General features: G+C 46.8%; 62 protein-coding genes and 1 pseudogene (2 of these 63 only partly in view). 22 read left to right on the top strand and 41 right to left on the bottom strand.

All coding sequences use genetic code 11. The features are described 5' to 3' along the window. Positions 1-852 carry the 5' portion of an urea ABC transporter permease subunit UrtB gene (urtB, locus tag QL223_RS03005; RefSeq protein WP_281543995.1) on the bottom strand. Its footprint begins 810 nt before the window's first position, so only the first 852 of its 1662 coding nucleotides appear in the window; its start codon is at positions 850-852; its stop codon lies off the left edge, out of view. Between the two features lie 159 nt (positions 853-1011). Beyond that, positions 1012-2307 (bottom strand): urea ABC transporter substrate-binding protein, encoded by a 1296-nt coding sequence (gene urtA / locus QL223_RS03000; RefSeq protein ID WP_002536063.1) that lies wholly within the window; start codon positions 2305-2307, stop codon positions 1012-1014. A 334-nt stretch (positions 2308-2641) separates the two neighbouring features. On the opposite strand from urtA, the gene QL223_RS02995 reads away from it, so the two are divergent. After that, positions 2642-3088, top strand: coding sequence for a DUF4174 domain-containing protein (locus QL223_RS02995; RefSeq protein ID WP_002536067.1), 447 nt, complete (start codon positions 2642-2644; stop codon positions 3086-3088). 58 nt (positions 3089-3146) lie between these two features. Here QL223_RS02995 and QL223_RS02990 read toward each other — a convergent pair whose 3' ends face one another. Next, complete coding sequence (locus QL223_RS02990; RefSeq protein ID WP_002536068.1) at positions 3147-3488, bottom strand: 4a-hydroxytetrahydrobiopterin dehydratase; 342 nt, start codon at positions 3486-3488, stop codon at positions 3147-3149. A gap of 10 nt (positions 3489-3498) precedes the next feature. Then, entirely contained in the window at positions 3499-4290 is a 792-nt protein-coding gene (phhA, locus tag QL223_RS02985) for a phenylalanine 4-monooxygenase (RefSeq protein ID WP_046305326.1), read from the bottom strand. Between the two features lie 432 nt (positions 4291-4722). On the opposite strand from phhA, the gene QL223_RS02980 reads away from it, so the two are divergent. Both QL223_RS02980 and ylqF read left to right on the top strand, forming a co-directional pair. Continuing rightward, positions 4723-5487 carry an EAL domain-containing protein gene (locus QL223_RS02980; RefSeq protein WP_281543857.1) on the top strand — a complete coding sequence of 255 codons (765 nt, stop codon included), beginning with the start codon at positions 4723-4725 and terminating at the stop codon, positions 5485-5487. Positions 5488-5634: 147 nt separating this feature from the next. Then, the gene (ylqF, locus tag QL223_RS02975) at positions 5635-6579 is read left to right on the top strand and encodes a ribosome biogenesis GTPase YlqF (protein WP_251879888.1); all 945 of its coding nucleotides are present in this window, start codon (positions 5635-5637) and stop codon (positions 6577-6579) included. A gap of 172 nt (positions 6580-6751) precedes the next feature. On the opposite strand, the gene QL223_RS02970 is transcribed toward ylqF, so the two are convergent. The 8 genes from QL223_RS02970 to QL223_RS02935 all read right to left on the bottom strand — a co-directional run bounded on the left by QL223_RS02970 (position 6752) and on the right by QL223_RS02935 (position 13550). Beyond that, on the bottom strand, positions 6752-8008 hold the full coding sequence (locus QL223_RS02970) for a hypothetical protein (protein WP_281543856.1): 1257 nt from the start codon (positions 8006-8008) through the stop codon (positions 6752-6754). 801 nt (positions 8009-8809) lie between these two features. Further along, positions 8810-9259 carry a hypothetical protein gene (locus QL223_RS02965; protein ID WP_281543855.1) on the bottom strand — a complete coding sequence of 150 codons (450 nt, stop codon included), beginning with the start codon at positions 9257-9259 and terminating at the stop codon, positions 8810-8812. A 787-nt stretch (positions 9260-10046) separates the two neighbouring features. Next, entirely contained in the window at positions 10047-10181 is a 135-nt protein-coding gene (locus QL223_RS02960; protein ID WP_281543854.1) for a hypothetical protein, read from the bottom strand. A 108-nt stretch (positions 10182-10289) separates the two neighbouring features. Beyond that, positions 10290-10592 carry a hypothetical protein gene (locus QL223_RS02955; protein ID WP_281543853.1) on the bottom strand — a complete coding sequence of 101 codons (303 nt, stop codon included), beginning with the start codon at positions 10590-10592 and terminating at the stop codon, positions 10290-10292. A 127-nt stretch (positions 10593-10719) separates the two neighbouring features. After that, positions 10720-11004: a hypothetical protein gene (locus QL223_RS02950; protein WP_281543852.1), complete on the bottom strand. Its 285-nt coding sequence runs from the start codon at positions 11002-11004 to the stop codon at positions 10720-10722. 39 nt (positions 11005-11043) lie between these two features. Further along, on the bottom strand, positions 11044-11391 hold the full coding sequence (locus tag QL223_RS02945) for a hypothetical protein (protein ID WP_281543851.1): 348 nt from the start codon (positions 11389-11391) through the stop codon (positions 11044-11046). A gap of 669 nt (positions 11392-12060) precedes the next feature. Continuing rightward, on the bottom strand, positions 12061-12582 hold the full coding sequence (locus tag QL223_RS02940) for a hypothetical protein (RefSeq protein WP_281543850.1): 522 nt from the start codon (positions 12580-12582) through the stop codon (positions 12061-12063). Positions 12583-13109: 527 nt separating this feature from the next. After that, positions 13110-13550 carry a hypothetical protein gene (locus QL223_RS02935; RefSeq protein WP_281543849.1) on the bottom strand — a complete coding sequence of 147 codons (441 nt, stop codon included), beginning with the start codon at positions 13548-13550 and terminating at the stop codon, positions 13110-13112. Positions 13551-13775: 225 nt separating this feature from the next. On the opposite strand from QL223_RS02935, the gene QL223_RS02930 reads away from it, so the two are divergent. Further along, entirely contained in the window at positions 13776-14717 is a 942-nt protein-coding gene (locus QL223_RS02930; RefSeq protein ID WP_281543848.1) for a Dyp-type peroxidase, read from the top strand. Here the strand turns inward: QL223_RS02930 and QL223_RS02925 are convergent. Then, positions 14714-15178: an OsmC family protein gene (locus QL223_RS02925; protein WP_281543847.1), complete on the bottom strand. Its 465-nt coding sequence runs from the start codon at positions 15176-15178 to the stop codon at positions 14714-14716. The two genes, QL223_RS02930 and QL223_RS02925, sit on opposite strands and share 4 nt — an antisense overlap. Positions 15179-15359: 181 nt before the next feature. Here QL223_RS02925 and QL223_RS02920 point away from each other — a divergent pair, with 181 nt between their 5' ends. Next, positions 15360-17282 carry a Cache 3/Cache 2 fusion domain-containing protein gene (locus tag QL223_RS02920; protein WP_281543846.1) on the top strand — a complete coding sequence of 641 codons (1923 nt, stop codon included), beginning with the start codon at positions 15360-15362 and terminating at the stop codon, positions 17280-17282. A gap of 75 nt (positions 17283-17357) precedes the next feature. Here QL223_RS02920 and QL223_RS02915 read toward each other — a convergent pair whose 3' ends face one another. Next, the gene (locus QL223_RS02915) at positions 17358-17720 is read right to left on the bottom strand and encodes a RidA family protein (protein WP_002536081.1); all 363 of its coding nucleotides are present in this window, start codon (positions 17718-17720) and stop codon (positions 17358-17360) included. 252 nt (positions 17721-17972) lie between these two features. On the opposite strand from QL223_RS02915, the gene QL223_RS02910 reads away from it, so the two are divergent. After that, the gene (locus QL223_RS02910; protein ID WP_281543845.1) at positions 17973-18554 is read left to right on the top strand and encodes a YceI family protein; all 582 of its coding nucleotides are present in this window, start codon (positions 17973-17975) and stop codon (positions 18552-18554) included. A 71-nt stretch (positions 18555-18625) separates the two neighbouring features. On the opposite strand, the gene QL223_RS02905 is transcribed toward QL223_RS02910, so the two are convergent. The 4 genes from QL223_RS02905 to nrdD all read right to left on the bottom strand — a co-directional run bounded on the left by QL223_RS02905 (position 18626) and on the right by nrdD (position 23290). Beyond that, entirely contained in the window at positions 18626-19810 is a 1185-nt protein-coding gene (locus QL223_RS02905; RefSeq protein ID WP_281543844.1) for an amino acid aminotransferase, read from the bottom strand. 140 nt (positions 19811-19950) lie between these two features. Further along, positions 19951-20493: an ATP-dependent zinc protease gene (locus QL223_RS02900; RefSeq protein WP_281543843.1), complete on the bottom strand. Its 543-nt coding sequence runs from the start codon at positions 20491-20493 to the stop codon at positions 19951-19953. Between the two features lie 195 nt (positions 20494-20688). After that, the gene (gene nrdG, locus QL223_RS02895) at positions 20689-21159 is read right to left on the bottom strand and encodes an anaerobic ribonucleoside-triphosphate reductase-activating protein (protein WP_002536089.1); all 471 of its coding nucleotides are present in this window, start codon (positions 21157-21159) and stop codon (positions 20689-20691) included. Positions 21160-21169: 10 nt separating this feature from the next. Continuing rightward, the gene (gene nrdD, locus QL223_RS02890) at positions 21170-23290 is read right to left on the bottom strand and encodes an anaerobic ribonucleoside-triphosphate reductase (RefSeq protein WP_002536090.1); all 2121 of its coding nucleotides are present in this window, start codon (positions 23288-23290) and stop codon (positions 21170-21172) included. Positions 23291-23808: 518 nt separating this feature from the next. Between nrdD and QL223_RS02885 the strand changes: the two genes are divergently transcribed. The 3 genes from QL223_RS02885 to QL223_RS02875 all read left to right on the top strand — a co-directional run bounded on the left by QL223_RS02885 (position 23809) and on the right by QL223_RS02875 (position 26096). Then, the gene (locus QL223_RS02885; RefSeq protein WP_281543842.1) at positions 23809-24768 is read left to right on the top strand and encodes an endonuclease/exonuclease/phosphatase family protein; all 960 of its coding nucleotides are present in this window, start codon (positions 23809-23811) and stop codon (positions 24766-24768) included. 125 nt (positions 24769-24893) lie between these two features. Further along, complete coding sequence (locus tag QL223_RS02880) at positions 24894-25196, top strand: hypothetical protein (protein ID WP_281543841.1); 303 nt, start codon at positions 24894-24896, stop codon at positions 25194-25196. An 84-nt stretch (positions 25197-25280) separates the two neighbouring features. Continuing rightward, complete coding sequence (locus QL223_RS02875) at positions 25281-26096, top strand: DUF2797 domain-containing protein (RefSeq protein WP_002536094.1); 816 nt, start codon at positions 25281-25283, stop codon at positions 26094-26096. A gap of 42 nt (positions 26097-26138) precedes the next feature. Here QL223_RS02875 and QL223_RS02870 read toward each other — a convergent pair whose 3' ends face one another. The 3 genes from QL223_RS02870 to QL223_RS02860 are packed head-to-tail and all read right to left on the bottom strand — an operon-like array spanning position 26139 to position 27168. Continuing rightward, positions 26139-26492, bottom strand: a complete 354-nt coding sequence (locus QL223_RS02870; protein ID WP_002536095.1) for a hypothetical protein — start codon at positions 26490-26492, stop codon at positions 26139-26141. Positions 26493-26506: 14 nt separating this feature from the next. Continuing rightward, positions 26507-26737: a DUF3389 family protein gene (locus QL223_RS02865; protein ID WP_281543840.1), complete on the bottom strand. Its 231-nt coding sequence runs from the start codon at positions 26735-26737 to the stop codon at positions 26507-26509. Between the two features lie 2 nt (positions 26738-26739). Beyond that, on the bottom strand, positions 26740-27168 hold the full coding sequence (locus QL223_RS02860; protein WP_002536098.1) for a hotdog fold thioesterase: 429 nt from the start codon (positions 27166-27168) through the stop codon (positions 26740-26742). Between the two features lie 190 nt (positions 27169-27358). Between QL223_RS02860 and QL223_RS02855 the strand changes: the two genes are divergently transcribed. Next, positions 27359-28168, top strand: a complete 810-nt coding sequence (locus tag QL223_RS02855; protein ID WP_281543839.1) for a M48 family metallopeptidase — start codon at positions 27359-27361, stop codon at positions 28166-28168. A 73-nt stretch (positions 28169-28241) separates the two neighbouring features. Here QL223_RS02855 and QL223_RS02850 read toward each other — a convergent pair whose 3' ends face one another. The 6 genes from QL223_RS02850 to QL223_RS02825 form a co-directional block, all read right to left on the bottom strand. After that, positions 28242-28670: a PAS domain-containing protein gene (locus QL223_RS02850; protein WP_046308170.1), complete on the bottom strand. Its 429-nt coding sequence runs from the start codon at positions 28668-28670 to the stop codon at positions 28242-28244. A 2-nt stretch (positions 28671-28672) separates the two neighbouring features. Further along, entirely contained in the window at positions 28673-29680 is a 1008-nt protein-coding gene (locus QL223_RS02845) for a response regulator (RefSeq protein ID WP_039849591.1), read from the bottom strand. A 203-nt stretch (positions 29681-29883) separates the two neighbouring features. Next, on the bottom strand, positions 29884-30558 hold the full coding sequence (locus QL223_RS02840) for a hypothetical protein (protein WP_281543838.1): 675 nt from the start codon (positions 30556-30558) through the stop codon (positions 29884-29886). Between the two features lie 120 nt (positions 30559-30678). Then, positions 30679-32508 carry a hybrid-cluster NAD(P)-dependent oxidoreductase gene (locus QL223_RS02835; protein ID WP_281543837.1) on the bottom strand — a complete coding sequence of 610 codons (1830 nt, stop codon included), beginning with the start codon at positions 32506-32508 and terminating at the stop codon, positions 30679-30681. 114 nt (positions 32509-32622) lie between these two features. Then, positions 32623-34206: a hypothetical protein gene (locus QL223_RS02830; protein WP_039849560.1), complete on the bottom strand. Its 1584-nt coding sequence runs from the start codon at positions 34204-34206 to the stop codon at positions 32623-32625. Between the two features lie 224 nt (positions 34207-34430). Next, on the bottom strand, positions 34431-35324 hold the full coding sequence (locus tag QL223_RS02825) for a LysR substrate-binding domain-containing protein (RefSeq protein ID WP_281543835.1): 894 nt from the start codon (positions 35322-35324) through the stop codon (positions 34431-34433). A 218-nt stretch (positions 35325-35542) separates the two neighbouring features. Between QL223_RS02825 and dgcN the strand changes: the two genes are divergently transcribed. The 4 genes from dgcN (at position 35543) to QL223_RS02805 (ending at position 39468) form a co-directional block, all read left to right on the top strand. Continuing rightward, complete coding sequence (gene dgcN, locus QL223_RS02820) at positions 35543-36556, top strand: N-acetyltransferase DgcN (protein WP_281543834.1); 1014 nt, start codon at positions 35543-35545, stop codon at positions 36554-36556. 1 nt (position 36557) lies between these two features. Continuing rightward, a complete protein-coding gene (gene dgcA / locus QL223_RS02815; protein WP_002536111.1) occupies positions 36558-37493 on the top strand; it encodes an N-acetyl-D-Glu racemase DgcA in 936 nt (311 codons plus the stop codon). A gap of 186 nt (positions 37494-37679) precedes the next feature. Continuing rightward, entirely contained in the window at positions 37680-38813 is a 1134-nt protein-coding gene (locus tag QL223_RS02810; protein ID WP_281543833.1) for a fatty acid desaturase, read from the top strand. Between the two features lie 190 nt (positions 38814-39003). Continuing rightward, a complete protein-coding gene (locus QL223_RS02805) occupies positions 39004-39468 on the top strand; it encodes a GNAT family N-acetyltransferase (protein WP_281543832.1) in 465 nt (154 codons plus the stop codon). Positions 39469-39519: 51 nt separating this feature from the next. On the opposite strand, the gene QL223_RS02800 is transcribed toward QL223_RS02805, so the two are convergent. The 4 genes from QL223_RS02800 to QL223_RS02785 all read right to left on the bottom strand — a co-directional run bounded on the left by QL223_RS02800 (position 39520) and on the right by QL223_RS02785 (position 43555). Next, on the bottom strand, positions 39520-40539 hold the full coding sequence (locus QL223_RS02800; protein ID WP_002536117.1) for a serine protease: 1020 nt from the start codon (positions 40537-40539) through the stop codon (positions 39520-39522). Positions 40540-40695: 156 nt separating this feature from the next. After that, positions 40696-41115 (bottom strand): GFA family protein, encoded by a 420-nt coding sequence (locus QL223_RS02795; RefSeq protein WP_281543831.1) that lies wholly within the window; start codon positions 41113-41115, stop codon positions 40696-40698. 110 nt (positions 41116-41225) lie between these two features. After that, positions 41226-42218 (bottom strand): cytochrome d ubiquinol oxidase subunit II, encoded by a 993-nt coding sequence (locus QL223_RS02790; RefSeq protein WP_281543830.1) that lies wholly within the window; start codon positions 42216-42218, stop codon positions 41226-41228. Then, positions 42215-43555 carry a cytochrome ubiquinol oxidase subunit I gene (locus tag QL223_RS02785; protein ID WP_281543829.1) on the bottom strand — a complete coding sequence of 447 codons (1341 nt, stop codon included), beginning with the start codon at positions 43553-43555 and terminating at the stop codon, positions 42215-42217. The genes QL223_RS02790 and QL223_RS02785 overlap by 4 nt, the downstream gene beginning before the upstream one ends. A 567-nt stretch (positions 43556-44122) precedes the next feature. Between QL223_RS02785 and QL223_RS02780 the strand changes: the two genes are divergently transcribed. Continuing rightward, on the top strand, positions 44123-44404 hold the full coding sequence (locus QL223_RS02780) for a hypothetical protein (RefSeq protein ID WP_039849562.1): 282 nt from the start codon (positions 44123-44125) through the stop codon (positions 44402-44404). A 12-nt stretch (positions 44405-44416) separates the two neighbouring features. Here the strand turns inward: QL223_RS02780 and QL223_RS02775 are convergent, their stop codons facing one another. Together QL223_RS02775 and QL223_RS02770 are read right to left on the bottom strand one after the other, a co-directional pair. Further along, entirely contained in the window at positions 44417-44839 is a 423-nt protein-coding gene (locus QL223_RS02775) for a DUF1801 domain-containing protein (RefSeq protein WP_281543828.1), read from the bottom strand. Between the two features lie 33 nt (positions 44840-44872). Further along, positions 44873-45859 (bottom strand): GTP-binding protein, encoded by a 987-nt coding sequence (locus tag QL223_RS02770; protein ID WP_281543827.1) that lies wholly within the window; start codon positions 45857-45859, stop codon positions 44873-44875. Between the two features lie 518 nt (positions 45860-46377). On the opposite strand from QL223_RS02770, the gene QL223_RS02765 reads away from it, so the two are divergent. The 5 genes from QL223_RS02765 to QL223_RS02745 all read left to right on the top strand — a co-directional run bounded on the left by QL223_RS02765 (position 46378) and on the right by QL223_RS02745 (position 52044). After that, entirely contained in the window at positions 46378-47763 is a 1386-nt protein-coding gene (locus QL223_RS02765; RefSeq protein ID WP_281543826.1) for a TldD/PmbA family protein, read from the top strand. Then, positions 47763-49106, top strand: a complete 1344-nt coding sequence (locus tag QL223_RS02760) for a TldD/PmbA family protein (protein ID WP_281543825.1) — start codon at positions 47763-47765, stop codon at positions 49104-49106. Before QL223_RS02765 ends, QL223_RS02760 begins: the two co-directional genes overlap by 1 nt. Positions 49107-49302: 196 nt before the next feature. Then, positions 49303-50982: an LruC domain-containing protein gene (locus tag QL223_RS02755; RefSeq protein WP_281543824.1), complete on the top strand. Its 1680-nt coding sequence runs from the start codon at positions 49303-49305 to the stop codon at positions 50980-50982. A 4-nt stretch (positions 50983-50986) separates the two neighbouring features. Next, positions 50987-51466: a hypothetical protein gene (locus QL223_RS02750; protein ID WP_002536134.1), complete on the top strand. Its 480-nt coding sequence runs from the start codon at positions 50987-50989 to the stop codon at positions 51464-51466. 74 nt (positions 51467-51540) lie between these two features. Continuing rightward, complete coding sequence (locus QL223_RS02745; RefSeq protein WP_002536136.1) at positions 51541-52044, top strand: GNAT family N-acetyltransferase; 504 nt, start codon at positions 51541-51543, stop codon at positions 52042-52044. On the opposite strand, the gene QL223_RS02740 is transcribed toward QL223_RS02745, so the two are convergent. The 8 genes and pseudogenes from QL223_RS02740 to QL223_RS02705 all read right to left on the bottom strand — a co-directional run bounded on the left by QL223_RS02740 (position 52039) and on the right by QL223_RS02705 (position 56645). Beyond that, positions 52039-52512 (bottom strand): NYN domain-containing protein, encoded by a 474-nt coding sequence (locus QL223_RS02740; protein ID WP_281543823.1) that lies wholly within the window; start codon positions 52510-52512, stop codon positions 52039-52041. The genes QL223_RS02745 and QL223_RS02740 overlap by 6 nt on opposite strands. A 61-nt stretch (positions 52513-52573) precedes the next feature. Beyond that, on the bottom strand, positions 52574-52957 hold the full coding sequence (locus tag QL223_RS02735) for an MAPEG family protein (RefSeq protein WP_281543822.1): 384 nt from the start codon (positions 52955-52957) through the stop codon (positions 52574-52576). 24 nt (positions 52958-52981) lie between these two features. Continuing rightward, a complete protein-coding gene (locus tag QL223_RS02730) occupies positions 52982-53836 on the bottom strand; it encodes an alpha/beta fold hydrolase (RefSeq protein ID WP_281543821.1) in 855 nt (284 codons plus the stop codon). A gap of 82 nt (positions 53837-53918) precedes the next feature. Continuing rightward, the gene (locus tag QL223_RS02725) at positions 53919-54509 is read right to left on the bottom strand and encodes a TetR/AcrR family transcriptional regulator (protein ID WP_281543820.1); all 591 of its coding nucleotides are present in this window, start codon (positions 54507-54509) and stop codon (positions 53919-53921) included. Between the two features lie 201 nt (positions 54510-54710). Beyond that, entirely contained in the window at positions 54711-55199 is a 489-nt protein-coding gene (locus QL223_RS02720) for a DUF1772 domain-containing protein (RefSeq protein WP_281543819.1), read from the bottom strand. A gap of 72 nt (positions 55200-55271) precedes the next feature. Next, positions 55272-55823, bottom strand: a complete 552-nt coding sequence (locus tag QL223_RS02715) for a Crp/Fnr family transcriptional regulator (RefSeq protein ID WP_281543818.1) — start codon at positions 55821-55823, stop codon at positions 55272-55274. Positions 55824-55895: 72 nt separating this feature from the next. Further along, positions 55896-56015, bottom strand: a pseudogene (locus QL223_RS02710) (TetR family transcriptional regulator); the annotation flags it as partial. Between the two features lie 108 nt (positions 56016-56123). Beyond that, positions 56124-56645, bottom strand: a complete 522-nt coding sequence (locus tag QL223_RS02705; RefSeq protein WP_281543817.1) for a GNAT family N-acetyltransferase — start codon at positions 56643-56645, stop codon at positions 56124-56126. A gap of 198 nt (positions 56646-56843) precedes the next feature. On the opposite strand from QL223_RS02705, the gene QL223_RS02700 reads away from it, so the two are divergent. Beyond that, a complete protein-coding gene (locus tag QL223_RS02700; protein ID WP_052737531.1) occupies positions 56844-57149 on the top strand; it encodes a hypothetical protein in 306 nt (101 codons plus the stop codon). A gap of 449 nt (positions 57150-57598) precedes the next feature. Next, positions 57599-57671, top strand: the 5' portion of a protein-coding gene (locus tag QL223_RS02695) for a calcium-binding protein (protein WP_281543816.1). 1268 nt of this gene lie beyond the right edge of the window; 73 of the gene's 1341 nt are visible here — the first part of the coding sequence; it begins with the start codon at positions 57599-57601; its stop codon lies beyond the right edge, outside the window.

Below are 57671 nucleotides of genomic sequence, written 5' to 3'. Positions count from 1 at the left end.
AAATGTGATGGCAAGGCCGATTCCCGCGAGCACTAGTACCGACCCAAGACTTAAACCGAAGTACAAGGTCTGGGCGGCATTCACTACGCGCTGGCTCTGTTCGTATTCAGCAATCGCTTTATCAAGCGCTGTGATGGTTTCAACATCATCACTCTGCACTTTCGCTCTTGCTGCCTGCAGCGCATCAAAGGCTTCGGGCAAACCAACGCTAGACAGGAAAGTTATGGCTTCCATGGTCTGCTTTGCTTCCATGGTCTGCGTTGCTTCGCTGCCTTCTGTCACTGCGTACACAGAAATTGCCGTGGAGAGATACTTTTTAGTGACAGTGTCACTCTCAGCGTCGCGTATCGAAATGATAGTAGGAAGTAAGGAGGCATCAAGCTCTCCAATCATCCGCCTAGCCGCGGTTTGTCGGGTTTCTGCATCAGCGCTGGACAGTGCAGCTGTCGCCATGGCGGTCTTAATCTGACTGCGGATATTGTTATTGATGGTCACCGCACGGTACTGGCGTTTCTTTTCTACCGTCACAGTGTCGCCAGAGAGGATATTGGTCAGCTCGCTGCCTTTCGCCAATGGCGGCTCAGCAAGATACCAAACAGATTTGGCTTTCTTGTCGTAAACCACCTGCTTATTCAGCAAGCCTTCAAGAAGTTGAATTTTAGATACTGTTGCTTGTTCTGATAACTCAGCTGACGCGATAAAAGCAATCGCGGCTTCTTTGTCACCAAACGATTTACCCGCAAGTGCGCTTGCGGCTTGCGACATCTCCGAAATGTCGGCGTTCGCCTGTGCTGTTATCAGCACGCTACTCATAAGAACGAGTAAGCGGCACAACCACAGCAGGCGATTCATTGTTGCTGTCAAACGATGCATGAATCGATCCTTCGAAAAAATCCTGCCAATGCGGTTCATATGTGCAAGGAGACGGCACCGCAAAGGCAGGTAAACTGGAAGCAACCTTCCGGGCGGGACTCTCTATGGACTCCCTACCCTAGTAGATAGAATCAGAACTTATTCAGCGACACCTGAGCACTGGCCCGTGGTGACATTGAAGCTGCCGCAAGACATTGGCTTCAGCCAGCTTGCAAACAGGTCTTTGGAGCCAGTCAGGTAATCAGACCACGCATCACCCGCAACAACGTCTGGGGTTTCCCACACGGTCACGAACTGACCGTCGTCCTGAATTTCACCAATCAACACAGGCTTAGTGATGTGGTGGTTAGGCATCATGGTCGCAAAACCGCCAGTCAGGTTTGGTACAGTCACACCAATGATCGATTCCTGAACGGCTTCAGAATCCGTGGTGCCTGCTTTCTCAACCGCTTTCGCCCACATGTTGAAACCCAGGTAAGTGGCTTCCATTGGATCGTTAGTCACACGCTTGTCGTCTTTGATGTAGGCATGCCACTTCTCAACGAACTCGTCGTTGGTGTCAGTTTCCACGCTCATGAAGTAGTTCCATGCCGCGAGGTGACCCACCAGCGCAGAAGTGTCCATACCAGACAGTTCTTCTTCACCGACTGAGAACGCGACGACAGGAATGTCTTCCGCTTCTACGCCCTGAGCAGCAAGCTCTTTGTAGAAAGGCACGTTGGCGTCACCGTTGATGGTAGAAACCACTGCGGTTTTCTTACCGGCAGCACCGAATTTCTTGATGTCAGCAACGATTGACTGCCAATCAGAGTGACCAAATGGGGTGTAATTGATCATGATGTCTTCTTTGGCGACACCACTGTCAATCAAATAGGCTTCGAGGATTTTGTTAGTCGTACGTGGGTAGACATAGTCAGTACCTGCCAATACCCAGCGCTCAACGCCAAGGTCTTTTTTCAGGTAATCAACAGCAGGAATTGCCTGCTGGTTAGGCGCAGCGCCAGTGTAGAACACGTTTTTCGAGGACTCTTCACCCTCGTACTGAACAGGATAGAACAGCAGGCTGTTAAGTTCTTCGAATACAGGTAAGACAGATTTACGTGAAACGGATGTCCAGCAGCCGAACACAACATCTACTTCTTCTTTCTCAATCAGTTCGCGTGCTTTTTCTGCAAACAGCGGCCAGTTTGAAGCTGGGTCAACCACAACGGCTTCCAGCTTCTTGCCGAGCAAGCCGCCTTTCTTGTTTTGCTCGTCCACCATCATCAACACGGTGTCTTTCAACGTCGTTTCACTGATCGCCATCGTTCCAGATAGCGAGTGCAAGACACCCACTTTGATGGTGTCTTCTTCAGCGACAACCTGAAATGAGATGCCAGCACCAGCGATAACCGCAGCACTTACCCAATTTAATGCAAACTTCTTCCCATTCATTGCAAAAGCTCCTTTTGAGTATCTGGGATACCCTTGAGCAAGAGCCTTGCCATAAACGAGATATTGCTCGCAAATAAATCACAACCCAATGAAATAAAACAGGTTTTATACAGAGCATCAAACGTTATAGACACGAACACAAAATTCAAGATGCTTAAGAATGGTGCATAGAAACCTGCCCAACGCACTATATTAGTCACTCCTTAGCTAGGAATGACACGACGCACTTATATGGAGCATCGTTCTGTATTTTTTAGTACAGGCAGGAGAGATCAATCCGGACGAACTATGCTTACGTACTAGCAAACATGTTCTTTGTGGAAGGGCGTGTATCATGAAAACGTTCACTTATCTTGGGTTGGCTCTGACTGGGCTGTGGTTCAGCACAAACACGCTCGCCTACCCGATGTACGGTCTGATTGAACCCCACCGAACACTTATCTATTTTTCAAAAGGTTTCGATGAAAACGTCGCCTCTTTTGAGCGTCAGTTGCTGGTTCATCGCTGCCAGATTGATGACAGAGACCTCCATACGCTCATTTTAGACATGAACGATCTGTCCGACTCCCGAGGCCTATTCTCTTCGCAGGAAATCATCAAACTGATGAACAAATATCGCGTGCGGAACAACGAGCATACCGCAGTATTGATCGGTAAGGATGGCACCGAAAAAGCCCGTTGGCGTCAGGGTTTTGATATCAACGAAATGGTGCAGGTTATTGATGAGATGCCAATGCGGAAGGCAGAAATCAGGGAACGAGGTTTGAGGTGTAGCATTTAGCTGTCGCTGTTTTCTCTATAAAGGGGCATTGCGCCCCTTTCTTACTTTTTAGCGAAGATCAGTCTTCGCACAACAAATCTGTCTTGGCTGCACAGATAAAATCATTTTTGTGCAAACCTTTAATTTTGTGGGTCCACCAGGTAACCGAACAGCTACCCCACTCCAGAAGAATGGCCGGATGATGTCCTTCCGCTTCTGCAAGCTCAGCCACTTTATCTGCAAATTCCCACGCCAATTTGAAGTTGCGGAACTTATAAACGCGTTGCAATTGGTTGATGCCATCGACCTCCAGCAGTTGCCACTCAGGAAGCGTGGACATCAAGCTTGCCGCTTCATCACCGTCCACTCTTGGCGCATCTGCACGGCAGGCTTCACATTGCAGTTCTGACAATTGTTCCATTTCATTCTCCCTATTGTGCGATTTTCTGAGGGTAAAGTGGCGCATGCAGACCAAGGGCTTTTGCCCTGTTCACACACGCAAGCAAGTCGAGTTTCTCGAGTTCGTACAGCTCGTCGAGCGTACTTAAATAAAAGTAGATCGGTTGCAGAATGTCGATGCGATAAGGCGTTCTCATTACGTCGATCACATCCAGCTTCTTCCGAACCGGTTCATCGCTATTAAAGGCATACTCGGTTTCCGCTGGCGAAGATAAGATTCCACCGCCGTAAATTGATAGCCCCTCATCGTTTTGAACCAGCCCAAACTCAACCGTAAACCAGTACAACCTTGCAAGATATACGCGATCTGCCTTCGATGCGTTCACTCCCAGCTTGCCATAATGTTGAGTAAATGAAGCAAACGCTGGATGCGTCAACATGGCGCAATGACCGAAAATTTCGTGGAAGAAGTCAGGCTCTTGTAGATAGTCAAAGTCCTGCTGAGTGCGAAGAAAGGTCGCGACAGGAAACCGTTTTGATGCAAGCAGCGCGAAGAAATGGTCGAAATCAATCAAAGCTGGCACAGGCTCCAGCTGCCAACCCGTTGTTTCTGCCAGAACACGGTTGATGGAAGATATCTGTGGCGCACAATTTGTGGGCAAATCCAGCAATGCCAGCCCATCAAAATACTCGCGACACGCCTTGCCCTTGATGCAGTCTAACTGTCTGGCGACAAGCTGCGTCCAGACCTCATGTTCGTCATCCGTCCAAGCGATCTGACCTTTAGAATCCAACGGCTTAGATTCGTATTGATGCTGTTTCATCGCCACGCCTCCCTGTTTCGTCTCTACAAAAAACGATAGCGGTTCAACAGAGAGAGGAAAACACCCGGGCGGGTTTTACAGAACACCAGTGCGTAACATTTTATTTACATCCCGCTTTTACGCGAGCGGTGAGTGGAAGATGATTTTTGTCTCCCTCGTCTTGCACGTCATTGCCATTAAGACAAAGATAACAATTGTAAGAGAAGGCAGACATTACGTGGCTTTCAGCGAGGTTCCCAAGCGCAAAAAAGCGTCTCACCTCGGAGAAGATCACATTAATCTAGCATGCAAGCTAATGATTGATTTGCCGATAGTACGCTTTCGCGTAACATCGGTCAGGTCTGATTGAGAGGTAAGGTAGTTGTGGTTAAGCACTTGAGGACACAATCTGAATTTGAGGAATGCCTGCGCACCGATACAAATGGTGACGTGATGGCTGTCTTCAATGGATTGGAACTTCGCAGTGTCTTTCAGCCTATTTTCCGGGCAAATGGTACGGTACTTGGGTTTGAAGCGCTAGTGCGGGCCAGAAAAACGGATGGAGAGCCAGCCTGCCCTGCACATCTTTTTAGGAAGCTCGATCACGACCATCCAGATTTTACAAACCAAATCAGTATTGACAAACTTGCCCGCGTTATCCATCTCCGAAACTTTTCATCCTTTGCTGGCAATCACTCAATCTTCCTCAACATGCTGCCGTCTTCCGCTGTCGCTTCTATTGAAACCTTCTCCAACCAGAACCTGATAGTTAAGCGCCTCGCCGAATTGGGGATCCCCCGTCATCACGTTGTGTTGGAAGTTGTCGAACACCTGCATGCCGACACCCTCTCGCTCTCCGTTGCCATTACACAATCTATTAATAACGGCTTCCAAATCGCGGTAGATGATTACGGCGTAGAGGGCTCAGAGGAAATGCGTGTACGTATGATTCGCCCAAGCCTAATTAAGATCGACCGTTCTTTAGTGCAACGTTATGTAGAAGGCGAAGTAGAAACCATGCTGCGTGCTGTTGCCCTCGCCAACGAAGTGAATGCTGAAATATTAGTGGAAGGCATCGAGAATCAGGAAGAATACGAAGCCATGCGCGCCCTGCACATCAATTACTTCCAGGGTTTCTATTTGGGCATGCCACAGCGCTTGGAAGATTTCTTTGCTGCTAACCCTGGTAAACGCGGGCCGACCCAGAAGGTCGAATAAGAAAATCGGCTAATCTCTCACCACTCTCCCCCTGTTCTTCCAGTTATTTTTTATCAAGCCTCCGTTAAGTGCTAAAATCGCCGACAACTTTTCGCCTCAGCGCATGTTGAAAGGCGTTTATACAGAATTACAAAGGCAATCATTCGCATGATTAACAATTCCATCCAGTGGTTCCCGGGCCACATGCACAAAGCGCGCAAAGAAATCGAAGAAGTGGTACCAAAAATCGATGTGATCATCGAGGTACTCGACGCGCGCATTCCGTTTAGCAGCGAAAACCCAATGATTCGCCGCATCCGCAAAGATAAGCCAGTGATTAAAGTGCTGAACAAGCGCGATCTGGCTGACCCGGAGATGACTGCCCTGTGGCTTGAGCACCTTGAAAAAGAACAAGGTGTAAAAGCGATGGCTATCACCACTGAGCAAATCAGTGAAGTGAACAAAATAATGGATCTTTGCCGCAAGCTCGCCCCTCACCGTGAAGAAATGGGCAAGAACATTCGCACCATGATCATGGGCATTCCAAACGTCGGTAAATCCACCATCATCAACACACTGGCTGGCCGTGTTGTCGCGAAAACCGGTAACCAACCGGCTGTAACCCGCCAGCAGCAACGCATTAACCTGCAAAACGGTGTGGTACTTTCTGACACCCCAGGGATCCTGTGGCCAAAAGTGGAAAACCCACACAGTGGCTTCCGCCTTGCAGCGACTGGCGCAGTAAAAGATACCGCGATGGAATATGACGAAGTGGCATTCTACACCGTGGAATACTTGGCAAGTGCATACCCTGAACTGCTTAAAAAGCGCTACAACATCGAAGAACTGCCAGAAACCGAAGTGGAACTGATGGAAGCGATTGGCGAAAAGCGCGGCTGTTTACGTGCTGGCGGTCGTATCGACCTGCACAAAGCCTCAGAGATTCTGATTAACGATCTTCGCAACGGCGCACTAGGTCTCATCACGCTGGAACACCCAGACATGATCAGTCAGGAACTGGTTGAAGTAGAGGAAGCCGCAGCGCAGAAAGCAGAAGAAAAAGCGAAACACAAAGAAGAGCGTCGTAAGCGCTATTTGAAGAATAAGCGCTAAGGCGAGATTCGAGATAAGAGTTTCGAGAGTTGAGATTGAAAGCCCCGTAAATACGGGGCTTTTTGTTTTGGCTGTTTGGCTTTTGGTTCTTTCACTCTTTAGAACAGCGGAGAAATGCTGTGAACACAGAGCAGGCTAAGTGTCGCTCTTCAAACTTGAAGCTATGTTTCGTTTAGTCATCTAAGCTAGCCAGCTTTTCAGTAGCTTTATTCGTATATAGATCAAGCCCATTTGAGCTAAATATTTGACGAGCAGCCTGCCATTCCTGTTTAGCTAACTGGAGGTTATTGTTGATTAGTGCAATATCCCCTCTGGCAAGATGCACACTACCCAATCCGATTTGGTGATCTGATGCCGTAAAAATATCTTCGCTTAGATCAAAATACTTTTTTGCTTCAGCAAGTTTCTTTTGTTTTAGATAAACATCGCCCAGGTTGAAGTAGCCAACCCCCAAGCTACTCCATAGAGGAGATTGTTTTGCCAGTTTTTCTTTAATCGCTATTGACTGGAACATTAAACCTTCAGCAAGAACGAACTGCTCTAACAGGCGATGATTGTTCGCTGCATTTCCAAGCAAATTGGCGAGAAATCTTTTATTTTTAATACTTCCTCGCAGCTCCAAAGCTGGCTGGTAATATTGTTCATTGGCTAACTGCGCAAATTCATTTCTCTCATCACCAATTGAAGAATCTGCCATCTCGTAATAAATGTTCCCAATGTTTACCAGTATCGTAACCATGAACTCATCATCTTCGATATCCATAGCATTGAATAGCTCTAAAGCTTTCTTGGAGTGTTCTAGCGCTTCTTCAAGCTCCCCTTTATCCTTCAAAAACATCCCGATGTATAGCTCAGGGCTAGGGTTACTTGGATCTAAATCTGCTGCCTTTGTGCTCGCCCATAGGGCAGCATCTACATTTCCCACTTCGTCGTATATATCTGCTAGATTTACGTAACCTGAATATGAAGGGTTTACAGCTAATGCTTCTTCTAGCTTTCCTATAGAAATTTTGAAACGATTGTCGTCAGCAGTGGTTGTACCTCTGATAAAAGTTTCATAAGCAATATTCATTGTCTGTTGGGCAATATTTGCTTTATCAATTTGAATTGATCGGTAAATTGCTAATGTCGATATCAGCAATGCTGCAATTACCGTTATCCCGAAGGCTAAGAATAAATAGTTCTTTTTCTTTAGATTAAGGTAAGACTCTGCACTTAGTCCCTCTTTTGGCTCAAGACCATATTCGAGCTTCATCGCCTCAAGTCTTTGAGCTTCAGGTATCAGTTCTAGGTTTTTAGCAATCGTCTTGAATCTTGATTCCTTCCACGCAATAGAAGCCCAACCAAGTATGACTATACAATAGGCCACAAATGCCAAAGGGCTCTTGGCTGCCTCAGATAATCCCTGTAATAGAACATCAATATCCATGTATGGTCCTCACTGAGTGACAAATAAGGTATAACGTCGCAATAACAGGCGCTTACCAATCCGCCCAGAACTGCTTTAATCCTTTGTATTCACGACACTTTGAAAGGCTACCGCAGTGACAAAGCATCCACGTTTATCGCCTTGTTATCTTAAAATTTCTTATACCGAGCAACAAATCTGTTACTCGCTTTACTTTTTTTCAGATAGAGAAAAGTAAAGAATAAGTACATGACCAAAGGGAATACGACATAGTTTTCTAGAGCTGAGCCTTGCAGCGAGAGCCTAATAGTAATAAGGAGGGATAAACAAGCTGAGTTTATAAGTATGACTTTCCTAGCCCATGAATCCTTCCATACGAATGACAAAAACTCCGCTTCTGAAATTGCAACGACTACTAGTGAAACTAGCCATAAAGCGAAGTATAACGCTTGCCCGTTGTAAAAGAACAAGATAATAAAGCTGGGCGCAATAAGAAAGAAGACTGCTTTCGATTCGATATACTTTCTTAGTTCTTTAAATTTAAATTCTTCGGGGTCTTTTCTAGCTAGAATTTCATCTGGGTTAGCATATGCCGAGCAGCCGCATTTTACACAAGAATCAGTGCCAGACCTGTTAACGTGTTGGCATTGGTTACAAACCCAATTGTATTTGATCACCACATTCACCTATGCGATAAGAAATAAACGTTGCAATAACGGGCGCTTACCAAACCACCCAAAACCATTTATACCTTTGTATTCACAACACTTTGAAAAGCGGCCTAAGTGACAAAGCGTCCACGTTCATAGCCTTGTTAACTATCTATCTTGCAGCGCGCTCCAGCTCTCGTGTATCCGTGTAAACCGCCATGAAGTTTTCCGCTAGTTGCGATGATACTCCAACCAGAATAGTAGCGCTGCTATCCCAGCAACCTATTTCAAAAAGTGCCTGAGCTAGTTGAGGTTCTGGGTTGGAACCATTCCAGTAATCGGGATTTCCATCTATATAGGGCTTTTCAGTAACGTCAAACTTTGTACCTATTGGAAATGCTGAGAAAACAGCCCAAATAAACTGAATTTTATTTCCCTGAACTAGGGAGTCCAAAGACTCGCCACTGTACCACCCCTCATCAACAAGATATCCATTTGTCTCTATGTCGCTGATATACCAGTCATAGTCTGTACAGTTCACACTTAATGCAGAAAATACATCCGCCATGTATGTAAAACACTTCACTTGTTCAGTATTTTCAAGAATCAAATTCATATGCATATAGAGTTAACGTTGCGATAACGGGTGCTTACCAAACTACTCAAGCTGCTTTAGTCCTTTGTATTAAGGCCACTTTGAAAAGCTGCTGCGTTGACAAAGCGTTCCTCGTTCACTGCCTTGTTATAGAAATTTCTCAGAGATAATCGACCGAGCTAAAGTCTGAAACATACCCGTAGATCCTATATCCATCTTCAGTAACAGAGCCTGCCACATGGACATTTTTTAGAGCATTCAGAACTAGTGAACGTTGAGGTTCGCCATCTACTTTGATTTCAACCCACTCAATATCTGAATAATTGTCGTCTGCAAAATGATGGCACCAGTCACCATCCCAATTTGACTGGTAACCAGTTGAGAGAATTTTGACTTTCCACTGAGGACTAACTGAGCCTAAACAAGACATTGCCTTTCGAAGTTCTCGCCATTTGGTGTTGTTCATAACTGAGAGCACGGAAACTGACTTACCTATAACGTTGTTTTAAGGAAAAAATGGAAACTGACTGCTAAACCGCCACCTTGAACACAAAAAATGAATAAACAAAAACTGCGCCCGCGTTTTTTGTCCACCTTGAAAACCTTTGTTATGTGCCATTTCTAACTATTTGCTGCAATCTTTTGACTGCCTCAGTTGAACTAATACGCCCGCCTTTGATGTAATCTGGTTTCGCTGCATCATCATCTGAGCATACGAGTGAGAGTACCTGTTCCGAAATCTTCCAATGAAACTCTACATTTGAGCTGAATTTCGCTAATAATTCAGATGAAAGCGCATTACTCTCATGACCATCTAACGCACAAAAATGGTAAAATTGTTGTAAGACTCTACAAAGTCCCAGAATTCAAGTGCGCCAGAAGCACAGTCAATAACAAGCTCTTTGTGTTTGGCAAACTCAGATACTAACTCTTCTTCTGAAAGGCTCACTATGCTTATCTCCATAAGGCACATAACTCCCCGCTAAACGGCGAGCGATAGCGAGTCCAGTGGAAGCCGCTTTTTAGCCGGAACGATGTGTAAGCGGCTTGTTATATGTCATTTAGCTGGTAATAGGTTGGCATACTCAGGTACCAGCCATTTCGTTCCGTTGTCAATAAAATCAACATTTATCGTATGAGTTTTATCTGGAAACTCCGCAATATCCACTATTACTCCCTCTCCAAAAAAGCTATGCATTACTCTCATTCCTACAGTAGCTAATCCAAGCCCACTAACCTCTAACTCATCGATTGAAATAGTTTCTTTAGCTTTTGACACTTGACCATTTACCTTTTCATTGGCTAGTGAAACCTGTGACAGAAAGACAATCAAAATTATAAGGTTGAGTTTTTTATTCATTTGAACTCTCTAGACACATAACGTTGTGATAAAGGGCACTTGCCCGCGCTAAACCTGACCAAACCTATGTAATCACGCTACTTCCTAGACGCTTCGAGATTGACAAGGTGTCCCGTTCATGACCTTGTTATATGCTAACAACATCTACACCAGATGCTTTCGAACAAGAAAGCAACTTTGCAAATTCGATCACTTCATCTGTTGATTGTTCAGGATGGCTAGTCGTAACAATAAACTTGGGGTCTGTTCCGTCACCTACAGCAAGTTCATCGATTACACCTTCCCATTCTTGGCATCCCTGACCCACTACACAAACCAACTCATAACCTTTGTTTATTAAAGATATAAGTTGATCATCGTACATTGGTGAGTATCGACTTTGACATATAAGAACAATTTTTAAATTTGTCATCGATAGCTCCAAAGCATATAACGTCCGAATATGCGCTTGTTATATGCTTTCAGCAGCCACTGCTTGGTCAAACCAAACATGCTCTGACTCACCGCCTAAGTTGAAACGATACCCGAATGGAAGAGCCATATATATTGCTAATTCAGGGCGTTTTTCGATGATGTGCTCAAAGTGCACGGTAACTAATGAGCTGATATTGCCGTCGTACTCATCTGTAGTTAACCACCAACCACTCATATGATTTGGTGATGGGTAACGAACCCCTTCAACTGGTGCTGAGCCCTCATAAATGCCTTTAGAAATAGTAACAAGCTGAGTAGGCTCAACAGGAGCATAAATTGCTTGATAATGCTCACAACATTCTTTTTGGACTGACTCAATACTCAAGCTTATTACTCCTGATTTGAAAAAGCATATAACGTTGCAATAACGGGCGCTTACCAAACCGCCCAAAACTGATTTAACCCTTTGTATTCACGACATTTTGAAAAGATGCTGCATTGACAAAGCGTCCCATTCATAGCCTTGTTATACCGATTTTAGGTTGTGCCACCAGTCCCTACACCTTTTCCCACATGACAGCCTTCTTCGACGAGAGTCACTTATAGTGAATAGCGACATAAGCAAACACCAAGACTTATCAATCTCGATATCTGGCAACAGATTTATCTTGTACAAAGCATCACTGAGATCAAACTTATTTATTAACACGCATGGTGTGAAGTTTGGGTTTAGCCCAGACATAACAATTGCCTTTCTTACTTCTTCATTTGTCGGGTGTGACTGAGTTATAAACTTAGATAAGGAACTCAGAGCTTCTGACTTTTCCTTATTTTTCAGACTATTGAACCACAGTTTTCCCTGCTCTCCCGTAAGAAAACCTTGGGCAATTTCATTTATTTTCAGCTCAATCTCACTCATATAGTCCTGAGGTATAACGTCGCAATAACGGACGCTTACCAAACTGCCCAAAACTGCTTAATTCTTTGTATTCTTGACACTTTAAAAAGTTGCAGCGGTGAAAAAGCGTCCCGTTGATGGCCTTTGTTAGCAAATTCACCTTCCAGTACTTATTCGATTTGATAAAACATTATGAATATCTTCCGCTGTTATAGTTACCGTATTAGACGTGTAAACTCTAGCTGGAATGAGTTTAGAAGGCCTCATTGACTCTAAATGAATACATACGTTTTGGTTATTATTTCTTAGGTCGAAGTTCCTAAATAGATGTTTGTTGAAACTCCCATCTGACTTCATGTGTGGGCTTAAATCCGAAAAGTCTATTGGTGCAACATTATGCATATCGCGAGTATTGAGATAAATGTTGTATGTATATAATTCTTTAATCGGATTATTGGCCAGAGCATCTTGAACGACATCTCTATCATAAAATTGATTTTTTATCTCTTTACCATGCATATATACCCCTGATGCCCTGAGGCGAGTCAATTCATGCTTTTTATCACAAAAGTATACGCGAGGAGAAAACGGGGCTTGATACTCAATAGAGCTATCCCATAAGTTCTGGGATGATGACAAAGTCACTAGCAACATCTCCTTATCGAGAAGTTTCTTCATTTTAGCTTCTCGATACTCAATGGAAAACCTCAAGTCTTGTGATAAATATAACTCGTTGCTTTCACTTACATACAGCGCATTCAGTGACGAAATAGAGAGATCATCAATAGGTTGGGACGAGCAACCCAAGAGTAGAGTGCTCAACAATATGCACGTTAATACATTGATCATATGTTCTCGCTAACAGTGTATTGGACACCAAAGTGGTGTATTTAAACACCCCATTTTGTCCACCAATAACAAGCCGCTGTACTTTAAAAATAACTTCCTTTTTGTTTTTAAAGTTTTTTCTTACAAAGCCAAGAACGACCTTGTGAAAATACGCCAAAATGGGGCTATTTCGGTATTATGCGACACCTTTGCATCTACTGTGTGTTTCAACAGTGGAAAAGTAAGGTTCGGAATATAAAAAGTATCGTAAAGACAGACTTAGTAATGAGTCAGCAGAAAGGGACTCAGTCTCGCAAGGGACAAAACCAACCAAATATCCCCTAATCTTTCCCTTAGAGAGGGGAAGGAACAAGAGTTTACCCGAACTCCCCCAACACCCACGCGCACACATCATTCGCGGTTAGCCTTTCCAGTTTAACCACTGACAGATGGTGCGTTCTGGCATGAGTCAGCAATGCAGGCAGGTCAGAAACAATGGTTTCGTTGCATGACATATAAAGGCGTTTTTTGGTTTCTACCGCGACTTCAATCAACTTGATTAGGTCTGGCATTTTAAGCAGGTGGGCATCATCGACGGTGATAAATGGACAATCCCGATCAATGATTTGTTGCCATTCAGCGTCGCTGATGGTGGTATCGCCGCCGCAATAGGCGAGCTTGGCTTTGGAAACATCAATGGTGAATGGCGTATCGCCATATTGCTCTACCAGAAACTTGGTTTTGTCTGATCGGTTGGGGCCGACGACGAGGCTGATATCGTGGAGTTTGAGCTGGTTTTGAACCTTGTGCCAGAGCATGTTTTCCCTATATGCAACTGAATTACTTTAAAGAAAATTTATCCTAGTTGCGCTTGCCTAAGAAGTCTAATGATATGAATCTTTTATGTATGCAAAACGGGACATCAACAACCTTGTTGTGGGATTGAGTCTGTTCTTACCTTGCGTCTCATTCCTACCCCACCTCGATCTTCTCACCTGTTCTATTCTCACTGGGATTTCTCACTTCTACCAACAGGAAGATCTATGAACGAGCTCGTGTCTCTGGCGCAGCCAGGTGTATTGTCTAATCCTACTACCCATGCTGAATTTCTAACTTTCACGCTGAAAGATCAGTGGCTCAACATGGACCAGATCAACGAGGCGCTTTCCCAGCTACCGGGCATTGAAAAATCCATTCGACAGAAAGATAGCTCTGCCGGTTTGTCTGTCACTATGGGATTTTCTGCCAACAGTTGGCCGATTCTGTTTCCTGATGTGCCAATCCCTTCTGAGCTCCATGACTTTCCTGCATTGGCAGATGGCCCCCGCATTTTCCCTTCCACATCAGGTGATATCTTTTTGATGGTGAAATCAGAACGCAAAGACCTCAACTTTCAGGTCGCCAAATACGCCGCGCGTGCGCTGGCGGATGTAGCGGATCTCGTTGAAGATATTCAGGGTTTTAAGTATCTGGATAACCGCGACATGATTGATTTTGTCGACGGTACGGAAAACCCTCTAGATGAAGAACGCGCGGAAGCAGTTTTGATACAGGTAGGCAGTGATAACGAGGTAGGTGGCAGCTATCTCACGGTTCAGCGTTATGTCGACCGTCATCAGGACTGGGATGCTCTGCCAACTGAACAGCAAGAAAAAGTCGTTGGCCGCACTAAGATGGATGACATTGAACTGAGTGATGAAGAAAAGCCCGCGTGGGCACACAATGAGAAAAGCAAGGTGGAAGTGGACGGCGAGGAAATCAAAATGTACCGCCAGAACCGTCCCTACGGAAATGCTATTGAGCACGGCACCATGTTTGTCGGATTTGCAGCTTCGGCGTCTGTTGTAGAAACGTCATTGAAGCAGATGATCACCGCAGACGAAAACGGAGATTATGACAAGCTGCTGGATTTTGTTGAAGCGAAGACAGGGACGAACTACTTTGTGCCTTCGCAGCGTTTTCTTGATGCGCGATTTGATGATTAGTCGCTTTCCACTGTGATATTGGTGGTAACTGAGTTGGCAATAAAGCAGTGCTTGTGTGCGAGCTTGTGCATTTTGGCAAGCAGGTCGGCGGATGGCTGGTTATCACCCCTGAAGGTTATCGTGGGTTTTAGCACCACATCCGTCACTGCTGTTCTTCCATTCTCTAGCTTACCCAAGGTGCCAATGGCTTCATCGGCGTAAGTTTCCACTGTAAAGCGTTGCTTCTCGGCAACAGTTAGAAAAGTCATCATGTGGCAACTTGCAATGGCGGCGATAAAGGCTTCTTCAGGGTCGATAGCTTCTTCTTTTGCCTTTTCCGGCATAACAAAAGGAGAAGGTGATGCATCGACTTTTATTCCTCCATCAAATGTCCATTCATGAATAAAACGAGTTGTATTTTCATGCTCGCATTCTGCATCCCTATGCCACCAATTGATTAAAACTGTGTGTTTTGACCCCATTTATTCTCATCCTTAATACATTTTACCGATATTTGTCCGGTATCCGCTAAATTTCTTGACACCCGAATCTAGAATTCACTCATGGACGAAACATTTTGAAACATTTAGCCACCTTTATATGTAACTAGTTAACTAACTTCCCTTTTGTTTGTTGTAAGTGGGTCCACAAGGAGTAAAGAGAATGTCTCTTCAAAGAAAGTTCTTCGCTGCCATAGCTAGTCTGGGGATTATCGCCAGCGCGATTGCTTTTGTGCTAACCAATATCAACGAAACTAATCACATTAAAGAAAGTGTCTATATCCAGAAAGAAAACCTTAGCCATGACTTGCTTGGCTTAATGGACACAACACACAGTCTGATTATGGAGCGCGTGGCATCAAGCATGGCATTGCTCAAAAAAGAGGGTCAGGAGCTGGGTAATCCGAACCTAAGAGAACGCGTTATGGTCAGCGGAAGAGACTCTTTGAACCTTTACCTAGGTGACAATCCACAAGCCAACAACTATGGGCTTGTCGACAGGATAACCAGCACCATGGGGGGAACTGCAACCGTTTTTGCTAAAGATGGTTCAGAATTTGTGCGTATTGCCACCAATGTAAAAAAGAACGGTAAACGCGCTACTGGCACCATTTTGCACCCAGGAGGCGCCGTTGATCAGAAAATTCAGGCAGGTGAAGCTTATTACGGCAAAATTGATATCCTTGGTGATCCTTACCTGACCGCTTATGAACCCATTTTTGATAAACAAAATTCTGTTATCGGTATTTGGTATGTGGGTTATTCAGCAGATCTTAAGCAATTGGCCTCTGCCATTGGTAAGTCGACCGTTCTAAATAATGGTTTTGTTGCGTTATTGGATAACCAGAAACGCGTCAGAATGCATTCAGACTCTGTTGATACGGCGGTGGTTGAGTCGGCGTTAAACATCAATCCCGATGCTTGGTCAGTGGCACGATTCCCTTATGACAAATGGGACTATGAAATTGTCATCGCTTACCCTAACAAAGATGTGTCTGCAATGATCTTCCAGTCGGCACTTAAAGCGTTCGCGGTGGTCGTCTGTTTTGTGATTGCTTTTATGCTGATTAACTTTTTCGTGATGAAACAGGTTGTGGCCAAACCCCTAAATGCTTTTATCGCTGCTATTAAAGATATAGCGGAAGGTAAAGGTGACTTAACTAAGCGGTTTAATTCTGATGCTTCAGATGAGTTCGGCATCATGGCCAGACACTTTGATAAAGTGCTAGAGCGAATACAGGCCACGATCAAAGAAGTCATGGAATCATCCAGCAAACTCTCTGCGGAATCCGAGGTTTTGGCTGGAATCGCCGATCATTCTTCAGCGGCGATGGGTAAACAAAGTCAGGAAGTAGAACGCGCCCAGTATGCCATTCAACAATTAAACGAGTCTGCACAGTCAGTAACAGAAAGTGCAAGCGCTTCCTCCGATGCCATTACAAAAGTAGATCAGGAGGTCGTGCGCGGTAACTCCGTGGTTCAGAATGTCATCGTCAGCTTGGAAAGTCAGGATGAATCCATGGCCAAATCAGCCAATGTCGTTAATGAGTTAGCCAGTGCCACTGGAGACATCAGCGGTATTCTCGACGTGATTCTTCAAATTGCTGAGCAGACAAACTTGCTGGCGCTGAATGCCGCCATTGAAGCAGCTCGAGCCGGTGAACAAGGCCGAGGATTCGCCGTAGTCGCCGATGAAGTGAGGTCACTTGCCAGCAGAACTCAGGATTCAACCGGAGAGATCCGGGTGATGATCGAACGGCTCCAAAGCGGTACCAATGAGATGCTTGCTTTGATGGAAAAGAACCGCGAGATTTCTGTCTCGAATGTTGAGGAAGCCAAATCTGCCGGTGAAGTACTGGAACACATCGTAACGGCAGTCAAAATGCTCACCGAAGCCAACGTTTCCATCAACAATGTTGCTGACGAACAGCATGTGGTCGCTGGTGAAATTCACCAAAACATTGACCAAATTGGTTTAATTAGTAAGGAAAATGCGCAGTATATTGATGAAACCCAAAAAGCCAGTGAATACCTACGAATCCTCTCCACTCAAATGAACGAACAACTGTCTAGCTATCGCGTTTAGCAAGCAATATATGTGAGAGCCAGACGAAAAACGCCCTGCTGTTTGCAGGGCGTTTTTCATTTGGAAAATGCTAGCTTACTGGAACTCTTCGCCAGCAGCGGCTACAAATGCCATCTCAACCAGATAATCTGGGTCTGCCAGCTCTGCTTTCACACAAGCGCGGCTTGGTGCAGTGCCTTCTTCAAACCAGTTATCCCACACTTCATTCAGCGCTTCCAGGTTGGCGAAATCAGTGATGTAGATGGTAACAGACAGGATGCGGGTTTTGTCTGCGCCGACGGTTGCCAGCATTTCTTCTGCCTGTGCGAAGATTTGTTGTGTCTGGCCTTTGATGTCTGCACTCAGGTCGCTTTCCGGCACTTCTACAAAATTTGCAATGCCATTGAATACGGTCACATCTGACCAACGTTTTGTAGGGTTAATTCGATGTATTTTCATTGGGTTACTACCAGATTAAGTTTGACGACACATACTAACATTTGATGGCGTTGCACGTCATCTTGGTTAGGTTGAATTGTCAGCAATTAAAAGTATAAATAATTCAATCACACCTTGTTTTAATTATGCATCACTTGGAACAAATAAGGCGCAATCGGAAATTCAGAAAATTCACATCGAAATAAAGCGATGTACAAAGTGTCTACAGTCGATAAGGATATCAACACACAATCAATAAGAAGGAAATAAACAATGAAATGTATTTCGTCGGCAACGCTGTTGGCTTTAACCTTGTCTTCTTCTCTCGCCTTTGCTTCTGATAATTACTCTGTTGATAGTGAAGCCTCTTCCATTAGTTTTGCCACCATCAAGAAATCCTACATCGTTGAACCTGCCACTATCAGCGGCATTGAAGGTAGTGTCGACGCCTCGGGTAAGTTCACCGTTACCGCTCCGCTCTCATCAATATCCACCGGCATTCCTATTCGTAATCAGCGTCTTAACGATCTTTTCTTTGATTCTAAGAAGTTTCCGATGCTGAAGGTAGAGGGACAGGTTTCTATGCAGGATCTAGACAAGTCAGGCGCGCTACTTCAGCAATCAATTCCCGCGACAGTGACTTTATTTGGTAATACCAAAGAAGTGACGTTGGATATGAATATGATTAAAGATGATGACAATATATTCGCTTTTACTTATAAACCTGTCGTTATTAGTGCCGCAACTTTTGGTATTCCAGAAGCCAATTTAAAAGCGGTTTCTGAAACAGTTGGGAACATTGATATTTCCAGCACTGTGCCCGTCAATGTTAGTTTGGTATTTAAAGAAAAATAAAAATTCTCTGTTTATTGAACGCATAAATTTAAAGCCAGCAGATGCTGGCTTTATTATTTAGTCCGACCGAGTTATTTCGCGACAGCGATAAGTGCATCAGCCAGATAGTCAATGCGTGATTCCGTCAAACCTGCCACGTTGATACGGCTGTCACCGACAGCATAGATACCGAAGTCTGAACGCAGTTGTTCAACTTGGTCTTGGCTCAAGCCCAACATGGAGAACATGCCTTTGTGCTCCTTGATGAAATCAAAACGGTCATCACCTGTGCGTTTCGCTAACGCAGCACTCAGACCATCACGCAGTGTAATGATTCTTCCGCGCATCGTATCCAGCTCGTCTTTCCATTGCTTTGTGAGTTCATCGCTGGTGAGAATGGTTTCTACAATCGCAGCACCGTGATCTGGCGGCATGGTGTACGTTGCGCGCGCCAGTTGGAGAATACGCCCTTTTGCATTACCCGCTTCTTGTGCGTTTTTACCGATAACAATCGCTGCACCTGTGCGTTCACGGTATAAACCAAAGTTTTTCGAGCAAGACGTCGCGATCAGCATTTCTTCTACTGAATCTGCCAACAGGCGCAGGCCGTTTGCGTCTTCTTCTAAGCCATCACCAAAACCTTGGTAAGCAATATCAACAAACGGCGTAAAGCCATTCTTCTGTGCCAGATCATTAATCGCCTGCCAGTGCTCAGGGCGAATGTCTGCCCCCGTCGGGTTATGACAACAGCCGTGCAGAAGCACCACATCATCAGGACCCGCTTTTGACAGTGCATCGATCATGGCATCGGCATCAACCTGTTTGGTCTCGGCGTTGAAGTAAGGATAAAACTTCACGGTCAGGCCAGCTGCTTCCATCACGGGTTTGTGGTTCACATAGCTTGGGTTGCTGATCCATACCGTAGTAATAGGTTTTGCCAGATACATTAAATCTGCCAGCATACGCAGCGCACCGCTAGCACCCGGTGTTTGCACTGCTGCGCTGCGTGAATAGCCGTCTGTGCCTTTGAGAAGAAGATCTGTCATCGCCTGGTTGTAGGCTTCACTGCCTGCCAGACCGACATAGCTTTTGGTGGTTTGAGATTCGGCCAGTTGTTGCTGTGCTGCTTTCACCGCCTTCATGATGGGGGTGTTGCCCTGGCTGTCTTTGTAAACGCCAATACCAAGGTCCATTTTTTCGGCGCGGTTGTCTTCGCGGAAAGCGACGGAGAGAGACAAAATTGGGTCTTGTAGCGCCGGAGATAGCAGATCTAACATTCGATAACTTCCTTATTTAACGGCCGTGCTGTTTGCTAATGAAGCTACATTACTAAAAGCTCAGCGCCGCGCAACTAAAAAAGCGCAACCCAATATCAATGGATTGCGCTTTTGACTGTAAATTCGTCAAGTGTGATTTACTACTCGAGAATTTCCGGCTTTGGCTGCACATATTTTCGACTGACATCAACGACCGCGACATCTTTTAAATATGTCCTTCCCAACAGCACTGGGAAATTCAGGTGGTGTCTGTCACGCAGCGTAAATTCTGTGGTTTCAGTGACATCCCCAATGGTGATTGGCATTTCGACCACGTAACGACGATCATACCCTTCGGCGCTCGACTGGATAATGCGTACGGTTCTGATGACAGGCATTTCCATCAAGTCGGTTTGCTTGTCGTCATGCGCCAACCGGAAACGTACCCACTCTTCTCCATCTCGCTCAAATTCTTCGATATCAATAGCACTGATAGAGGAAGTTGTTGCCCCTGTATCCACACGGGCTTTAGCGACAACGTTGATCTCGTCAACTCTGACCCACTCTTTCTCACCCATCACCAGTTTTCCGTCTGGCAGGTGTTCATAACTGTCTGGTGAGTTGTCTGGTGAACTGGCCGCAAAAGCGACTGAGATAGAACCCATAACGAGGAAGATTAAGAAGGCAGCAATACGATGTTTCATTGCGATGTCCTTGTAGTTAAAGCAAATTCATAGAGATGGACAGTGCGGATTGTTGAAAGTTTCTTTGTTTATGGTGACGAAGCCAGAATACATGATGTTTCTGAACTTTGCCTGACCAAACTAGATGTTGAGTATAACAACGCCGCATTGAAGCGGCGTTGGAAATGAGATTAGCAGTTTGCAACCGTACCTTTGTTAACGTGGTGTCAAACGGTGCACAATCTGATTCGAACTGCCTCGCCAAGGTAGAGAAGGATCGGCTAATACTTTCTCGAATTTACCGTCCACCAGCACATCCACATAGTTCACCACTTCACGCTGTGCGTCGGAGAGGTTCGCCAGTGTATACCCCGTCCACATCCAAATGTCTTTGCCTTCGCATTCGTTTCTAACGCGTTGAACCAGCCTAAGAACGCTCTGCAGATTAGCGGGAAGCAGTGGGTCACCACCGCTGATCGACAATCCACGACGCTTGATGCGCGTGTCATTCAAATCCGCAATGATGCGATCTTCCATCGCCTGATCGAAAAGCTCGCCAGACGATGGTGACCAGGTGCTTTGGTTATAGCAGCCTCGGCATTGGTGCTCGCACCCTGACACAAACAAGGTGCAACGTGTGCCTTCGCCGTTAACCACATCAACCGGATAATACTGGTGGAAGTTCATTCTCGTTCGCTTACATGTGCTTAACGCGACGTTTAACTTCTTCCTGCTTGCCGTCGTTGAATGGGCGCGCATCCGGGCTGCCCAGGTAGCCACAAACGCGGCGGGTCACTGACACTTTCGTTGAGTCATGGTTGCCACAGCTTGGGCAAACAAAGCCTTTGCTTGAACAATCAAACTCACCAGTGAAGCCACATTCGTAACACTCATCAATGGGTGTGTTCGTGCCGTAGTATGGAACGCGCTCGTAACTGTAGTCCCAAACGTTTTCCAGCGCTTCAACGTTGTGCTGAATGTTTGGATATTCGCCATAGCAAATGAAACCGCCGTTCGCGATAGCTGGGTACGCCATCTCGAAATCAATTTTGTCGTACGGGTTCACTTTCTTTTCAACATCCAAGTGGAAGCTGTTGGTGTAATAACCTTTGTCGGTAACGCCATTCACCAGCCCAAACTCTTTAGTGTCGATCTTACAGAAGCGGCTACACAGGTTTTCACTTGGTGTGCTGTACAAGCTAAAGCCATAACCGGTTTCTTCCTTCCAGCTGTCTGTCGCCGCTTTCAGGTATTTTACAATGTTCAGCGCTTTTTCGCGCAGTGCTTCTGAATCGTAAACGTGCTCTTCCACGCCATACAACGCATTCATGGTTTCGTGAATGCCGATATAACCAAGGGAGATCGAGGCTCGGCCATTCTTGAAGATTTCGCTAACGTCGTCATCAGGGTTCAGGCGAACACCACACGCGCCTTCCATGTATAGGATTGGGGCGACACGGGCTTTCACGCCTTGAAGACGGGCAATACGGGTGTCCAAGCCTTCACGGGCAACGGCTAAGACTTCATCCAACAGTTTGTAGAAGGTTTCTTCACAACCATTTGCACGAATCGCAATACGCGGAAGGTTGATAGACACCACACCGATGTTGTTGCGGCCTTCGTGGATCAGTTCGCCATTTTCTTCGTATGCAGACAGGAAGCTTCGGCAACCCATTGGGGTTTTAAATGAGCCTGTCACTTCTACTACTTTGTCGAAGTTCAGGATGTCCGGATACATGCGTTTTGACGCACATTCCAATGCCAGTTTTTTAATGTCGTAGTTTGGTTCGCCGTCTTTTAGGTTCAAGCTAGATTTCAGGCTAAACACGAGTTTCGGGAAAACAGCGGTTTTACGGTTCTTGCCCAGACCAGCAATACGGTTACGCAAAATAGATTGCTGAATAAGACGCGCTGCCCAAGATTCACCCAAACCAAAACCGAAGGTAACAAACGGCGTTTGACCATTCGCGGTATGCAGAGTGTTCACTTCATATTCCAGCGATTGGAAAGCGTCGTAACATTCTTTCTCGGTACGCGCACGGGCATAACCTTCTGCGTCTGGGATATCCCACTCGCGCGCCACCATCAGGTGTTTTTCGTAGCTGATTTCAACGTACGGCGCCAAGGTTTCATCAATACGGTTAATCGTGGTACCGCCATATATGTGGCTGGCAACCTGCGCGATGATTTGTGCCGTTACTGCTGTCGCGGTCTGGATGGATTTCGGCGTGTCAATTTCCGCATTACCCATCTTGAAGCCATGCGTAAGCATGTTCTCAAGGTCAACGAGCATACAGTTGAACATCGGGAAGAATGGTGCGTAATCCAGATCGTGGTAATGAATGTCGCCTTGTTCGTGCGCGCGAACCACCGCTTTCGGCAGCATGTACTGCTTCGCGTAGTGTTTCGCCACGATGCCCGCCAACAAGTCGCGTTGAGTTGGGATCACCTTGCTGTCTTTGTTGGCGTTCTCGTTGAGGATATCGGAGTTGGTTTGCTCAACCAGACCACGAATTTCATGGTTCAGACGGCTTTTCTTCTCACGAATGCTGTCACGATCATGTCGATACTCAATGTATGCACGCGCAACCGCCTTGAATGGCCCGGCCATCAGGTGGTTTTCTACGGCATCCTGAATTTGATTGATATCCACTTCATCACTGCGCATAAACTGCGCGAGCACGCCATCTGCTACTGCTGCTGCATAGGCTTGATCCATGTCTTCTACTGCAAACGCCGCGCTCAGTACCGCATCCTGAATACGTTGGCGCTCGAAAGGTACGCGGCCTCCATCGCGTTTGATGACAACAGGTTTCACAAATAGCTCCTCAACAAATCGGCCCTCTTTTACTGCAAGGGAAAGAAAATCAGGTTGACCACTTTGGCTAGTAAGTAGTCGTCACGTCTGGGAAAGTAGTCAGCCATATCCATGAAAAAGCGCGCCATTTCGCGTTACTTAACCGATATCGAACAAGGATCCAGCAAGATCCAATCGACCTACACGCAAATGTGAATGGCGTCAAGAAATACCAAATATGGGTGAATTCATAGCTAGGACTACAATATGTGGTGTATTAGACCGTCGAGCTGAACGGGATACTTTGATTTAGATCATGGCCTAGGGGGATGCGATTTCTATCTAGTCGATTAGTGTGGACAAACTTCAAGAAATGAAAAAAGCCTGTCAAATTTTGCTACAGACTCCCCAAATTCTTTATGTTGTAAAAACTGTGCGATACCGTATGCACTACTATGAGCTTGAAAGCCTTGTATTTTCTGACTCTCAGCTCACCTATTTTAAGAACAAATACTTAGTAACCACTTAGCAACCATTTAATGAATTCAGCGAACCCATCAAGACAGCATATTTTATTCAAGCGGACCATAGGTTCTTGGCTTGCTTTTGTGGTGCCCGTGGTAATGCTGTTGCAGGTTTCCAGTGCGTATGCTTCCTTGTCTGTCGCTACTTGGAACATGGAGTGGCTGAGTGATAAAGATGACATCATTCAAAGTAAACGAACGCCTGAAGATTACTTGATGATGCAAACTGTCTCTTCGGTGATTGATGCCGATTTGATTGCTTTTCAGGAAGTGGACAGTGAAAACTCTCTGGCAAAAGTGCTAAACCCTGACGAGTATGATTACTACTTTTCCGATCGCTCTAAATACTTCAAGAAAAGTCGCCGCAGCCAACAGTTCACTGGCTGGGCAGTCAAAAAAGGCATCAAGGTCATCGACCACAAGGATTATCAGCCACTCGGTTTACCCACTTTCCTCTCAAGGGGGGATTTGCGTTATGGTGCTTATATCGAAGTGGTACGCGAAAACCAACCTTCCCTTCACCTTCTATCCATTCATCTAAAATCTGGCTGTTTCGAAACGCCTGTCCGTCGCAACAACAGTTGTAAGAAACTCGATAAGCAAATCGAAGCCCTTGGGATCTGGATTAACGCCCGTATAGAACTCGGACAGGAATTTGTGATTGCCGGAGATTTTAACCACTACATGAATGAAAAGAACGAGTGGGTGTGGAAGCAGCTTATTGAGGAAGTAGGCGAAGAGAACCTGGTGAAGCTGACTCGCGATACGGATGCGAAGTGCAAAGCGAGAAAATACAACTATCGCACCAAGCGTTGGGAGCATGTTGTTTACCGCAAACTCATCGATCATATCGTCGCTAGCCCTGGGGCAGTGCCACTGTCGAATATGCCAGAGCCGCGTCAATATCAATACTCTTACCACGCTGTTGCGACTTATCGTCTTTCCGATCACTGTCCTGTGATTGTCGACTTGTAGTTTTCTGATAAAAACCCCAAATGCCCCCGTTTTGCGGCGCTTTAAAGCCGCTCTGACATCTCACTGACAATACAAGCAATACCCGCATTTACAATGCGCTAAAACGAGAACAACGGAACACCGAAATGACTTTTTCCAAAGCACCTTTGCTTGCTGCTGCCCTGCTGATTTCTTCTCCCTCTTTTGCTGCACCAGAACTGGTTCCTGCCACCATGCTAGATTACGGACACTACGAAAAAGTAGAAGAAGTGACCATTCATGGTGACATCAACCAGAACATTGTTAATCTGGCCGAAACCAACCTAACTGACAAAGACGCTGATCTGTTTGTGATTGACGAAATCAGTGAAGACATCGACCGCAATATGCTGGTATTGGATGTGTCTTTGTATAACGACCTGAACGACGGTTTGGTTAAGGCCAAATAAGCATCAAAGCGTTTTGAACGCGGTTTTAGTGGTTGTCCTTTCGTTGTAGAATCTCTGCACGTGAAGGACAACAATAAAAATACAATGATTACTGGCACTCTGAGCAAAATGAAAAGCACGCTGGATAACGGCGTGAATTACTCCCTTCCTGTCGGTGACACCGACATTTCCCTAAACTCCCTGATTGGCAAATCTCTTACACTGACGTACACCGGCAATATCTATTGCGATGCTTGTGGTAACAAAACCAACAAAAGTTTCAGCCAGGGTCACTGTTTCCCCTGCACTAAGCGACTGGCACGCTGCGATATGTGCATCCTGAAACCGGAAACCTGCCACTTTGCTGAAGGCACTTGTCGTGAGCCAGAGTGGGCAGAACAGTTCTGTATGACTGACCATGTGGTTTACCTTTCGAATACTTCGGGTTTGAAGGTCGGCATTACCCGTGCGAATCAGATCCCGACCCGCTGGGTTGATCAAGGTGCGACACAAGCACTGCCAATTCTGAGGGTAAAAAGCCGTCATCTGTCTGGTTTGGTGGAAATCGCGATTGCGGAATTTCTGGCAGATAAAACCAATTGGCGGGCGATGCTGAAAGGTGACAATGTTGAGTTGGATTTGCATGAAGAGGCGCGCCGACTACTGCCGCAAATTGACGCCAAGATTTACAGCCTGCGCCTGCAATATGGTTTCGACGCCGTTGAACCGATTCAAAACGACATCATCGACATCAGCTTTCCTGTGACGGAATACCCAACCAAGATTACGTCACTGAACTTCGATAAAGATCCTGTGGTTTCCGGCGTACTGAAAGGCATTAAAGGCCAGTATCTGATCTTCGATACCGGTGTGATTAATATTCGCAAATTCACCAGTTACGAAGTGACTGCAGAATATTAAAACGATAATCCCTCTCCATTTGGGAGAGGGAATCTTTCCAAACTAGTCCAGCGCCACCTTAAACTGCTTTCCACCCCAGCCATGCACGCTGTCATGCGCTTCAACGTACACTTCAGTAATATCATCCGGAATCATTACACCAGAAAGACTTCGGGTGAATGGCTGCTCGTTGACATGGGGATGGTGTAGCACCCGCGTTCCCAGCACTTCGCCCTCTGCGGTGACAACTCGCCAGGCATCGGCATAGTGCTCCCAACCTTCATCGGCATGTTCGACAGTGGCAGAAAAACGGTAAGACTCACCACTTTTAGTCGCTGTTGCATTCACCACATCGGCCTTTCCAGCCCAAGCGGTTCCTGCCAAGAACATCAAACTCGCAGCGATCAGTCTTTTCATTTTTCTTTCCCTCTCTAACGTTTAATGGCGATCCCTGTTGCTTCTGACACTGCATTCAGGTTTTCTTCTGAACCCAAAGACAAGCTCCAATTCACTGTGCCACCATTGGCAATCAGCATACAGGGCGCGCCCAGCAGGCTGATATCATCAGTCTGTGCCTGAAGCGTCATCTGGTTTTCCTGAAACTTCACCATCACTTCATGCGTGGTGGCAATCACACGGCCACCGGGAATCGTAATCACCATGACTATTTCCCTTTGTGCTGCAGCACCGCCATGGTCAGGCGACTGGTACACACTAAACGGCCGCGCTCGTCAGTGATTTCAATCTGCCAAACCTGTGTGGTCGCGCCCATATGAATCGCTTTGGCTGTTCCTGTGACGTGACCTGAACGCATGGCACGAATATGGTTAGCGTTAATATCCAGACCGACACAATACTTGTTTTCTTCCACTGCCATATTGGCTGCCAGCGAACCTAAGGTTTCTGCAAGCACAACTGACGCGCCACCATGCAACATACCTAATGGCTGATGCGTTCGGGAATCTACCGGCATAGTGCCCGTCAGGCTGTCTTCACTGAACTCTGTGTAAACAATACCGAGATGTTCAACCAAGGTGTTTTTCGAGGTGGCATTCAAGCCTTCAAGCGAAATGGGTTTCTTCCAGATAGACAAAACAGTCCCCTTCGGTGATTTTTTGGTTTTGGGTTGTTTTGGTATTATCTTTGTTGTCACTTTTCTACGCTACTGGCTTTTGTCGCAATCAGTGACATTTAAAGTCTTCTATCAGTCTTACTTGTTTAATTCAGACCTATGGATCCTTTACTATATAGCTAGGATTATTAAGGGCTTAAGGAATAGCTTCATGAAGATCAACAAAATCAGATACACAGTCGCTGCGGCGCTGTTGAGTGCGTTGATTGCGGGTTGTACGACTTCGCCAACCGGACGCAGCCAGTTTATTCTCGTCTCGGGTGCAGAGATGGCGACACTGGGTGCACAATCTTTTTCTGAACTAAAACAAAACGAGAAAATCAGCACGGACAAAAAGACAAATGCTTACGTGCAGTGTGTAACCGATGCGATTTTGGAAGTGACGCCACCCCAGCCGGATTTTGATAAATGGGAAGTGGTCGTTTTCGACAGTGACCAAGTGAATGCCTTTGCACTCCCTGGCGGGAAAATCGGTGTGTATACCGGTTTGTTGAAAGTCGCGAGAACACAAGATCAACTCGCATCAGTTATCGGCCACGAAATTGGCCACGTAATGGCGAATCACGGCAGCGAGCGCGTTTCAAGCCAAGTTGCTGCAAATAGCGCATTACAAGTCACCAGTATCGCTTTGGGTGCGTCAGGGACGGCAGATGCCGACCTTATTATGGCGGGGTTGGGTCTCGGCGTGAATGTCGGTGTTTTGCTGCCGTTTAGCCGTACGCACGAGTCTGAGTCAGACTTGATTGGTGTGCAATTGATGAACGAAGCAGGATTCGATCCTAACCAAAGTGTTGCCTTGTGGCGAAACATGGCAAAAGCTTCTGATGGCGCACCACCGGAAATTCTCTCCACTCACCCATCACATGATACCCGGATTGCAGACCTGCAAACGGCGATTAACGAGTTGCCACCTCAAACACGAAAAGCACCCAACTGCGGCAGCCCTAATCTGTTCGGCTAACACTGTGTGATTAATTGAAAGTCTGAAACAAAAATGCCAGCGATGACGCTGGCATTTTTCTATCTGCAGAACGCTATTGAGAAGCCAAAGCTTCACCCGTCACATCTGCCACAGAGATGAACATGTGTTGCGCTTCACCACGCAAATTTACCATGGGGTTTAGCGTGACATTCTGATACATAAAGCTCGCCTCGCCCGTGATAGGGCGAACGTTGCGGCAATGGAAAAGGTAAGGGCGTTGCTTCCACACCACAAAGCTCCGGCATTTCAGCTCAAACACAGGCCGGCATTTGGCGCGGAACCAACTTTCCGGAATTTCAGGGAACACATCAAACAGTGACTGCCCTTTCACCTTGTTTGGGTGCTTGCCCGTGTGGTGAACCATAAAGCCATTCCACATATGGATGTTGAAATCGCGGTCAACAACAATCAAACCCATGTCGATATTCTGAACCATATCGACCATCCAGTTGAATTGTTCAAATTCTGGTGAGTCAATCATGGTTACTCCTCGTCATCCATCAGGTAAGCCAGTTTCGCGTCTAAGAGCGGCAAGGATTCATCAACCAGCAGCAGCAACAAATCACACTTGATGTTGGTGCCGTCAATGGCGTAACTCACTTCGATTGTCACCGTGCGCTTCCAGGTACCGTGCATGTTTTCCACCAGCTTATCGACCGATTGGTGTTGGCCAATAATGGCGGGATAACTTTGCGCGAATACCAAGCCCGCCTGCTCACCGATACCAGAAAGAAACGCACTGATAAGCACGTTACTGACATCAACAAGCACTTCGAGATCATTGTCGATGGTGCCATCGTCCGGATAATCCAGAATACCCAGTAGGTCTTTCATCGAGGAATCAGAGATCAGCATCAAGGCTTCACCCGCTAGGCCCTCCCCGCTGAATCCCTGACAAATACCATTCATATTGTCGTTATTCGCGAGGTGCTTGATGGTCATGGTGAGCTCGCTGACCTCTAGCACGTTAACCTGTGGCAGCGGCATATGAACGAACACGTCAAAGTAACGTGCCAAGGAATCAGCGGCGCGACCCATCGCCACGTTCACCACTTCCATATACATTTCACGGCGGCCAATTTTCATGTCCACCGGCGGTTGAGCAGGTTTAGGTGAAGTAGAAGGCTCGCTGATTTTAAAAGGTTGTAAAAGCTCGACCAGCTTTTCCTGACTGACAGGCTTCTGTACGAATGCTTTTGCGCCCAGTGAGAGAACTCTCTCTTGCGCTTTTGGCTGTATGTCGCCTGATACGACAAAGACAGGAACATTGATGCTGTTGGCTCGCATCACTTCCAGTGTTTCAAAACCGTCCATTTCTGGCATGGTCAAATCAAGAAACATGACATCGAAACTGGAAGACTGAAGTTGCTCGATGGCGACTTTGCCATTTTCCGCGAACGTCACTTCTGCATTAACAAATGCTGGCAGCGACCGGGCAAGTTGCTTTCGTGCTAATGCAGAGTCGTCGGTGATTAATACTCGGGTTGTCAAAATCTCCACCCCTAAATCCGGCTGCGTATTCTATTGATTGGAATTGTTGTTGTAAGCAAGGCTACGAAATATAACGCAATTTTCAAGGAAATATGACCTTACTCCCATAAGCATAGTTGTTAAACAGGCCTATTGGTCTCTGTGGAAGTAATTTAATGTGATGGGGAGATGGATTGACCGAGCTTCGACTCCCCCATTTGGTCCTAAGGATGATCAGGAAGTGGCACATTACCAAATACTGAAAGTTCCCTTTTCACTTTGTCGAGATCTGAGCTCAGGTGGTCAAATTGCTCAATCATGGCGCTATTTTCGGCTTTTAGTGCATTGAAGTTATCGCAATCATTTTCCGATACTTTGTTCCAAGAATTACCTTTTTTGAACTCCGAGCATGCCTTCTGGCTGAGCTCCAGCTTGTGCGCGCCTTTGAGGATCTTCTCATTCAGGTCACTGACCGCTTTAGTCAGTCGGTAACGCTCAGCGTACAATACATCGGTGTCCGTAACGCGTTTTTTGAGCTGGGCAATGGCGACAGACTTTTCTTCCAATGTCTTTTCCAGTGCACCCGCTTTGCCTGCGTAAGCGCGGGATTTTTCACCCAGCGTCGCTTTCAATGCTGTTATCTCAGCCTGCTTTTCTTCGAGTTGCTGGGCGAGTGACTCAGCGTGCTCTGTCGCGGCTTCACCTTGCACGTTGACTTGCGCTAACGCTTCCTGCGCTTCGGCCAAAGCAACTTTTGTCTCGGATAGCTCGGCCTTCACGTCATCAAGTTGCAAGGAGATGCTATTTTCTACCGAAGACCAGTGATTAGTGGCCACCAGTCCGCCCAAAAGTAAACCGCCGGCAAACAGCAATGCACCTTTTTTGTTTGTGCTTGTCATTATGTTTTCCTTGCAGTCGCAACTGCGTATTCCCCAAAAAATAACTGCCACCATGATAGCCTATGGTGGCAGTTATTAATGTTAGCTGATGGAAAAAATCTTTAGTTTTCCGCTATCTGCTTAAGGTTTGACCAAAGTGACGTCACCTTTTGGAATACAACAACATGCGAGCACAAGACCGTCTTCTTTCTCTCCGGGGAACAGGGCTGGCATGTCAGGTTGTTCTACTTCACCTTCGACCAAGCGAAGCTTACAGCAACCACACACACCTGCACGACAACTGTAATCCACATAGACACCTGCCTCTTCCGCCTGAACCAAAATCGGACGCTGGTTCTCACCGCGGATGAACTCCCCTTCGATATTGATGTTCACTTCCATTGCTGGCGCATCGTTACCCACTGTTGGTGGTGTGAAGAACTCCTGATGGCGTTGGCTTTCTGGCACACCCAGGGTTTCCAGCAGGTTCATGGCAGATTCCATAAACCCTTCAGGGCCACAAACATAGACTTCACGTTGAGTCAGTTTTGGTAACAATGCCAAATGTTCCTGACTCAAACGGCCAGACATTCCCTGCCAATCCGCTGCAGGCTGACTGAGTATGGTCATGACTTTTAGACCCGCGTGCGCATCTTCCAATGATTTCAGTTCATCCACGAAGGGAATATCTGCTTCTGTACTGCATTGATGCAGGAAAATCACATCATTGATTTCGTTGTTATCTGCCAAAGAACGAAGCATCGACATCATGGGCGTGACACCGCTACCACCAGAAAGCAAAAGCAATGACTGACGCTCGCCTGAATCATCACTCAGGTGGAACTGACCGTCCGGTTGCTGTGCTTTGATTTTGTCGCCGGCTTTTAGATTGTCGTGAAGCCAGTTTGACACCAGACCACCATCGACACGTTTAACGGAAATCGACAGCTTTTCGGGACGAGTTGGCGAGGAAGATAGCGTATAACGACGCTGGATGCGTTCGCCATCAATATCCAATTCAATAGGAAGATGCTGACCGGCTTTGTAACTTGGTAACGTGCCCTGCTGGCTGGTAAACCAGAAGGTTTTAAAATCTCGTGCAACCTCTTCAACATCGCTGCACTTCAGGTTAAGTTTTGGCGTGGTGTTGTCTTCGTAGACTTCTGGCTCACGGTATTCGAGGACTTTGATCTCATCGTCTGCAGAAATCAAACCTTCATTCAGCGCAACCAAATTCATGCCGAAATTCACGTTGCCGTCTTTGTCGGTGCGGAACTGGCTCAACGTGGTGATAGGTTCGCCGTTCACACGGAATCGACCGCTTTCCAGATCCAGCGTGGTGAACACACAACGACTGCAAGGACGGTCGACTTGAAACGTCACGCCACCAATACGGATTTTCTCCCAGCGGTCTTCTTCAAACGCTTCACAACCGGTTACGACAATGTTGGTTCGGAACTGATCCATGATGTGTTTATCGGGCGAGCGCTCGTTCAATGCTTCGAGAGAGGCTTCTGAAATCACCAAAAGCGGATAACCATCAGCAAAACTCACCTGGGTTTGCGCACTTTGGGAGTAACGCGGCGACGATTCTTCGCCCGTAAACAGCAATTGCTTACTCCCACCTAACAGGTGACTGAACCAGGCATTGGCGGTGGATGTGGTGGAGTAACCCGCGAACTCGTCTTTCCAGACGCCCGTTTGCACTTCACTCATGGAGAATTGAGAGTACTTCAACACCAAAGGAGACATGGTGGGATGAGTCAGCGTAATACCATTGGACTGAATACCCACCGACACTTCAGTCAGCTTTGGCTCGGTGCGTCCGGTGACCATTTTCCCCGTGCTATCCGTCACCATAAAGCGGCGATCGAAACTCAGGCCAATTTTTTCAACCCAAACATTAGAGAGCGAGATGCCTCCTGCCGATTTAACGGGAAATACATTTATCTGGCTGACTTTTGTGCTCACGCTGACTCCTTTCTTTTTATATGTAAACGCCGATTCTGTATTGTACAGAATCGGCGTTTTATTGCTCCAACAAACTGTTCAGTAAGAGAAATGCTTCACTGAGATCTCACTGAACTAACAGGCAATGCTTTTACCTTCAGAAGCGATGATTTGCGCTAGTCGATCAGGTTCACTCACCAACGTCGGATACTTAAGATACAAATGATGTAAACAGGTCAGACATAGAGATATACAGTCATTAGTTTTCTCACGGATCTCCTCTGCATCCCACCACGCTTCGCCGGACAGGATGAGGTTCCAATCACGGGTCAGCATTTGAGCGACTTCAACGGCCTCTTGTGCGTCACCTTTGATCAACACGCTGACTGCCTGGGCAACGTTCTCGGCTTGAGAGCCTGCACCAAATATATTGCGCAAAGCGAGAATCGCATCCAGCAAGCCATCCAACCTTTCTGGCTGCCTCGCCGCGCTGAACAGCCTTCCAAAGGCAAGTCGTATCCCCGTTGAATCTGTATCTTCAAGCAACAGACTCCAGTTTTCCAAATCATCCAGCACACTGTTAGTGACTGATACGGGCTCTTCTGCTTCTTTAACGGTATCGACAATCTGTTTTGCCCCTTCCAGGGAGAACGGATCGATATGCCATGCCCATTCTGGCGCGACGAAAGGCGGGGTTTGCTCAAGGAAGCACATTGCCATACACAAGGTAATGTTCAGCTCGGTCGCGACTTTATCGTTCTCCGCATCCATCACATCGTCCGGCCATTCATCATCTTCCAGCAAGTCACCTACATTGATGGCGTAAGCAAAACCAGATTCCAACATAAAGCCGCTGTCTTTGCGTTTAGCCATCTGGCTCGGCAGTTGAAGTACATATTCAGCAATGGCTGGCGTGTAGCGGCGAATGGTTCCCCACTTTGTATCCAAGGCATCGAAATCAATCAAGGCAGCATTGCGGAAGCCAACAAACAGCGGGATCTGTGCAACTTCGCCATCGGCTACACTTCGCGCAATTTCAAGCATCTCGAGTACGGTCTCGACGAAGATGTCCGCAGAGATTGGCCCACGCACACGCATTAAGTCGTAGCTGTTGATCAATAGCGCTGCGGGAAGCGAGGAAAGCGTGATCACGCCACGCTTGCCTTTAGAATCCGCATAATGGCCGAAGGTTTCGCTCGGCTCGTTGCCAATGGTTTCAAAGACACGCTCAAACGAATGATCTTCAATGAAATGTCGATACAAGGTTTTGTGACCGGGCAGATTCATGATCGCCGCGCTCAAATGACCCGAAGCACGGTAAAAAAGATGAGGACGAGCCCCTGCTTTTACCAGAAACAGCGGATAAAGCTCAGCCGCAACATTCGCCAAGCTGCGCGCGAGAGGATCCGTCGCATTAACTATCGGCGTTGCACCGCCATTTTGGCGACGCCAGACAGAGAACATATGCTGACCATTCTGCAGAACATGCGGCAAACGATGGAAAAAGGATTGCTCGATGTCACCCTGTGAAACCGCCACAGCACGCATTTGTCGGCACAGTTGAATGTAGGAAGACAGTGTGTCTTTTTGCTTGGCGTTCAGACGCGCCTGGTGCTGCAGCACCAGCCTCGCATCCGCTTCAGAAACGTTCAGGATATAACTGACAACACGATGCCCCATGGCTTTGACGAAATTCGGGATAGGTTCTTTCAACGGCATTTCACCCCCAGCGTCAATCTCTCCCGCCACACCCCATTTAGCGAGAGAGTCGTCTATCCAAACAGCGCTCACGAGAGGCTATTTGATCGTATCACCACGTGCTTTGAGAAAAGGCAGGCTGTTTGGACTTCTTATGCTTTAGTTATCGGCAGCGCGTTAGAAAAATATAGCAGCTACCCGACAAGATCTTTCGAGCCACTAGGCTGTTTCTTGAATTTCCGTTGTCAGTTGAGAGAGTTACCGGTAGCAATTTTTTTCAGCGCCGACCACACTTTTTCTCCTGACGGATGCAATCGCGACTGATACCGGTACGCATAGTAAGCAACTTTCCGGACATGCTCCTTTTCTCCCAACACGATCAAGCGACCCTCTCTGATTTCATCTTGAATCGAAAAGTCCGGTAACCATGCCACTCCCTGACTTTTGACTGCCTGAAGTTTTAACATGTCGACCATCGACGAGAGGAAGACGGTTTTTAGATTGAGCTCAGTGCGAAGGGAATCCGTTTGTCGTCCCATGTATGACGTCGGGTTATAGGCCAGCCATGGTGTTGCTTCTTCAGAAGCAAGCGAAAATTTTGGCAACCCTTTTTCGTTGGGCGCGGTAACGGGTAGCAAATCAGCATGACCGACCTGAATGTAATCGAACGGCGGTAATTTCAGGTGTTCGTTCTCAAACGCCAATAACAAGTCACACTCGCCTTGTTGTAGTGCGTCTACGGCTTCATCCACGTTCATCGCATCGACACTCAGCATAGGCTGTGTTTCAGACGTAAAAGCTTGTTGAATGGCGAGCGTCATATCCAAAGCGAGAGAATGGGCTGAAGCAATACGTACCACACTGCCATCTGAGTAATTGAGAGCGGAGATCTGGCTGATTCCCTCTTCCATCTGATGAACCAAGGTTCTTGCGGTAACCCGGAATATTCGACCACTGGCAGTTAATGCAACAGGGGTTTGGGTGCGATCAATCAGTTCAGCGCCGACAGACTGTTCCAGCATACGAATGCGGCGTGAAAAAGCAGGCTGGGTAATATTTCTGAGCCCTGCTGCCGTGGAAAAATTCCGTGTTTCTGCCAATGCCAAAAAATCTTCCAGCCACTTACTTTCGATATTCACGCAAACTTCTCTTACTTTGTTTCTGTCCCTATCGGCATTTTAATTTCATAGACAAAGTTTAAGTCGATATATATCACATTATTCCTAGTTTTTGATAACCAATCGGCATGGGCGAATCACAAACGGCATTTTTCTGTAAGTACCAACCCACCTATAGTGAAAACATCACCTTAGGACTTCATGCAGCACGCAAGGGCGTGCCGGAGAAAAGGAATAAAATGAACATCCCAGCCCCTTACCTTCTTATGCTCGGCGAAAGCCATGACCCTCTTGCGATTAAAACTGCCCGTGGAATCCACTACTGGCGACCAGAAAAATGTCTGGGTCAATTGCGCCTGAATGATGGTGTGCCTTCACTCGGCCTCCCGGAAATGGATGCCAAAACAGCATACGCGCAAGGTGCAAAAACCTTTGTACTGGGCACAGCCAACGCGGGCGGCGTATTGGCAGAGCACTGGATCCCAATGATTGTTGAAGCGATTGAACTGGGTATGCATATCGCTTCTGGATTGCACCAACGTTTGGCAGACGTGCCGGCTATTGCAGAAGCGGCAGAAAAAGTGGGCGTTCAACTGTTCGACTTGCGCCACTACGCTGAAAAACTGGATGTCGGGAATGGTAAGAAACGCTCTGGTCGACGTCTGCTTACTATCGGCACCGACTGTTCCGTGGGCAAAATGTTCACCACCTTGGCGCTCGAAAAAGCGATGAAAGCGCGCGACATGAAAGCCACTTTCTGTGCGACAGGGCAGACTGGTATTTTGGTGGAAGGTAAAGGTATCGCAGTAGATGCGGTGATCTCAGACTTTATCGCTGGTGCAACAGAAGCCTTGTCGCCAGCCTGTGATGAGGACGAGTGGCAACTGATTGAAGGTCAGGGCTCCCTGCTCAATCCTGCGTTTTCCGGTGTCACCATGGGTCTACTGCATGGTTCCCAGCCGGATGCATTGGTCCTTTGCCACGAAGCGAATCGCCCGCACACCCGCCACATGCCTCATATGCCAATGCCACAAGTCGAAGACATCATGGAGCTTGGCTTGAGGTTGGCAAAACTCACCAATCCAAATTCTCGCTTTGTCGGCATGGCCATCAATACTTCTGCGTTAAACGAAGACGAAGCCAAGGTCTATCTTAAAGAGATGGAAGAAAAGCATGGGCTGCCAGCCACCGATCCGGTTCGATTCGGTGTGGAAAACATCGTCGACCGTTTGGCCAGCAGTTTCGGGGATTAAGATGCAAATTAGCGCGCAGATAGTCACATACACACTTAAACGCCCTTTTACGATTTCTCGTGGTAGCCGTACCCAAGCGGAAGTGATTCAGGTAACTATCGAGAAGGACGGCAAAAAAGGGCTTGGGGAATGTTCGCCTACCGGACGTTACGGGGAGTCTTTCGATAGCGTGTTAGCGCAAATTGATTCGGTAAAAGGAAAAGCCTTCGATCGCTCACAATTGAAGACACTTTTACCCGCCGGTGCAGCACGCAACGCATTGGATTGTGCGCTATGGGATCTGGAATCAGAAAACTTCCCTGATGGCTTTTCTTTACCGGCGCGTATTCAAACTGCGATGACGGTGTCGATAGCAACGCCACAGGAAATGGCGGATGAAGCAAAGGCCTATGTGGAGCAAGGAGCAACGCTGATCAAGGTCAAGCTCAATGGCGACGAGGTGTTTGAAAGACTTTCTGCAGTTCGTGCCGCAGCACCGGATACCCTATTGATTGTCGATGCCAATGAAGCCTGGGGAAATCTGGATATTGAAGCGACGATTCAGCAAATCGCACCGCTGAATATCGCCATGGTTGAACAGCCCTTACCTGCGGCAGAAGATGAAGCATTGCGTCAGATATCCAGCTCAATTCCTTTATGTGCGGATGAAAGCTGTCACACCGCAGATGATGTCGAAAGCCTCGCTGGCAAATACCAGATGGTGAATATCAAACTGGACAAAACCGGCGGTTTAACGGCAGCGTTTGAATTGGAACAAGCAGCAAGGGCAAAAGGCATGCAAGTGATGGTGGGATGCATGCTTGGCAGTTCCATCGCAATGCGCGCTGCATTGCCTGTTGCGGCAACGGCAGTGCTTGTCGATTTGGATGGTGCATTCCTTATCAGTGATGATATCCAGGGCGGATTACATTACCAGAACGGACATATTGTTCTGTAGTCATATTCCCGCCTCACAGAGAGGGTGAAATACTGTCATAGTGTTTCACCCTTTTTTGTGGGTTTGAATCGAGTCACGTAATTAGTGGGCGAAATTGAGACAAATTGTTAATAGCCATCTTGACCGCCTAGATAGCGACCACTATTCTAGCGTACATGTGTACGCTGGAAATTTGCGGTATTTAACATGGAATCAAATAACACTAATAAACCACCGATCATTTGGCTGAATGTCTCGGTATTTGTCATCACTTTTGCGATCGCCATCATTGGTACGCCACTTTGGGCCTATTACCATGGATTTGACTGGGCCCAAATTGCGATGCTTCTTGTCGCTTTCACCTTTAGCGGTATGTCTATCACTGCGGGTTACCACAGACTCTGGTCTCATAAAACCTACGAAGCTCACCCTATTCTGAAATTCATTTTTGCCCTTGGCGGCGCTTACGCTGTTCAAAACAGCATCCTTCACTGGTCTTCCGACCACCGCGTACACCACCGTCATGTTGATGACAACGATACCGACCCCTACTCCGCTAAACGCGGCTTCTGGTACTCACACATCGGTTGGATGCTCCGTGAATATCAAAAACACCGCTATTCTGATTACAGCAACTGCCGTGACCTACAGAAAGACAAAATCGTGATGTGGCAGCACAAGTACTACCTGCCATTGGTCATCGCGACTAACTTCGGTATTCCGATCGCTTTTGGCCTGCTTCACGGCGATTTATGGGGTGCAATTATCCTGATTGGTTTCACCCGTCTGGTACTTAACCATCACTGTACTTTCTTTATTAATTCGCTGGCCCATATCTGGGGTAAGCAGCCGTACACAGAGAAAAACACAGCACGTGACAACGGTATTCTGGCCTTTCTGACTTTTGGTGAGGGCTACCATAATTTCCACCATATATTTGAGAATGACTACCGCAATGGTATCTACTGGTGGCAGTTTGATCCGACTAAGTGGCTGATTAAATCAAGCAGCTGGCTCGGACTGACGAAAAAGCTTCGCATTACCCCGCCAGATCGCATTGAAAAAGCGAAGGCAAGAATGATGCTGAAAACCATTCAAGCGCGTTTGAGCCTGACGCCAAATGCAACGCACCGCTTGCAGATTGTTGAGCAAGAATATGAGGCATTGGTATCTCGCATGAGTGAATACTATGAAGCCAAGAAGCGACTGCTTGACCTGAAAAAGCAGAACCTGCTAAAGAAGTACGAGCGAGCCATTCTGGTGCAGCAATTGCAGATCCTGAAATCTGATTTTCAAAAGCAGAAACGCAATTGGATGACGCTTACCGCATCTTACGCCTAACCGGCCAATGAGACTATCTACGCAAAAGGGCAGAGAAATCTGCCCTTTTCGTTTTTTAAACGACAGCCTCTTCGCACCCACTTTTCGAGCATATGGGATTCACCTTGTTGAAAGCACAAAAGGCAAACATCCTCAGCGATGTTATGACAAACTTTCAGATGGAACGCGCTGAAGAGAAAGGAAACTGAACTTGGAAATACGACAAGCAACGCCATTCGATATCGAAGGGATATTCGACATCTATCAACAAATTGCCCAATCACACTTTGATAACGCACCGAATGCCTTTAACCCTCCGTCACAGGAAGACAAGCGCTTTTTGCTTTCCAAAGTCCAAGATGATGCCTGGTGGTTTGCCGTGGCCGAATCTGAAGGCAAGATCATCGGATATTCCATGGCAAGGCTGGACAGAAATGAAACCGTGCCATTTTTGGCCAAGACATTGATTTGCCGACTGAACACCATTGTGGTTGACCAACGTATTCAAACCAGAGGTGTTGGGCGTGCACTTATCGATGCCTGTAAAAAGTGGGCGGAAGAGAATGGTGCTGTAGAAGTGCGCTTGGAAGTGATGTCATTCAATGAGAATGCCGTTGGTTTCTATGAGCATATCGGATTTGAGAAGCTTTCCCACACCATGTGTCTATCTCTCTAAGGCTCACGAAAAAGCCGGAGAATTTTTCGACTCTCCGGCTTTTATTTTTCTTTAACTGATTGCTTTGTTGCGGGACGCTCTTATCAAAACGGCTGGCAGCATCAGCGTCAATAACCAAAGAGGCATTGAACCGCCACCACCGCTGGTGCTTTGGGTTAGCGGTATTGTTGTGTCAGGAGCGTAGTCAGAGCCTAAGTTGAAAATATCTGTCGTGAAAGTAACGTCTGGCCTTTCATAGCCACCCACTTTCTCATCAATCCAATCGTAGAACGTGGCGATTTGAGAGAAGCCATCTGCGTAATCCGTCAACCCACACCCATAAAAGGACGTATAGCTAACAACGCCAACAGCCACATAGCCTTTGTCCTTGTTGGCAAGCGCAGAAGGATTTTGCCAAACCAATGGACCACCCGAATCTCCCTGACAAACACCTGTTGAACGTTCACTGTTTGCGCAAATAAAGGAGTCGTGTCTACCTCCGATGTCGTTACCATAACAGCTGAAATCATCCATGCCATTCAACAGCGTGTACTGTAAGAATCGGCTACCCTTTTCTTCAGTCGCCACTCTTCCCCAACCTGATACAAATAGATTCTCTCTTTCTGCCGCAGCAAATTGGGCATCTAAGTCAATCTGGGTAGTTTGGGTTGCGATAGCAATAGGAGAAGCCGTGGTCGCGATGTCTGAGGCTAGATGAATCACCGCAATATCTGATGTTAACCACTCATTATCATAGTCTGGGTGGACATCGATTTTGGAAACCGCAGAGATATTTTCATCAGGAATGTAAGCAACATCTTCATAGCCAGTGACGACATTTAATGTTGACGTGCTGACATCAATCACGCAGTGTGCCGCGGTTAAAACATGACGCTGGCTGATAATGATACCACCGCAGAATTTACCTGAATCGTCAATGAGTGCTGCTTGCCATGGCACATCGCCAATCTGCACATAAGCCCCATCAACGATGGCGGGTACAGGCACATTTTCTGCCGCAATCGCGGTTCCCAAGAAAGAAGTGCTAGCTAAAATGCCGCCCAACACTTTTACAGACCATTTATTAATCACAAGCACCTCAAATCTCGATATTTTTCTATGAGATCGAAGATATCCTGCAGGTAAGTCTGGGTCGTATCCTGTTCGAAAAGACGCGGCGAAGTTCTCAATATTCGGTTTTTAGTGAGAACATCTTACTTTGGCTCTATGCGCCAAGTAGCTAGACCTTTAGTGCTCTCTCCCCTTATCAAACTGCGGCAATTCATCGGTAATGTCATACCATTGCGCTTTAAATTTCTTGAAAATATGCGCATCAGGCTTGAATGGAATATCACTTTCCAGCGTGCCAAGCGTAAACTCAACCAAGCTACCGTCACTGTTAGAAGCCTCAAACAGCAAGCTGGATCCGCAGTTTTCACAGAAGGTTCTTTTGGTGCCATTTTCCGCCACATAGACTTTCAGTTTGTCTTTGCCTTTCTTGAATCGGAAATCCTCCGCTTTGGCTTCACCAAAAGTGGCGAACGCCGCACCATGAAATTTTCGACACATTGAACAATGGCAATGCCCCATTTTCGGTTCGATATGGTCAACCTCGTATTGAATTTGACCGCACAAGCATTGGCCTTTGTAGCTGGCAGGTTTTGACATCGTAAACTCCTTTTACTGGTGAATTATCACCCTACCCCAGCCCCAACTGAATTGACAACGAAAATGGGCACCTCACCGGGTGCCCATTTTGCTTTTTCATAGGTAACTTTTTACAGATAACTTAGCTCTGTCGCTTTTCCTTTAAAGATTCGATAAATCATGAAGGTATAAAGCAGGATCATTGGCATCACAATGGCTGCACCGACACCCACTATCATAAGCGTTGCAGGCGCACTCGCCGCTTCACTCGCGGTCATGATTCCTGGCACGACATCCGGAAAGAAGCTGTAAGCCAGTCCAAGAAAACTCAGTGCAAAGATCAGGCTGACGGCGAAAAAAGGCCACCTCGCACCCAAATCATCTTTTACGGGTACCTGACGCAAATAACGGTCGACCAGGAAAATAATCGACATCACCACTAGCGGCACTGGCGCCAAAAGCAGTATTTCAGGGAAGCTGAACCAACGTTCGGCGACTTGTTCGTTTACTAGCGGATTGACGATACTGACCGCAGCAATACCCATTGCCGCTAACCATCCTGCACGTCGTGACCATCTGGCAGCTCTGACTTGCAATTCACCTTCCGTTTTCAGTACCAGCCAAGCACCGCCGATATAAACATAGGCTGCGGTCACACAGAGTGCACTCAATACTGCGAATCCGTAAGCTGAGGCTGAAACCTCAAAGCCCATGATATAGCGACCCATCATGTAGCCTTGGGAAAGCGAAGCGATCAATGAGCCCGCTTTAAAGCAGAGATCCCAGCTGTCTTTTCTGTCAGCCTTTGCCTTGGCGCGGAAGTCAAACGCTACCCCGCGCATGATCAGCGCAATCAGCATAAACGCTGTGGGCAAATAGAGCTCGGTCAGAATCAGACTGTGAGCAGTTGGGAAGGCAATCAGCAAAATGCCAACCGCCAATACCAGCCAGGTTTCGTTTGCATCCCAGAAAGGGCCAATGGATGCAATCATACGGTCACGGTGTGCTTCATTGTTGGAAGGCAGCAGCATCCCCACACCAAGGTCATAACCATCTAAAATCGCGTACATGAACGCGGAGAAGCCAAGGAGCAACAGGTAAATTTCCGGTAAATAGTCCATCATGCGCAAGCCTCCTTAAGGTTTTTATTTGGCTCAGTTGATTCAGCGTTCAATCCTTTCCTTGCGAGATAGAAAAGCGTGCGAATATAGGCAACGAGTAAGACGCCATAAACAACCAAATACATCACCAGTGATAACATGACATTGCCGCTAGAGACCGTTGTAACGGCATCCGAAGTGCGAAGCACACCATTGACCAGCCAAGGTTGACGGCCAATCTCAGTCACATACCAACCTGCCAGGGTGGCAACCCAACCTGAGAAAGTCATTGCGACTAGCGTGTAAAGATAGGGTTTCGGAAGTTCGCGCTTCTTCAATATTTTGAATGCGCCATAACCCGCCACCAGTAACATCAAAACGCCAACACCAACCATGATCCTGAAACCATAAAACAGCGGAGACACTGGGGGATGGTCCTCAAAATCATTCAATCCCACCAATTCACCATTGAGGTCATGAGTCAGAATCAGGCTCGCCAACTTCGGAATCCCAACTTCTAAATCGTTGGAACGGGTTTCTTCATTCGGCACAGCAAACAAAAGTAAAGGCGCACCGTTTTGTGTTTCCCAAACGCCTTCCATTGCCGCAATTTTTTCCGGCTGGTGCTCGAGCGTATTCAAACCATGTAAATCGCCCACGAAAATCTGAATTGGGATAAGCCCTGCGGCTGCCAATACGGCAACTTTTAAGCCGTTTTGTGCAGGTTTGTGGTCTGGTTTTTTCAGGTATTGGTAGGCGCTGATGCCAGCAATCAAAAAGCTTGCGGTCAAGCCCGATGCCAACAAGGTGTGCGCGAGGCGATATGGCATAGACGGATTGAAAATCACTTCCTTCCAGCTAGTGACGTGAACAATACCCTCAATCAACTCATAGCCCGCTGGTGTGTGCATCCAACTGTTGAGTACCAGAATCCAGAAGGCCGACAATGTCGTACCGATGGCCACGAGGAAAGTCGCCAGCGTATGTACCCATTCGGCAACGCGGTTACGCCCGAACAACATGACGCCGAGGAAAGTCGCTTCCATAAAGAAGGCAGTCATTACCTCATAACCGAGTAACGGCCCTGCCACATTGCCGACTTGCTCCATAAAGCCCGGCCAGTTAGTGCCAAACTGGAAGCTCATGGTAATACCCGAAACCACACCAAGCGCGAAAGTCAGAGCGAATACTTTGACCCAGAAGTAATAAAGGTCCAGCCAAGCCGAATCTTGGGTTCGGTTAAAGCGGAGTTTGAAAAACACCAGCATCCAGCCAAGTGCAATGGTGATGGTCGGGAAGAGTATGTGGAAACTGATGTTCGCAGCGAATTGTATTCGCGAGAGCATAAGGGTTTCTAACATCGTTGTACCTCAATCATAAACAACTCGAAAAATGGGTTTTGAAAACACGTTCAAACAGAAGAAGTGAGATGTTTGGTGTGATGCCTAGGCCTTGATAATTGATCTATATCAATTTTTATTTAGGGTACGAAAGAAGGATTCAGTGAGGATCTACGTCGAATTGTTTAGAAATATTAAGGGTTAACACCAGCACAACAAGCCAATTACATACCCGTGATTTATGTGCTGCTAGACAGCGATTTCAGGGAGGCGTAAGATTTGGCACCCTTTATTCGGGCCTGTTGACCTTTGGTGATGATTTTTGCAGCAGTTTGTGGGGATTTTATGCAAGGCAGAGGCTTCGACGTGTAGCTAGCCTACATGAGAAGCCGATAACGCAGCAGAAATTTCCCACAAACGCTGCCCGAAGGGTTCGACTGCGCGTCCCGTACTCTAAGCGTTTTATGCTTTGTTGAGGTGTATTTGCTTAGAATGACTAGGCGGCACACACCTCGCCGCGCCTAAAACGCTTATAGCGAGAACAAAATTTAACCACCAAAGGTCAACAGGCCCAAGCGAGTCTTGAAAATGGCTAAAAAACCGACTCGCATGGATGCAATGAAACAGATTATTGAGCAGGTAAAGCAGGAGCTTCCTCTCTACGAATCCGACACTTTTGTGTGCGGCCCAGAAGGTAACTGTATTGGTTGTCCAAAGAAGCTGCTGGAAATGGTGGACTCAGAACTGAGTTATTGGGAATCAGCTATGTCTCGCGGTATCACACCGCAATTCGACGAGATTCGCCGTTTTGGCAAGATGTGTAACAACGTAAGGCGTGGTTTGGTTCGCAACAACATTATTGCGGCTTGATAAAGCTCAGCGCTAAAGCCCAAGCAGCGGCTGTTTTCTTCTCGATTGATACGTAAACGCTGCTTCAATGCAAACCCTCAAAGCGGTATCCGGAAGAGGCTGATTTAATGGGAACGAGAGTTCGCGGTTTCCAGAATAACTGAACGCCACTGGCATCACTTCTCGCAGCGTATCGACCATTAAACTCTGACAGTGAAAGTAAATGGAGACCGATTCTGGCGATTTGATCTTCCAATCGAACCGCACTGGCGTTCCGCCTTTTACTGAATAGCTAGGTTCACCCCATTTCAGACTCTCGTCGACACTAACACCGATTTCAGCTGCGACGGCGAAAATCAGTTCCCTCAGTTGTAGCAATCTAGATTTTGCCGGCTCTGGGTAGCTCTCAAATTTTGCCTTTATCTCTTCCTTCATCACGCTGAGTTCCTTTTCCAATGAAAACGCCCGGCATTTAGCCAGGCGTGACAATTATTCTTCGATGAACGACAGCAGGATGTCTTCAAGCTCGTCCCAAGGTAGCAGTTCCTTGTCGATGACTTCGACGCGGGATTCAACGCCTTGCAAACTGATTGGACTGACCGTCACCATCTGGTTTACCACGTTGAACGCAAACATACCGTCGTCTGTATTCATCACGGCTTTCACGCGCTCCGCATTCAGGTTGGCAAACAGGCCATAGAGCGAATCAAACGGAAATACCGTGTTTGGCTCGAACACCCAGCCGCAACTGACATAACCCTGCCCTTTGTTTTCTTTACGACGGTATTTTTCACCTGGCTCCAGCTCAAACGGAGGCATTTCCTCATCGTCGTGTGAGTGATGGTGTCCAAACTGCGCATTACGGTCAACACGTGGCAAGGCTAACCATTCAGGGTTGAGTTGTCCTTGTTCAACATACCCTGATGCTAACTTCGCGATTTCAGCGCTTTTGACGTAGTCATCGAACGCTTCAATGTCGGCTGCTGAACTGAGGTCAGCTTTGTTCGCCACCACCACGTCCGCCAATGCCAACTGATCACGGAAGTTCTGGTTCTCGGTGTAACGAACATCTGCGAAGTTACGCGGATCAACCAAAGTAATCGTCGCATTCAGCTCGATATAATTTTCGTAATGCTCTGAAAGCAGCTTACCGATAATGTCTTTAGGGTGTCCCAAACCAGTTGGTTCAATCAACAATCGATCCGGATTTTGTGCCAGCAGTGCGTTGATGCCGATAGCCATGGGTAATCCCGCCACACAGCACATGCAACCACCCGGAACCTCTTTTACCATCGCGCCCTGTTCACTAAGGAAAGCACCATCAACGCCCACTTCACCAAACTCATTCACGAGCACAGCCCAGTTTTCATTTTCTGGTTTTTGTTTGAGCAGATTGAGAATGGCGGTTGTCTTACCTACACCGAGGAAACCGGTGATGATATTGGTCGGGACTTTTTTGGTTAGCTTGTCGGCCATGGAGATTCCTATCAGTACGCTGATCATTGTCAGGCTGAGCAGTGTATCAATCCGGCAGAGATCCGAAAGTACAAATTCCTTATTACTGCCATGAATACACCGTATACCCAAACAACCTGAAGATGCCGGATTCAGCGAGATTGACTGGCGTTGAGATCGAGGCGTTCCTTTGCAGGTGTAGTCACCTCCATCAAAAAGGAACAACAATGAGCACGGCGTCAGTCAACTCGCCCGAAGGGAGGCCCTCAATGCGCCCACTTCTTCGTTAAATTCCACGGAAATAGAATGACTATTCCTCGCAAAATTTGCCTCGAATTGAACGCATTGATGACCTCTGAATGCGAGCATCTTCAGGTCGTTTGGGTATATTAACTTACATTATGTAAATGTTTTGAATGAATTTTAACCGAATAGACGGCACCTATATCACTAAAAGGCACACACGATTGGTGCTCTGGTTGCTAGCTGTTAATCTCAAAGTAACAGATAAGAAAACTGACTCTATGTAGGAGGAAGGAATGTTAAATACCAGCACTGCCAAAGCAGTGATTGACCACGCCCTGTTTTTGGGTGCGGATTTTGCGGAGTTGTTCGTTGAGCGACACCATTCAGGGAGCGTAGAGTTACTTTCAGGCGAAGTCGACAAAGTGAATTCAGGTATCGATTTTGGTATCGGTATCCGCCTTTTCTTTGGTCATAAAGTACTTTACGGCTACACAAACAGCCAAGATGAAGAAAAGCTCAAGCAAGTCACCTCACTCCTCTGTGCAAAAGACAAACGTGACCAAATCGCACAAGCTGGCGCATTGAACTTTATGCAGCGCGACGATCGCCACCCGGTGAGTATGCCGTTCTCTGCAAACAACCATGTTGAAGAGAAAATTACTTTCCTTAAGCGTGTCGATGCCAAAGCGCGCGCTCAAAGCGATAAAATTTCTCAAATCATCGGCCGCATTGCCCAGCGTGAGCAGCAGATCGAAATCTTCAACTCAACGGGTTTGCATGTTCAGGATACCCGCCACTATACCCGTATTGCTTCTTCAGTTGTCGCTACTCATGGCAATGAACAATCTACCGGATATGAAGCACCGGGAATGCTCTCTGGCTGGGAATTTAATTCTCAAATTGACCCAGAAGAGTTAGGTGAAATGGCTGCCAAACAGGCGCTGATTAAACTTGGTGCGGACGCCTGTCCTTCTGGTGAAATGCCAGTGGTGATTGGTAATGGTTTTGGCGGCGTGATTTTCCATGAAGCCTGTGGTCACCTGTTGGAAACAACATCTGTCGCTAAGAAAGCTTCAGTTTTCCACGACAAAATGGGCGAGATGATTGCTCACCCGGCGGTTAGCGCTGTTGATGATGGTTTGATGAAAAATGAATGGGGCTCTATCAACATTGACGACGAAGGTATGGAGACCCAGCATACACAACTGATCAAAGACGGTAAGCTGACGAGCTTCATGGTTGACCACATGGGTAGCCTGAAAACCGGGTTCGAACGCACAGGTTCCGGTCGTCGTGAATCCTATAAGTATGCCCCAACCTCCCGCATGCGTAACACCTTCATTGAACCGGGTGACGCGTCATTTGATGACATGATCAGCGGCGTAGAGCGCGGTATCTATGCGAAGAAAATGGGTGGTGGTTCCGTTCAGCCAGGAACCGGCGAGTTTAACTTTGCGGTTCAGGAAGCCTATCTGATTGAAGATGGCAAAGTGACCAAGCCGCTGAAATCCGCAACCTTGATCAGTACAGGCCCTAAAGTGCTTAAAGAAATCAGCATGGTAGGTAAAGACTTTGCACTTGCTGCCGGCATGTGTGGCTCTGTGAGTGGCTCAGTTCCGACGACGGTTGGACAACCCGCGCTTAAAGTGGACAACATTCTGGTAGGAGGCGGTAACTAATGAGCGAGCAAAAAACATTAGAAAACGCCATCGAGCAGGTGCTTGAACTGGCGCAGAAAAGCGGCGCGCAAGCTGATGTGATTGCATCCAGCAACGAAAGCTTTAGCCTGAAGGCCGACCAAGGCGAACTGTCAGAATACAAAGTCACCGCAAGTCAGGTCATCGGCGTTCGAGTGATTAAAGATGAACATGTCGCTATCAGCTACTCCGAATCCCTTGAGCCGGAAAACCTGGCGCAAATGGTCGATCAGGCGCTGACCAATGCCAGCTTCACCAAGAAAGATCCGCTCCAGAAAATTCGCGCAGAAGGTCTAAACATCAACACGGATTATCCGGAAATCTATCAGCAGGACGATGCAACGCCCGAGCAGAAGATCGAGTTGGCGTTGTCGCTTGAAGGCAAAATCCGTGAAAAACCATTGGCAAAAGGCGCGCCATACAACGGATACAGCGAAAGCAGTGGCATCACCCTGCTGGGCAACACCCTCGGCACCCGCTGTTTCCACCAATCTCGTTCACTGAGCTGTTATACCGCCGCGTTGATTGACCACAACGACAAGCAATCCATGCATGTTGCTGCGTCTGTTGCCCGCACCTTCGATGGCCTGACACCAGAAAAGGTCATCAACGATGCCTACGACATGGCTGAAGCACTGTTGGAAGGCACGCCAATTGCGACTGGCCAATACTCGGTCATTTTCGAGCAAGACAGTCTGAATGAGGTGCTGGGTGCTTTTGGTAGCGTGTTCTCAGGTGAATCGGCAAAACGTGGTATCAACCCATGGCGCGATAAGATTGGCCAGCAAGTCGCAAGTCCGCTGTTGAGTTTCAGGGATGTGGCTTACATGCCTGGAGGCCATGCCATCAAGTCATTCGATGGTGAAGGCTTTGCAACAAGTGACACGCCACTGATAGAAAACGGTGAGCTGGTTGGTCTGCTGCATAACTCAGCAACTGCCGCACATTTCGGCGTTGCGCATACCGCGAATGCAGGCCGTTCACCAAAAGGCACCTTGAGCGTCAGTTCTCGCCACGACGTGATTGGGGCTGGCACCAGCAGTGAAGCCGAAGTCACCGCTGGTGAATACCTTGAGCTGGTTGACCTCCAAGGTGTTCACTCTGGTGCAGACGCTATCAGTGGTGATTTTTCGTTTGGTGCAAGCGGATTCCTTTGCCGCGATGGTAAGCGAATCCAACCTGTACGAGGCATCACAGTCGCGGGTAACTTCTACACCATGATCAAAGAAATTGAGGCAGTAGGAAACACTGTCGTACCAAACTACGCTGGGCAATTCTACTCTCCATTGATTCGCTTTGCGCGACTGAGTATTGCCGGTAAGTAATACTCTCAATCAGTTAGATTGAAAATGCCCCGTTTATCGGGGCATTTTTCTCATATCGACAATCATCACTATTCTCAAATTGATGCATCCTTTCTTACCTACACGCCTAAAACATCTAACTCTTTAATTTTAAACACAAATAATTCAGGCATTGTTTTTGCTGAGTCCTCTTAAGAATTCACTTTGGAGGCTAGGTATGTTGTTGAGAAAAATGCTTATTACTGGAGGGTGCATAGTCAGCACTTTTACGTATGCATTAACCGCAAATGATTTGGTTTTTGAGTCAGGCGCCGACTCAAGCAACTATTCATCGCTGGGTACGCCAAGTGATGTTTATTCAATCGCTGACCAACTGCCGCAAGATACACTCGATAACGTTTATTCGATGCTCCCTGAAGGTAGCGTGGTTAATCCCGATTTTATCGACAGCGGTAAATACTCCAGTATCGACATCGATGATGAATTAGGTGGGGCTGCATACGCCACCGCTCGCGTCACTTTCCTCAACGAAGGTGCAGGTTACCGCAACGTGCTTGGCTATTTTGTTTACGAAACAGCAAACCCACCGGCCTCGATAGATGACATTGCTACACACACGATCATCTTTCCAAACGCTTCCAAACCTAATCAGGGGGAGCTACAGGAGGGAGATACTATCGACCTTAGTGTTCAGCTGACAGCGGGGCAAACATTGGGATTCTTTATACTCTCGAATGGTTGGGGAGGCAGCTATAACAACATCCCGTCATTGGGCCGATTCGGTACACCCTTCTACAGTTTTCCGGAACTAAACCCAGAAACCACCGCTGAGTGGCGCAGACATAATGTCGCTTTTATCGACACCCAGAATGAATTTCTGGTGCTGGGATTTGAAGATATTCAACGCCCCCAAGGGGATAATGATTTCAACGACCTCATCTTTACCGTTGAGGTGACGCCGTTTCAAGCGATCGATGGTGTGAATCCTGATGGTTCAACCGATTCAAAGTATGAAGTTCTGACTCAAAACAATGACCCAGACATCACTATCACCTCTGTGTATCCAAGCTCAAATAGTTATGCGACTGTCGCCTTCGAAGATAATTGGCCAATTATGGGCGATTACGACTTTAACGATGTCGTCATGCGCTACCGAATCACAGAAACACTGAATGGCCAACGTGAACTGAAAAGCTTCTCAGCGAATTACAACCTGCAAGCGATGGGAGCAGGTTATTCAAATGGCTTTGCACTGCATTTGCCAAACGTTGACCCATCAAATATTGCTTCAGTTTCCTTAACACGTAATGGTCAAGCTGTTTCCCACACAGTGCAACAAGCTAATCCCGGAGAAACGGTTCTGATCATTTCGGAAAATGTTAGAGAGGATGTGGATAGTCTCGGTGTGCTTTCTGAAGGTTGTCCTTACTATCGTACTCAAACTGCTTGTTTGGATTCCCAAACGAGCAGGCTGGATTATCAACTTAGCGTTGAACTAACAACGCCCGTAGCTCGTGCTGTCGTTGGCTACCCCCCCTATGACCCGTTTATCTTTGCCACAGACGGGATTTACCACGGTGACTTTACTGACACCCCTCCCGGGATAAGTTGGCAACTGCACCTTAAACAATTCTCCGGCACCAGCGATATGAACAACGCCTTTTTTAATACAAATGACGATAGCTCTGGCGGTTCAGAATCCTTCTTGACCAGCAACAACATGCCATGGTCAATCAACATCAGGGATGAATGGAGTCACCCAACCGAAGACACTGACATAAGCCACGCTTTCACTACGTTTGCCGACTGGGTTACCAGCAGCGGAGAATCGAACATCAGTTGGTATTCCACAGCGACATCCGGAAAAGTCGTTGCCCCATTGGCAGATGAGGAATAAGAAGATGAACATAACACTCAAACGTATGACTCTAATCGCCCTGCCATTGTTTCTCACCGCTTGTGGCGGCGGAGGTGGCGGAGATACCTCTACGGGGAGTGGCGGCTCAGGAAGCAGCGATGTGTCTAGCTCTTCCCCCACAACATCACTCGTTAATACAGAAGACATTGTTGCGGCGCGCGCTTTTAAATTCTGCATCGGTGACGCTATCCAACTCAGTGTGAATTACAGCGGTTCGACGCCTGGAGCACTGCATGTCTATTCACAGGCGGATTACGTACACGCTAATGGTGATGTTGATGTGGATCCACTGTCGAGGTTGACCACAATATATCCCGACCTGACCACGACGGTTGATATCGAGATTAACGGTAATTGGGAGCAAATATATGCGCGCTGGGTACCAATGAGCAGCTCAGAGCTGGAACAAACTTTTGTCGTCACGCTCAATCAAGCAAGTGGTGCTTACGTCATTTCATTCTGAGCAAATCGTTTTATCTCAACCAGCTATAATCATAAGAGCCCTTACTTTAAGGGCTCTTTTTTTGGGGAAACACAATGCAACTACCCATACTCAGCACCTCTCGATTAACGCTCAGAAACCTTAACGAGAATGATGCAGGCTTTATCAATCGACTTTATAACACCGACGGTTTTCTTCAGTTTGTTGGGGATAAGAATATCCGAAGCAATATTGATGCGGCAGTGTATCTTCGCTCAACCTTACTGCCGATGCACGGCACCCCCAATATGGGCTTATTGGCTGTAGAGCTTAAAAATCATGAACCTATAGGTGTATGCGGATTGATTGATAGAGACAACTTAGACGGCATTGATCTGGGGTTTGGATTCTTTCCAGAACATCACGGGAAAGGCTATGCGAAAGAAGCGGCAATCGCTGTTTTGGAGATGGCTAAGGAATCTTTGGCATTGACCGAAGTCGTCGCCATCACACTCGAAACCAACAAACGTTGTTTGAAACTGCTGAAAAGTCTCGGGTTCAAAAAGGCAACAGCCGCGCACCCAGAACCCGAAGTCATGCTATTGAGGTTAACGTTATAGAAGTAGGTCTTCTTCAATGCGGATAAAACGGTCAACGCTGTTGATCAATGAATTAGCGGTAAGCATCGGCACACCAAACACAATCGCTTCTTTGCCGTAGCGCTCACGCACTTTATTCATCAGCAAGTCAAAGTCTCCATCACCGGAAAGCAGGATAATGGTATCAACCTCGGGTGCCATTTCCATCACATCAATCGCGATACCAACATCCCAATCGCCTTTGGTACTGCCGTCACTGCGTTGAATAAAAGGTTTGAGTTTTACTTCAAAACCAATATGGCGAAGGGCATCCTGAAACTTGATTTGCTGATCGTCATCGCGACGGATCGCATAAGCGTTAGCCACTACGACATCCCCCAACTCCTGAAGCTGTTGCCAAAGTTTTCGATAGTTAAACTGGCGGCCGTAGGCTTGGCGGGTGGTGTAATAGATATTTTGAACATCTGCGAATACAGCGATTTTCTTCAAAGGAAGTTCCGGTGTGCTTATTGAGGGACGGGAAGAGAATAACACACCGGATGTGAAAAAATCAGAAGATACCTAGATATAGCGCCCATAGTGCAGAAGCTATCAACACTATGAAGGTTAACAACATACCGTAAACGCGAAACTTCAACGGCTCATTGGGCTGGCTCACCGCATAGGCGTGGAGCAACCGACCAAGGAGTAAGGCGATACCGAGCACATGAAGATACTGGCTTTGCTGCTCTAGCTGAAGTTCCACCATCAACATCAGCAACAAAGCGAACGGTACGTATTCTGCAAAGTTACCGTGAGCGCGAATGGCTTTGTTCAGCAACTTTTCGTTCCCATCACCCAAGGCCACTTTATATCCTCTACGGAATTTAATGACCCTCATTGCCAAGTAAATAAATACCAAACAAAGCAGCGCAGCATAGATAGGTGTGATCATGAGTTTCCCTTCCCAATGACTGATTTAGGTAAGCGGCCCGGCCACTTTTGAAAACGCTTCTTTTAACGGAGCACTTTTCAATACACGCCCATGCCCTAGCCCTTCTGTTTCCACCAAGGTGACATGGTCATAAATGGTCGCTTCTTTTGACACCCCAAATGGCGCAAAACGGTCACCTTTGTCATGAACAATCACAACCGGAGATTGGCGTTGACCCAACTTAACGAAGGGATCGATATCTTCAATACGGACGTTGTATTCCTGCCCGACAGAAGCAATCACCTCTTTGAACAGTTTCATGGAGTAACCCGACGCTTCAATGGTGCCAAATAGGTTGTCCCAGTATTTGAGTACTGGTGCCACGAGAATAATTGGCTTGCCTTGCAATGAAGGATGCTCGCTTTCCAGCAAGGTTGCTCCTCCCATTGAGTGCGCCACGACACCTTCTATCTTTTCCTGTTGGTTGAGAATGTCATCCAAAGCGCAGAGGAAAGCGGGAATACTCCCTTCTTTGCCTTCACTTTTGCCATGTCCTGGGTGGTCATAAGCCAACGCGGTAAAGCCAGCTTCAGCAATGTATTCCATCAACGGAAAAAACTGATTTGAAGACCCTGACCAGCCGTGTGTCAGCACCCAAGTTGGCCCAGTTCCCAACTTGTATGTCATCATTTTGCCTTGTGCCGTTGGTACCGCTTCCACCACCATTCCCTCAGGCATTGGATTGGTTTCGCGTCCTTTTGCCGGTGTTAGAAACAGACGACGGGCAGTTTTAAGTGCATGCTTCGGGGCAATAGTGTGATGAAGCCTGCTGGCAACACTCAAAGCGCCACGTTTAAAGCTGAACCGGTTATTATTGCCAAAGTAGATTTTGCTACTCATGGATGTCCCTCATCATTATCGAACGGTCGTGCTATTCTATCTCAAAGAAAAAGCAGACTCGGTATGCATCTGCTTCCACCAATTATTTTCTGACTTTATAGAACAGGCCATCAATCCCTGTCCAAAACCTTTTCGCCCCTTCAGATTCAAGTTTCAACGTTCTAAACAGATGACTACTCAGGTACAAACCATAAAGCTCATAAACGGTTTGCCAACAATCCAAATCTTCGCGGAACTCACCAGACTCAATCCCTTTCTCGAATTGAATATGCAAATAGTTCAGCCACTTCTTAATTGTTCCTTCCAACGCCTGCTGCATTGGGTCTTCTTCGTCGTGGCTTTCACGCCACGCATCCAAAAACATGCAGCTTCCCTGAAACGAGCTATTCCAAGTCAACCAGTTATCTAGCATATGGCGAATTTTCGCTTCAATGCTGGGGTGCGACGCTTCACGGCAAGGCACGATGATGCGGGCAGCGAAGCACTCGCCGGCAAACATCACGACAGCCGCCTGTAAATTACTGCGCGAGTTAAAATGTGCAAACAACCCGCTTTTGGACATACCCACCTGCTTGGCAAGTTCGCCAATAGTCAGGCTTTCCAACCCTTCCCGACTCGCCATTTCAAAGGCAACTGTCAGTATCTGTTCCCGCGTCTGTTTTTTCTTGCTCATTTTACAACTCTCAAGCATCTAAAAAAATAGCCAGTTCTGTGTGATGAATCTGCCGGGCACAATCCGCAACCCATCGAGGCTTAATCCTTGCTCATGGGGAAAGTCATCCAATCCCCTAATACTATCAAAATCAGCAGATTGATAAGACCAGTGCTAAGGCTTATCACCGACGGTTAACCCTATCATGCCCATAGAGACAGCCTACCGCGCTCGTCCGTCCGATGTGACAAACTCCCTCAGAAGCAACGCTCCGATAAATACAACTATCGAAACGATGGATCTGAAAAAATTGGCGCGATTCCATTCTTCTCTCACAACTTCCCAGTCTGTTGGTAGCAGAGAAGGGTCCCACGACTCGGTGTAGTAATTAAGTGGAAGATTTACAAAACGGGTAAACACAATAATTCCCAAGATGTAAGTCAGAGCAATCAGCAACCAACCTAAACTTATCATGGTTTGTTTTTCCTTAAACCAATAAACCCCCGTTACCAAAGGCAGCAATCCCGCGCCAAAGAAACAAACAAAAAAAGCTGTATGCCTGACGTTTTGGTTAAAGAGAGGTTGGACACTGGCATAGGTCTCACCATCGACCTCAAGCATCGCCATATTCACATTGAAGCTGTATGTAGCAAAAAAGCCAGCCATCAACCCCAACAATATCGTTGAGCTCACGCCAAGTACCTTGTTCATTTCACTTGCTCCTTACTGCTCACCATTTTCTAGTCAGAGCAAGTGTGTATCAACAAACGGTTGTGCTCCTTATCATTTGGTAAGTTGGCGTTTAATTCTCGAAAGAGATTCAGGAGTCATTCCCAGATAACTGGCTAGATGGAAGTCTGGCACATTTTCAATCCAGTCCGGCTTGGTTTTAAACAGCTTCTTGTAGCGCTCTGTTGCATTTAGGTGTAGCCAATCTCTTTCCCTCTCGAGTTTTGAGTTGAGCAATCTTTCAACCCAAAGTAACGCAAAGCGACGCCACTCTTCCTCATCAAAATGTTTCTGGAAAGATTCCACCTTCCATGAAACAACGTCAAGATCAGTCAAAGCTTCAATGAAAAAGCCACTAGGGGAGTTTCTTAATTGCTCTGAAACTGGCCAGAGAAAATCTCCCATCAGGAAGAACGCTTTGTTGTGCTCGCGTCCATCTATATCTATGTAATACATTCGAATGGCCCCTCTTTGAAGCCAGTAGCAATGATCCCAGACATTTGACGCTGAAAGTAATATTGTCCCGCTAGAAACTCTGAGGTCATTACCACTGCTTTCCAAGTGTGTTCTCACATCAATAGGCAGATTAACAAATGGGGACTTCATTCTTACTCATCCTAGACACGACAAAAAAAGGACCAAAACCAATTACACTCTCTTTCCATCCAGAGCAATAATTTTGGACATACCCACCCGCTTGGCAAGTTCGCCAATAGTGAGGCTTTCCAACCCTTCCCGACTCGCCATTTCAAAGGCAACTGTCAGTATCTGTTCCCGCGTCTGTTTTTTCTTGCTCATTTTACGACTCTCAAGCATCTAAAAATAAAAATAGCACGAACGTTCGATAGATCAATCACTGAATTCGCTGGTCAGAGTAGTCGATGCTACCCATCGGTAAAGCTCACATCATTTGAGATACCGACTCATTACAAGGGTATCCCACTGGCGGCCTGCAAAAGTAACATCCCCCGCACGACGTTCAATTTCGGTCATCCCCATTTTCTGACACAAGCGAATAGCAGCTTTGTTTTCAGCGAGCGTTTCTGCATAAAGCTGCTGAATGTCGAGAGACTCAACGCCATATGCCACCAAGGCTGTCATCGCTTCTTCTGCCAATCCTGAGTGATGAAACTCACGCGACAAGCCGCAGCCTACTGACGCTTTTCCTGGCTGTTCTAACCTGAGTCCTGCCGTTCCCATAAACTGACCCGTTTCCTTGTCGCAAACCGCCAACTGATAGTGCGTGCGTGGTATCGATACCGCCTGCTCTTGAAACAAAGCCACCAAATATTCGGCTTTCTCTGCGCTAACATCATCAGGCGCATAGAAACGTTGATACTTCTCATCTTGGGTCATGCTGAAATAGTCAGGTAAATCCTCTTTGAGAAAATCCCGAAGCTTTAACCTTGGCGTGAATAATTCAAACATTTCAAACAATCCGTTCCGTGACTGATGGGAAAGAATTTCTTTCCTGTAATACTATCAAAACCAGCATGCTGGTTAAGGCCTCATTCAGTTATCTCCTTGAATCTTAACCCTTCCTGAACGCGATGCAGTTAACACTTTTAGACTCAATCTTTCATTGCTAACGTAATTTGGCATCAACGCACATATGAGGAAAAAACAATGAAAAAGGTCCTTGCTACATTGCTTCTTAGCCTTGCTGCCTCTCCTGCTTTTGCGGCCAATACGGAGATTAAGGTCACGCCGGTACACGGCGGTGCTTTTGTCAAAGTCACCCAAAACGGTCAACCTGTTGAAGGTGCTGAAGTGATTACCAGCTCCGATCTGCTTGGCTCCAAACTCACAGATGAATACGGCAGGGCATTCTTTTCAGCATCACCACAAATCACCCAACGGGTTGAATTCAGCATGACCGATGCCGATGGATACACCGCGAGCCAAAAGCGTACGATTGAACGAAACGGTTAAAGTGCGCCCCCGCCGCGTCTTTTGCGCGGCGTGGGTATTGTCTGACTATTTATTCATCACATTAAGCGCTACAAAAGTACCAACTGCCAGTTTCATTCTTTTTCCATTAAAAGCATAAAATTAGGCCTATCTAAATTGTGTATAACTTTCCACACCTAAAGCCAAACCTAAATTAGCTTTGTGTTTTTCGAATATTCATCACAATTTCTGCCAAAACCGCTCCGTTACAGGCCATGTCAGCCATACAACGGCATTTATTTCCACACTAATCCTAGATGAATTATTTCTACCTCCCTCAGGGGAATTATCATGATAAATTCCCTGACATTCCCTATTTTGTCTCACCACAAAGACAGGTCAAACAGTGAGAGATGGCATTATTCCCCACCACGTGAAAGCGGTTTCTCCACGTTAGCATTTCAATCTCTCAAAATAAGGAATAGGAACCTATGGCGAATATCATCAACGGAACCGAAAACGACGACATCATTGAAGGCACAGACGGTGTCGATTTCATCTATG

The organism is Grimontia sp. SpTr1 (assembly GCF_947387585.1).
In the GTDB taxonomy this organism is placed as follows: Bacteria; Pseudomonadota; Gammaproteobacteria; order Enterobacterales; family Vibrionaceae; genus Enterovibrio; species Enterovibrio indicus.
The sequence above is the reverse complement of the archived record's forward strand: the minus strand, read 5'-3'. Positions and strand labels throughout refer to the sequence as shown.

Coding starts and splice junctions, on each gene's coding strand:
- QL223_RS02830 (WP_039849560.1), bottom strand. CDS start 34,206: ATGCCGTTGAAAGAACCTATCCCGAATTTCGTCAAAGCCATGGGGCAT.
- QL223_RS02725 (WP_281543820.1), bottom strand. CDS start 54,509: ATGAGCAAGAAAAAACAGACGCGGGAACAGATACTGACAGTTGCCTTT.
- QL223_RS02795 (WP_281543831.1), bottom strand. CDS start 41,115: ATGTCAAAACCTGCCAGCTACAAAGGCCAATGCTTGTGCGGTCAAATT.
- QL223_RS02755 (WP_281543824.1), top strand. CDS start 49,303: ATGTTGTTGAGAAAAATGCTTATTACTGGAGGGTGCATAGTCAGCACT.
- QL223_RS02745 (WP_002536136.1), top strand. CDS start 51,541: ATGCAACTACCCATACTCAGCACCTCTCGATTAACGCTCAGAAACCTT.
- QL223_RS02995 (WP_002536067.1), top strand. CDS start 2,642: ATGAAAACGTTCACTTATCTTGGGTTGGCTCTGACTGGGCTGTGGTTC.
- ylqF (WP_251879888.1), top strand. CDS start 5,635: ATGATTAACAATTCCATCCAGTGGTTCCCGGGCCACATGCACAAAGCG.
- QL223_RS02950 (WP_281543852.1), bottom strand. CDS start 11,004: ATGACAAATTTAAAAATTGTTCTTATATGTCAAAGTCGATACTCACCA.
- QL223_RS02920 (WP_281543846.1), top strand. CDS start 15,360: ATGTCTCTTCAAAGAAAGTTCTTCGCTGCCATAGCTAGTCTGGGGATT.
- QL223_RS02780 (WP_039849562.1), top strand. CDS start 44,123: ATGGCTAAAAAACCGACTCGCATGGATGCAATGAAACAGATTATTGAG.
- QL223_RS02885 (WP_281543842.1), top strand. CDS start 23,809: ATGAATTCAGCGAACCCATCAAGACAGCATATTTTATTCAAGCGGACC.
- urtA (WP_002536063.1), bottom strand. CDS start 2,307: ATGAATGGGAAGAAGTTTGCATTAAATTGGGTAAGTGCTGCGGTTATC.
- dgcA (WP_002536111.1), top strand. CDS start 36,558: ATGCAAATTAGCGCGCAGATAGTCACATACACACTTAAACGCCCTTTT.
- QL223_RS02905 (WP_281543844.1), bottom strand. CDS start 19,810: ATGTTAGATCTGCTATCTCCGGCGCTACAAGACCCAATTTTGTCTCTC.
- QL223_RS02970 (WP_281543856.1), bottom strand. CDS start 8,008: ATGGATATTGATGTTCTATTACAGGGATTATCTGAGGCAGCCAAGAGC.
- QL223_RS02900 (WP_281543843.1), bottom strand. CDS start 20,493: ATGAAACATCGTATTGCTGCCTTCTTAATCTTCCTCGTTATGGGTTCT.
- QL223_RS02980 (WP_281543857.1), top strand. CDS start 4,723: ATGGCTGTCTTCAATGGATTGGAACTTCGCAGTGTCTTTCAGCCTATT.
- QL223_RS02735 (WP_281543822.1), bottom strand. CDS start 52,957: ATGATCACACCTATCTATGCTGCGCTGCTTTGTTTGGTATTTATTTAC.
- QL223_RS02720 (WP_281543819.1), bottom strand. CDS start 55,199: ATGAACAAGGTACTTGGCGTGAGCTCAACGATATTGTTGGGGTTGATG.
- QL223_RS02790 (WP_281543830.1), bottom strand. CDS start 42,218: ATGATGGACTATTTACCGGAAATTTACCTGTTGCTCCTTGGCTTCTCC.
- QL223_RS02935 (WP_281543849.1), bottom strand. CDS start 13,550: ATGCTCTGGCACAAGGTTCAAAACCAGCTCAAACTCCACGATATCAGC.
- QL223_RS02855 (WP_281543839.1), top strand. CDS start 27,359: ATGAAGATCAACAAAATCAGATACACAGTCGCTGCGGCGCTGTTGAGT.
- QL223_RS02965 (WP_281543855.1), bottom strand. CDS start 9,259: ATGCATATGAATTTGATTCTTGAAAATACTGAACAAGTGAAGTGTTTT.
- QL223_RS02765 (WP_281543826.1), top strand. CDS start 46,378: ATGTTAAATACCAGCACTGCCAAAGCAGTGATTGACCACGCCCTGTTT.
- QL223_RS02730 (WP_281543821.1), bottom strand. CDS start 53,836: ATGAGTAGCAAAATCTACTTTGGCAATAATAACCGGTTCAGCTTTAAA.
- QL223_RS02915 (WP_002536081.1), bottom strand. CDS start 17,720: ATGAAAATACATCGAATTAACCCTACAAAACGTTGGTCAGATGTGACC.
- QL223_RS02865 (WP_281543840.1), bottom strand. CDS start 26,737: ATGGTGATTACGATTCCCGGTGGCCGTGTGATTGCCACCACGCATGAA.
- dgcN (WP_281543834.1), top strand. CDS start 35,543: ATGAACATCCCAGCCCCTTACCTTCTTATGCTCGGCGAAAGCCATGAC.
- QL223_RS02760 (WP_281543825.1), top strand. CDS start 47,763: ATGAGCGAGCAAAAAACATTAGAAAACGCCATCGAGCAGGTGCTTGAA.
- phhA (WP_046305326.1), bottom strand. CDS start 4,290: ATGAAACAGCATCAATACGAATCTAAGCCGTTGGATTCTAAAGGTCAG.
- QL223_RS02770 (WP_281543827.1), bottom strand. CDS start 45,859: ATGGCCGACAAGCTAACCAAAAAAGTCCCGACCAATATCATCACCGGT.
- QL223_RS02840 (WP_281543838.1), bottom strand. CDS start 30,558: ATGACAAGCACAAACAAAAAAGGTGCATTGCTGTTTGCCGGCGGTTTA.
- QL223_RS02955 (WP_281543853.1), bottom strand. CDS start 10,592: ATGAATAAAAAACTCAACCTTATAATTTTGATTGTCTTTCTGTCACAG.
- QL223_RS02850 (WP_046308170.1), bottom strand. CDS start 28,670: ATGATTGACTCACCAGAATTTGAACAATTCAACTGGATGGTCGATATG.
- QL223_RS02785 (WP_281543829.1), bottom strand. CDS start 43,555: ATGTTAGAAACCCTTATGCTCTCGCGAATACAATTCGCTGCGAACATC.
- QL223_RS02715 (WP_281543818.1), bottom strand. CDS start 55,823: ATGAAGTCCCCATTTGTTAATCTGCCTATTGATGTGAGAACACACTTG.
- QL223_RS02925 (WP_281543847.1), bottom strand. CDS start 15,178: ATGGGGTCAAAACACACAGTTTTAATCAATTGGTGGCATAGGGATGCA.
- nrdG (WP_002536089.1), bottom strand. CDS start 21,159: ATGAACTTCCACCAGTATTATCCGGTTGATGTGGTTAACGGCGAAGGC.
- QL223_RS02930 (WP_281543848.1), top strand. CDS start 13,776: ATGAACGAGCTCGTGTCTCTGGCGCAGCCAGGTGTATTGTCTAATCCT.
- QL223_RS02705 (WP_281543817.1), bottom strand. CDS start 56,645: ATGTTTGAATTATTCACGCCAAGGTTAAAGCTTCGGGATTTTCTCAAA.
- QL223_RS02700 (WP_052737531.1), top strand. CDS start 56,844: ATGAAAAAGGTCCTTGCTACATTGCTTCTTAGCCTTGCTGCCTCTCCT.
- QL223_RS02875 (WP_002536094.1), top strand. CDS start 25,281: ATGATTACTGGCACTCTGAGCAAAATGAAAAGCACGCTGGATAACGGC.
- QL223_RS02910 (WP_281543845.1), top strand. CDS start 17,973: ATGAAATGTATTTCGTCGGCAACGCTGTTGGCTTTAACCTTGTCTTCT.
- QL223_RS02880 (WP_281543841.1), top strand. CDS start 24,894: ATGACTTTTTCCAAAGCACCTTTGCTTGCTGCTGCCCTGCTGATTTCT.
- QL223_RS02870 (WP_002536095.1), bottom strand. CDS start 26,492: ATGAAAAGACTGATCGCTGCGAGTTTGATGTTCTTGGCAGGAACCGCT.
- QL223_RS02940 (WP_281543850.1), bottom strand. CDS start 12,582: ATGAAGAAACTTCTCGATAAGGAGATGTTGCTAGTGACTTTGTCATCA.
- QL223_RS02990 (WP_002536068.1), bottom strand. CDS start 3,488: ATGGAACAATTGTCAGAACTGCAATGTGAAGCCTGCCGTGCAGATGCG.
- QL223_RS02750 (WP_002536134.1), top strand. CDS start 50,987: ATGAACATAACACTCAAACGTATGACTCTAATCGCCCTGCCATTGTTT.
- QL223_RS02810 (WP_281543833.1), top strand. CDS start 37,680: ATGGAATCAAATAACACTAATAAACCACCGATCATTTGGCTGAATGTC.